Raw genomic sequence first — 57,671 nt, 5'->3', positions numbered from 1 at the left:
AAAAAGCGGTCCCAACTGTTGAAATGCCAGGCCCGGTCGGCAAAGACGTAAAAGGGGACAATCACCGCGTCGGCGTATTGGGCGATGGCGATCAATCCGTTTTTGACGACTCCGGCCGGCCCCTGCGGTCCGTCAACGATGTGGGCGGCCAGGCCCGTTTCTTTAAGCTTATTGACAATTTCCTTCATCGCCTCCCGTCCGCCCCGGGAAGAGGAGCCGCGGACGGGCGTCCAGCCGCTGCGGAGGGCCACCCCGGCGATGATTTCCCCGTCCTTGCTTTTGGAGATCATCAAGCTCGGTTGCAGGGTGCGATAGTTCTGAAAATGACGGATGGCCCCGAAAAACTGTTGATGCCAGGCGCACAAAAGAACGCGCCCGCCCTGTTCGAGGTGTTTCTGCCACGGGGATTCGTTTTCAACCTTCAGCCGCAGCGTGCCCGAATAGAGGCGGATAAAATGGTATAAAAAACCGATAAAAGGCTGTGAAGTCAGAATGATGTCGATCTTCTTCGCCATTTCAGCCCTTTTTTCTCATTACATTGCCAAGCGCAGTCAAAGCCCTGTCGATTGCATCCCGGTCGATGCCGTAGTGGGTGACCATCCGGAAGCGAGAGGGGCCGGTGTGCAGCAGCCTGACGCCGTTTGCCGCCAGTTGAGCCATTAATTCCTCATCGGTGAAATTTTGAGCAAGAAGGTCGAGATAGACAATGTTGGTCTGTACCCGCGCCGGTTCCGCGGCCAGCCCCGGAATGTTCACGATTCCCTCTGCAAGAATGCGTGCATTTTCATGGTCTTCGGACAGACGAGCGACCATTGTTTCCAGGGCGACAATTCCGGCCGCGGCGATAATCCCCGCCTGGCGCATCCCGCCGCCCACCATTTTTCTGATCCGCCTTGCCCGTGCGATAAAATCCTTGCCGCCGCAGATAAGCGAGCCTACCGGTGCGGATAATCCCTTGGAAAGGCAGACATTGACCGAGTCAACCCCTTTCGTCAGTTCCCGGACATCTATGTCGAGGGCGCAGGCCGCATTGAAGATGCGCGAGCCATCAAGGTGAACATGAAGGCCGCGGCTGCGGGCCAGGGCGACAACGGAGGCCGTGTATTGCGGCGTCAAGGCGGCACCGTAGCAGCGGTTGTGGGTGTTTTCCAAGCAGATCAGGCGGGTATGGGGAAAATGGATGTTCTCGGCGCGGATGGCTTTTTCGATATCCTCGAGCCTGAGTGTTCCGTCGGGCTGATTGGGCAGGGTATGGGGAAAAACGCCGCCGAGCGCGGATATGCCGCCCGCCTCGTTCAGAAAAATATGAGAGATGTCGCCGAGGATGATCTCCTCGCCGCGGGCGCAGTGGGCAAGTACGGAGACCAGGTTTCCCATTGTACCGCTGGCGACCAAAAGGGCGTCTTCCATCCCGAGACGTTTGGCCGCCAGATCCTGAAGTTTGTTCACCGTTCGATCCTCGGTGAAAACATCGTCGCCCAGATCGGCATCAAAGATCGCCTTGCGCATTTCCGTTGTCGGCAGCGTTACCGTATCGCTCCTTAAATCAACATAATTCATAATCAAGACCTCTTGTTTAATAAAAACTCTATCCGGGCGGAGCTTTTTGAGATGCTGTTCAATGGGGCTGGCCATAACATTTACGTGCATTTTAAGCAATAATCAACTTCATAAAAATCTCTGGACTATCCAGAATAAGCCCATGCCGGCAAGAACCGTTGCTGCCAGCGATCTGGTTTTGACGGCGACAAAAAGGGTAGGAAGCGCCAGGAGAAACTCCGGGGTCAAGGCATCCAAATGCCTTGGTTCGCCGAGCGTCAGGATGGACGGGAGGATAAGCGCGCTGAGGATTGCTGCGGGAATGAAATCGAGCCACTCGATAAACCAGGGCGGCAGCTTGCGGCGAGACAAAAGATAAAGCGGCGCCCAGCGGGGGATATACGTGACGGCGCCCATGCAGAGGATGATTATCAATATCTCGATGTTCATGACTTTTCACGCGCCTTTTTTCTTCTCCGGAGTATCAGGCCGATAGTCGCCGCGAAAAATGAGGCAAGGATAACATGGTAATTGCCCGGAACGAAAAGCGCAATGGCGACGGCAAGGATTCCTGAAAGCAGGGCTATTAGAGCTTGCAGCGAATCCCTGACCTGAAATACCAAAAGACAGATGAACATGGCTGTCAGCGCATAGTCAAGCCCCAACGCGCCATCCGGCACAAAGCTGCCTAACATGCTGCCGACAATCGTGCTTGCCACCCAGGCCAGGTTGCTTATCTGATTGACAACAAGCGCTGTCTGCCAGTTCCAGTTGCCTTGACGAAAAAGGGCGGAGTTCACTGCAAAGCTCTCGTCGGTAACGCCATAGGCGAAAAGCGCCGTCCGGGGGCCGCTCAATCCGCGCAGATGGAGCGATAAAGCCGAGCTCATCAGCAGATGGCGAAGATTGACGACAAATGTGGTGAGAACGATCGGCAATAATCCGGCGCCGCTGCCGATCATCGCGGCAGCGATAAACTGGGAGCTGCCGGCGTAAACAAAAAGCGACATCAAGCCGACCTCCAGCGGCTGGAGGCCCGCCTTCCGGGCAATTACGCCAAAGGCCAATCCGACCGCAATATAGCCAAGGCAGACGGGCCAGGCGGCGGCGAATCCTTTTCTGAAAGTGCTGAGCGAAAAATTTTTATCTGAAGAACCAGAATTCATATTCCCTGACACTCTCCACGTAATCGAGGTTTTTTATAAGTAAATTCACCGGTTCGATCCCATACTGAAGGATGATCTTTTGTGCTTCGACGATTCGCCTGTGGGCCTTGGTGTCCACTATAACTGACTGAAATAAAGTACGCCGGGGCTGAAGAAAAGCAAGAATGCCAACTGCGTCGCCTGCATACGTTGAAGGGTCTTGCTGCCGCATGGAGTTTTTCATATAAAAGAGCCAATTGCAAAACTATTTGTCATTCCCGAAAGCGGAGCTTAATGTACACAATACTTCTATCGGGAATACGGTTTTTCAAGCAGTTAGAACCAGATTATGAACATTAAACTTCGTTTTCCCGCTTAAAATCATTGCGGGAATGACAGAATGTGAGAGTTTTGCAATTGCCTCAAAAGAATGAATCTTGTCAACCGATATCTCTCAACTTGATCAATGTTCAATGGACAATCAACGCCTCCTGAGGTATGATCCCCAGTCATAGAGGCTTTATCATTCGAAGGTCCAAGGATCAGTGAGAGGGATTAACAATGGATTTTAGCTATCTTTTTCAACCAAAAACCATGGCGGTAATCGGCGTTTCACTGCAGAACGACCAAAATCCGGCCAACGTGATTTTCCGAAAAAACCTGCTGCGCTATCCGGTAAAGGTCTATCCGGTCAATCCCCGAGGGGGAGTCCTGCAGGGGGAGGCGGTTTTCAAACAAATATCCGATATTCCTGAAAGAATTGATTTGGCTGTAATTGCCGCCCGCGCCGAACAGGTGCCCGAGATTCTTTCTCGGTGCATCGAGGCCAAGGTGGGTGGCGCCGTGATCATCTCGGGAGGGTTTTCCGAAATCGGTCGCCATGACCTCCAGGAACAACTCGCGGTTCTGGCAAAAAAAGCCGATTTCCCCTTTGTCGGCCCGAATTGCCTTGGCATTTACGCCCCGGCCATCGTGGATACTTTCTTTTTGCCGATCGAGCGCATGATCAGGCCGGAGCCTGGGAATGTGGCGGTGGTAAGTCAGAGCGGGGGCATCCTGGTGGACGTCATGCTCAAATTCAAGGAAGAGGGGATAGGACTCTCCCTCGGGGTAAGTATCGGGAATAAGGCGCTGATCAGGGAAATCGATCTGCTGCGGTATCTCGAAAATGACCCGGCAACGAAGGTTATCGCCTTTTATGTCGAAGGCTTTGCCGAGGGAGAGGGGCGGGACTTTGTCCTTGCTGCGGCCGCCTGCGAGAAGCCGGTTATTATGATCAAATCCGGAAAGAGCCCCGGCGGGAGCAGAGCGGTTTCGAGCCATACCGCCTCCCTTGCCGGCGATTATGAGGTATTTTCTCAGGTAATGGCGCAAATGGGCGTAGTGGAGGCGAAAAATGAACTGGAGCTAATCTCCTTTTGTGAAGCTCTAAGCTGTTATCAAACGCCCATTGACGGCAAGGTCGCGATTGTTACCTGCAGCGGCGGGCATGGCGCCATCACCGTCGATGTCTGCGCGGCCCAGGGCCTGCAAGTGCCGCAGCTCGCTCCCCGGGAGCAGGAACTGCTCAAGGAAGGGATCTCCGACAGCATCAAGAACATCGCTTCGCTTTCCAACCCCATTGATTTGACGGGCAGCGGCGTGGACGAAGACTTTATCGCCGTGGCCAGTCATCTAAGCGCCATGCCGGAAATTGACTGCGTCTTGATGCTGCTTCTTCCCTACACCCCCGGAATCACCTCCGATCTGGGGGCGAGGCTGAGTTCCATTTTTCAAAAGGCGGGGAAGGCGCTAATCGCCTATGTGCCGCATGTGGAAAAATATGAGATGATGATCGAGGGATTTGAGCTCAATGGAGTTCCGGTGGCTCACTCGATTGAAGCGGCGGTGCTGATGGCCGCGGCGTTGAAGAGGTGCAAACCATGCTGAAAAATGAAATCAGGGAGATACTGGAGAAGTCCAAGGGCAGTGGGTGGGTGTTGGAACCGGATGCAAAGAATATCCTGCGTCTTTCGGGGATCGACGTTCCCCGTTTTACGATGGCCGCAAGCTTCGCAGAAGCAACCCGCTTTTGCCGGGGAAAGGGATATCCGGTTGCTGCAAAAGTCGTTTCGCCCGACATCATGCATAAATCCGATGCGGGAGGGGTTGTGATCGGAATCAATAATGACGATTCGCTTTTTGCGGCCTTCGAGCGGTTCCGCACGATGAAGGGCTTTACCGGGATGCTGGTTGAAGAAATGGTCTCCGGTCTGGAAATGATGGCCGGCGCCAAGGTTGATAGCCAGTTCGGCCCGGTCATTCTTTTCGGGATGGGGGGTACGGAAGTGGAGCTCTACAAGGATACGGGTATCCGGATGGCTCCCCTGCAAAAAAACGACGTTAATTCAATGATTAAATGTCTTAAAGCTCATCCCTTGCTGGAAGGTTACCGGGGCGCCCCGCCGGTCAACCGGGAGGCATTGACCCGGACGCTAATCGCGTTTTCCGGGCTGGTTATGGAGATTCATGAATTTATTGAATCCATTGACCTGAATCCGCTCTTTTGTTCCCCGGAGCGCTGCGTAGTAGGGGATGCACGCTTCGTGCTGAAGTAAAAACCGGACAAGGCAAATGGGGCGGCGGGGGAATCTTTCATCAGATGAAACTCTCATGGCGGCAAGCCGTCACAAAGCAGGATCAAAATGGAGGGACGCGCTCCGTCGCGTCCGGATCGGTTGCTTATGCACGCATTTTATGAACATTAAACTTGATGAACTCGCAAAAAGTCAATTTTCCCCTCCCCTGGCGGGAGGGGATGAAGGGGAGGGGGAAAGAACAGACGGCAATACAGTAGCTTATCACCCCCACCCTAACCCTCCCCCATCAAGGGGGAGGAAAGTTGGGACTTTTTACGAGGGCGTCAAACTTCATTTTCAAGTGAGAGAAGTGAAACGCAATATTATTCTTTTGATATTTTGCCTGCTGGTGTCGTCCTGCGGCAGCCAGGAAAAGGCGCCTCTTGCGGGACCAACTGCTTCGCAAGCTCCGGCCTATGGCGACATTATCGTTGAAGGTTCGATCGGCGACGCCTCCAATCTCATCCCGTTGCTTGCTTCCGATTCAACCTCCCACGAAATTGCCGGTCTCATCTACAACGGCCTTGTCAAGTACGACAAGGATTTAAGGGTTGTCGGTGATTTGGCCGAATCATGGGAGATATCCCCCGACGGGCTCGTCATAACCTTTCACCTGCGCCGGAAGGTTCGCTGGCACGACGGCGCCCCTTTCACCGCAGCGGATGTGCTTTACACCTACCAGGTTACCATCGATCCCCGTACGCCAACCGCTTATGCAGGCGACTTTCTGAAGGTGAAGAAGGCAGAAGTTATTGATGATTTTACATTCAGGGCGACGTACGACAAACCGTTTGCCCCCGCCTTGATGAGTTGGTCGATCGGCATCATGCCGCAGCATCTCCTGGACGGAAAAGATATCACCCGTTCCTCGCTCGGCCGCCACCCGGTCGGCACAGGGGGTTACAAATTCAAGGAGTGGGTCGGCGGCCAGAAAATCGTGCTTGTTGCCAATCGGGACTATTTCGAAGGCCGGCCCTATATCGACGGCTATATCCTGCGGATTATCCCGGATTCGGCAACGATGTTTCTGGAATTGCGGGCGGGCGGCATTGACCGGATGGGGCTGACCCCGCTTCAGTACAAAAGGCAGACGGAAAACAATCTTTTCAAAAAAAACTATCAAAAATATCTGTATCTTTCCAATTCATACACCTATCTGGGATACAACTTGAAAAACCCCCTTTTTGCCGACAAACGGGTTCGCCAGGCGCTTGCCTATGCGATAAACCGGCAGGAGATAATCGACGGTATTCTGCTGGGACTGGGTAAAATTGCCACCGGGCCGTTTAAGCCGGGGACCTGGGTATATAACCCGAAGGTGCGCGATTATCCGTACGATCCGCAAAAGGCGAAGGCGCTTCTGGCCGAGGCCGGTTGGCAGGATCGTAACGGCGACGGCATCCTGGATAAAGAGGGACGTCCTTTCGAGTTTGAAATAATTACGAACCAGGGAAACGAGGTGCGGGCCAAGACCGCAGAAATTATTCAGCAGCGTCTGGCCGAGGTCGGCATCAAGGCCAAGTTGAGGGTTATCGAGTGGGCCGCTTTTGTGAATGATTTCATCAACAAAAGGAAGTTTGACGCGACACTCCTCGGCTGGACGATTCCCCTGGATCCGGACATCTACGACGTCTGGCACTCCAGCAAGACGGGGCCGGAGGAACTGAATTTTATCTCGTACAAAAATCCCGAGGTTGATTCGCTAATCGAAAAGGCAAGGAGCACCTTCGACCAGCCCCTCCGAAAACGCTATTATGACAGAATCCAGGAGCTCCTCGCCGACGAACAGCCATACCTTTTCCTCTATGTGCCCGACGCCCTGCCGATCGTCAGCGCCCGCTTCCGCGGCATCGAAGTCGCCCCGCTCGGGATCGGCCACAATTTCATCAAATGGTACGCGCCGAAAACGGAACAGAAATTTGTCATGAAGGAGTAGTGAGATATTTGAATAAGTTGCTGTCTGTGATAAAGCATCCTCCGGCATAACCTGAATCGACTTCTGGAACTTGGCAGCATTACTCTACCGGAGGTTATGCAGTCTTTTGTAAATGCTATAAACCTTCAAAGCGTTCCGACACGCTATCCCGAAGATTTCACGCGACTTTCAAAGGAGCTCAACAGTAAAATAGCCTCAGAATATTTAAGACAGACAAAGAGGATCATCCTATGGTTAAAGAAAAATACACCGTATCTGAAATCAAAAAAATCATAAATAGCCTTGCAGAAATATTAATCGCAAATCGCATAGCGGTGGAGAAAATAATCCTTTACGGTTCATATGCGAAAGGAACTCCGCGGGCTCATTCCGACATTGATCTTGCCATCATATCCCCAGATTTTAAAGGTAAGAAGATGTTTGAGATACAAGCTACACTTGCCCGTTTGCTGGCTCAATACCTATCGGCCGCAGAAATGGTTGGATATTCTTCTGACGAGTTTCGGTCTGCATCCCCTGAGACCTTCATCGGTGAAATTAAACGAACTGGCAAGGTTCTCTATGCAGCTTGATATTCAATTCTTTTTTGAACCCTGCCTACTGATAATCCGTCAACGCAGTGCGTGACTTTTTTGGAGGGCACGTTGCCCTTGACCCTTGTTCAAACGAATACTCGATTGTGCATGCGAGGAGCTATGCATACGACCAGGAAGGGCGAATTGAATTTATGAAAATCTACCGTGGCTTGTGTGATGCTTGGGAGAGAAGACGGCAGCGGCCAACCGAGGAAGACGGAGATGGACAAAAGCGGTAATTCCCCCGAAAGTTTCTTTGATGTTTTTAGGGCCGTTTCCTATGATCAGTTCAAGGTAAAAATAGAAAGCGTCCGCAGGCAAAGAGGCGACCTGCGCCTTGCAAAAAAACAACGGGAGCAGGCGGTCCACGATGCTCAGGCGAAGGCTTCCAGTATCCGCAGTCCGGGAAAAAGAGAGTGGCTTTCGCGAGCGGCATCCGTATATGATGTCAATTTTATCGTCATGGCCAAGCCCGACTTCTGGCATTGGCTGGAAAAGGTCCACGCTTGTTCCCACCTCCATCTGGACCTGAAACCGGAAAGCCACGCTGTCGAACCCTTCTACAACTGCCGGTGGTGCGGCGCCACGGTGGCCTGCGCCTGCCGTTACCCGGACGGTCGACCGCTCACCGGCGCCTCCCATCACTGGGCGAGACGTGAAGCGACCAATAATGAACTCTTCCGACCAATCTTCGTTCGACCCGGCATCTGCTACCGATGCCGAGGAGATGAATCGCTGGCGGCAGCCTATCAACACGGGAAAGACCGCATCGAGCGGCTTTTGTGGCGGGAACTGCTTCAGGAAGAGATTGAGTTGCAGTGCGGCATGCAGCAACCGGATTACGAGTCCCTGGATCAGATCATCCGCGCGAGCTCCTGGAATGGGGGCCAGTGGAAATTCGCGTCCACCATACTTACCCAAGATGAAAGCGGCGTTATCCTACAGGTGCTTGAACGCGCCTTGCGCATCAAGAGGATATTGCGCAAAGCCGGAAGGCAGGAGACCATCAAAAGCACACTCATCGATTTCGTGAAGGCCTATTCCCACTTATGCAACAGCTTTAGCCCTCATGACATCGGCGACAACCTTTACGCCCTGGAAGACGATCTGGTCGATGACGGCGGGTTTCTTCGTGATTATGCCGATATGCCGTATACGCTGCATCTGCCTACCAGCCACGGGAATCCCGTCATGTGGCGGTCCTACGACCTGGAAAGGCATCCCGAAAAGGTGACGGCACTGCCCTATCCCTTTCAACTGGCGCTTCTCGCGCAATTCGTCGAGGAGGGCCCGCTGCCCATTCTGAGCGACACCCGGCGCATGGCGAAAGAGCGGCTGGTCCCCCTACTGGATGGATACAGCGCTGAATGCGATTTAGATTGGGCGATGAAGGGTGTACAGCACGCCGACACGGGTCTGTTTCTCAAGATGATCACTCAAGCATGGGAAAAAGACCGCACCGTTGTGGAAAAACGACGGGATGAAATCCGGCAAAATCTGGTAGAACATCGGATGCTTTGGGCCGTCTGGGAATATGACCGGTACGCTTCCGGAAATTACTCGGGCTTCGAAAACAGTGTTAAGAAGAACGCGGACCTCGGAAAATGGCTGCTTTCTGCAAGCGGCCCGCCCGACGTGAACACTCTCTTGAAGAGAGGAGAAGTCGTCACCAACGTCGTCGGCATGAAATACATACCCTGGGACGCCTATCTCGATCTTGACCGGTATATCGGCAAGGGCGGGTTCCATCTGCTCAGAGAGACAGACAACCAAGCCGACCCCAAGGCCATTACGGTATATTTGGAGGGATTCGGCAGAACAGGATATATCAAGCGCTCCCTCGCCGCCTTACTCGCACCGGCGATGGATCACGGGATGGAGATAGAGGCGGAGCTCTTTGCCCGGCATTATCCTTATTATGACCATGATATGACTCTGTACCTGCGTCTGAAACAGGCAGCGGCTCCGTTGAAGCCTCCCGACAGGTCGAAAAAGTATCGCAAACGTCCCCAGAAGAAACCGGAATTAGTTGTTGTCAGGAAGGAAACCGAACAAGAAAAGGCATTGAGCAAAGCCAAGCACAGTCTCGACGAGGCCCAGCACTGGTTGGAAGAGGATATTGGACATGAACGGATACCGGACAGTCTGCACACGGCAGTCATGTACGCCATGGAGTCGTGGTTCTTCGGCCAAGGAATTAAACCGGACATGGGCAATGGCTGGCACTCAATGAAAGCGCAGTTCATAAAACAGGCTCCGCATCAGCTCCGCTTCAGGGTTGAAAGCGCCTTGCGCAAGTCCGCTTCCCTCCAAGGGCATGTTGGCGGCGTCCTTGTCCGCTATGCCTTACAGGGCAACCCAAAGGCGGGAAGCCGACGATGGCGCTGGGAAGTTGCCGTCGTCATCAAGCAGATCGGTACGTTGATCCGGTTGACGGAAGAAACCATCTCCTGATTTTCTGTTCGATTTCGTTTCCTTTTATGCTTTCAGCTTACCCAAATTATAGTTATATTGTCGGGAATATTACAAGTCGTTGCCGCTAAATCCTCCCCTAGTCAAAACTTACCGGTTATCATAAACGGGTAATTTTATGTAGGCCTGTTTTGGTTGAATATCTGCCGATATTGTAAGCTTTTTGTCCTTCCGCAACCATGGCAATTGAAGCAGATTGCGGCAGCGGTTCGTTATGGCCGATGATTCCTATTAGTTCAGCAGTTAGTCTGGATGCGTCTTTCGTTTCGCATTCCCATACAATCGCCACGTTCCACCCTTGTCGCCGCAACTCTTTTACAGTTTCTCCGTCGCTTTTAATGGTGCGTGCAAACTTGGGAAGCCAATATTCCTGATGAGTGGCCGGCGTTGTTGCGCGATTGCACCCCGGATGTCGGTGCCAGAAGCACCCATGCACAAAGATCACGGTATTATGTTTGGGAAGGACGATGTCCGGTTTGCCCGGCAGATCGCTACGGTGGAGGCGAAACCGGAATCCAAGTTTTTGGAGGAGCGCGCGCACCCTCTTTTCAGGCGTTGTGTCTGCTGACCGTACACGGCGCATTATATCGCTTCGTTTTTCCGGGGAAAACGTGTCCACCGCGCTACCCCATTGCGATCTTTAAACTGGGGTCGGTTTCGCACTGATCGATTATGCGGTTGTAGGATTCAACGAGCCCGCGGACGGTCATGCTCCTTTTTGTCTGTTGGAAGGCGCTCCATTCATATACATTGGTGGCGACAAATTGTTCTATTTCCAGAATGTCAATCCGATCGGCGATATTCGCATTTTTCGCCAGCGCGACAGCGCCTCCGACACCGCTCTGTGTGGTTATAATCAGTGGTCTGAGGCTTTGCCCCAGATTGTCCCGGCATTTACGAATCAGCGCTTCGGTCGGAGCTGTCGTTACATGAATCGCCGTGTCGCCAATGAGAAAATCACCTTTTCTTCCTGATGGTGCATCGGCAACAGAGAATCCTTCGTGGGCGACATCGACATCCGGCAAAGCTGTCGAGATTTTCGCCCCCACCAGGTGCTGCATGACTGCGCCGGCGACCATAGTGCCCGGGCATGCCCGCTGTCTTGCAAATGCTGCTTCAAGCAAATCGGAAACGATGCTTCTGATCGATTTCGAAGAATCAACCTTAAGACTGAACGGCCTGAAGCTGAAAAATTCTCTTTTAAGTTCAAATGGATGCGAGCTAAAATATTCTCCTACGCGGTCGATCCACCAATTTTCTATGGCGCTAAAATCGAGAATGTTTTTTTGTGCGAGTTCATTTAAAAAATCTATGTAAACTCGCATTTTTTGAATACTTCCTTGACTTGTTCTTCCACCTTCCTCAGCAAGAACGTGTGCAATGCCGTGATCTGCAAGAATCGCCTGAACAGCGCTTTTACCAAGACCGGCAACCTGACCTTTCTGTAGAGTTAAAAAATGCTCTGCGGTTAAAGGGAATTTTTTGTTACTTGCGTTGCGCGTCAGAAAAAGGACGAGGGCAAATTTCCCTTTGCTATTGATCATATATCGCGCTGAAAACCCCTTGAGAGACAACTCTAATTGAGTCATGACAAAGTCTCCTTATCCCCTTGCTGGAATGGCATTCAGCTTTTTTATTCTCTACAAGGATCGACATCTTAAAAATATTTGTTCAGGTTTATCCCTGTATCCATAACGAGCTTTGAAAACTTGAACCCGTCAATGAGCGAAATGCATGGTTTGACGACATGTTCCGATTCCTGAATCGCCGCTTTAGTGAAGTGGCTTGTTGTTACGAAGACGCCTTTTGCAGTGGTCTGTAATGCACCTCGAAAATTATTAATCTCAACACTGCCTACAGAATGACGCCAGCGTTTTACTTGAAATTGAACATGAGTTTTCGAAAAGAAGTAATTCGAATCTAAGACATATGCATCAACATCGATTCCTCCATCCTGCGATGGGGGAGTTACAGTAACGTTTGTAAAACCATTGGATTCGACAACATCTCTTACAAGCGATTCAAACCGGTATGGATTAATTTGCAGAAGTTGAGACCTAATTTCTTCTGTCTTATAGCTAGTCTTTTCGAAAAATTCGGCCGGTGTTTCAAAAACGACAACTTCTCTCTCTTCCTTGTCAAAATCACGTATTCGCCTTGAATCTTCAAATATTGCAGCTATCAGAGTTTTTGCCTGTTGAATGGGCACCACGCTTATTTCATTATGAATATAAAATTCAAATACCCAAACTTTTCTCAAAATATTCTTCTTGTCTATCTGATATTCCTGATAATGCCGAAGCAACTCAAGTAATCCAAGAAAAATATATGTTTGTTTCCCTTCATTTGAGAAACCATAAAAGGGAATTGCTGCAGAGTATTGTTCAATAATCCTCCTATTCCGGCCAGTGATTTCTTGGTCCCCAATTCTTCCTTGGGCTGTATAAATCAGAACATTATTCTCAATTCTGTCATGATAAGGATTTTCTGACAGATTTTTCTGGTACTGTTCGGTTGTGGTTAAGATAACCAAATGGTTAAGATGCTTTCCTGCGTCAACAGAGGGTCGAATCCCGCCCAAATTTTCTACATTTAAGGCAAAGCGAATCTGGTCGTTTGTATATTTTTCACCAACATTAAATTCTATGGTCATAAATTTTCTCTCATGAATATGAGTTATGATATTGATATATTGTGCAAACGTATATTTATTAATTTCATTATCAATGATCAGTGGGGTCAACGTTGTAGCCCAAGCCATTCATGGCTTGAAAATCACGGCCGCCATGAGAAGTCAAGAATCCGGCAACGTTTTCAAGCAGTACAAGGGGCGGACGCCGGTTGCCCATTTCGTCAAGTATGCGGACAAATCCCCAATACGCCGATGATTCTTTGCCATCCAAACCCCTTCGCATGCCGGCTAAGGAAAGGTCGTTGCAGGGAAATGATGCTGTGGCCAAAGCGACTGATGGAATGTCTTCAGCCTTCAAATTATGTATGTCGGCTAGAACGAAATGGGAATTATCGTCATGGAAGTGTTCGGAATACATATTATATTTATCTGCGGAGATATCGTTGGCATACTCGATTGTCCATCCTTTTCTCTCCAGTCCCATCCGCATGAGCCCGATGCCCGCGAAAAACTCCGCGACTGTCTTTTTATATGAAACATCCGTGTATTGCTCAATGGCACTGTTATCGAAAGCAGCAATTCTTTTTGCCTTCATTTATTCGTATCCCCGAATATTCTATTCGTATTTTTTCAAGCATGGCTTGTTTGCGCTTGCATGGGTGCTTCAAAAATGCGGCTGCAAGTTACATCAAATAAGGAAGAAAGAAAAGTGATATTCCTTACGGCGGGCTAATGGCTTATGTCAGCCGCTTTCATATCTCAGAATTGTTTTAGAAACATTCCTCTGCGCCGCGAGGCTAATTGATTTCTATCCTCATTTTCGAGCGTAGTAGTTAATCAGGCAGCCGGTAAGCAGTATCTCCCGCTCCTCGTTGTTCAGACTTCCCAGCGTCAGCGTTATCGGCGTTGTCCGGCCATCGTTTTTCAGGAGCAAAGCCTCTACGGTTTCGGAGCCCTTTTGAATCGTCTTGCGTACGGCAGGGAGAAAAATCATATCCCCGACAGTCGTTTCTATGCTGTTTCCGTACTTGGTCTGCAACGGCAGCATCCCCCAGTTGATGAGGTTGCTTCTGTACCTTTTGGTGGCGTATTCGTCGGCCACGTTTGCCCAGCCGCCCAGAACCCTCTGGGAGGAGGCGGCCTGTTCTCTTGCCGAGCCGTCGCCGGGTTTGCGGGCAAAAACAAGGCTTCCCAAGCCGGTAGTCCGGAGAAAGTCATCCATCTTTGCGCCGGGGATTAAAGCCTTGAGCCACGGCTTTACCGCTTCCGCCAGCTCTTCCGGCATTACACAGTTTTCCAGAAAGACCAGTCTTTTGTCTTCAAGCGACTTTAGCTCAAGGGCGCGCTTTACGTAGCCGGGGTCCTTTCTCGACAAGGTAAAAAAGGCAAGCTTTAGCGGGTTGGAGCGATAGGAGGATGTTTCCCCGGAGGGGATCAGTTCATCCGTTGTCGTTACCGGATCATTTATTGCCGCGGCGACAAGCAGGAGGAGATTTTCGGGAAGGGCGGACATCTTTGGCCAATCGATGATATTGGGGCCAAAGCGGAGCTCGGAATCAGACATTGGCGCCCCGAAACCCCGGTAAACCCTGTTTTTATAAACATCCGCGACGAAATTGTATTTGCGCCTGTGAATATCGAAGTCCAATTCATCGGCGCCGGTAAGGACGCCGCCGCTCAGCGCGGTCGCCGTAATCGAACGGGCGTCCATCAGGGCAACGGAGGCCACCTGGCCGTCCTGCGGGTGGGAACCCTCGCGATAGGGGAAGTTTCGCGTCACGTGGCGGATGCTTAGGCCCCCGTTGGCCGGAACATCCCCGGCGCCGAAGCAGGGGCCGCAAAAGGCCGTGCGCATTGTGGCGCCGCTTTTCAGTATATTATCCAGAAGCCCCTTTCTGGTCAGTTCCAGCAGAATTGGCTGACTGGCCGGGTAGAAACTCAATGAAAACTCGCCATTGCCAATTGAGCGATTTTTCAGCAGATCGGCAGCCCAGGCGATGTTCTCGAAGGTTCCGCCCGCGCATCCGCCGATAACCCCTTGTTCAACCTTAAGCTTGCCGTCAACTATCTTGTCCAGCAGGCGGTACGACAGGGCGGGATTTTCCAACTGTTGTTGTGCGGTTTTTTCCGTTTCCCGCAGGATGTCGGAGAGATTATCCTTTAATTCCCGGATAGTAAAGGCGTTACTCGGATGAAAGGGGAGGGCGATCATCGGTTCGATGGCGGAGAGATCAACGTTGATCAATGCATCGTAATAAGCCACATCTCCTGGCGCAAGCCTCTTATATTCTTCGGATCTTCCGTGTATTCGGTAGTAATCCGCCACCTTTTCGTCGGTACTCCAGATGGAGGAAAGACAGGTTGTTTCCGTGGTCATGACGTCTATGCCGTTGCGGAAATCAATGGAAAGATTCTTGATGCCGGGGCCGACGAATTCCATGATCCGGTTATTGACAAAACCATTTTTGAAGACGGCCCGGATAATCGCCAGCGCCAAGTCCTGCGGCCCTACCCCCGGCCGAACCTTTCCCTTGAGCAGTACGGCAACCACCTTCGGCATGGCGATGTCATAGGTCTGATTCAGAAGCTGCTTCACCAGTTCCGGGCCGCCTTCGCCAATTCCCATTGTTCCGAGCGCCCCGTATCGGGTGTGACTGTCCGAGCAGAGGATCATTTTGCCGCAGCCGGCCAGTTGCTCCCTAACGTACTGGTGAATGACCGCCTGATGGGGAGGGATGAAAGAACCGCCGTATCTCCTGGCGGCGGAAAGGCCGAAGATGTGGTCGTCTTCATTGATCGTTCCGCCGACGGCGCAGAGGCTGTTGTGACAGTTCGTAAGCGCATAGGGAACTGGAAAGCTTGTCAGCCCGCTGGCCCGGGCGGTCTGGATTATGCCCACATAGGTGATGTCATGGGAGGCCAGCGCGTCAAAACGGATTTTTAGATTATTTTGCTCCTTCGCCTGATTATGACTAAGGAGTATGCCATAGGATATCGTTTTTTTCAGGGCTTCTTCCCGGGTGAGCGATGATGCACCATCGTGAATTTGATGCCCCATTATTTTTATATCTTCAGCAGTTAACCAATCTTTATAAGGTATCACATGAGTGCCGTTGATCAGAAGCACCCCCTGATTCTGCATTAACTCAACCATTATCGTTCCTTTCCTCAAGACAGCATTGTTATGCGCATTAAAAACGGGCTTGTTTTTCACGGCGGCGGAGTATAAGGTTTGACAGTTTCCGTGTCAAGAAAAAGGGGAAACAGATTAGCGTATAAATATTGCGGGTGAGGGTATTTTATGGCGGTGGAAATAGAGCGAAAATTTTTATTGATAAACGATGAATGGAAAAAGCTCGCTGCGGGAACGAGTTACCGTCAAGGCTACCTTTGCAGCGACAACAAACGGACGGTACGGGTAAGAACCGCCGGTGGCCGGGGATATCTGACGGTGAAGGGAAAAACAGTCGGAACGGCCCGGGCTGAATATGAATACGAGATCGCGCTTGCCGATGCCGAGGAAATGCTGGAAAACCTCTGCGACAAGCCCCTCATCGAGAAGCGGCGCTATAAGATTTCGTTTGAAAACCACCTTTGGGAGGTGGATGAATTTTTAGGGGAAAATGAAGGGCTGATTTTGGCAGAAATCGAACTGAAAAGAGAGGACGAGGCGTTTTTGAAACCAAACTGGATCGGGCAGGAGGTTACCGGCGATCATCGCTATTATAACGCCAGCCTGGGCCGATATCCATTCAGCAAATGGCAGAAATAAACGTTTGCAATTCAGGAGGAGAAGATGGAAAATCAGACAGCGGAGACAAGAAATTTAATCAACAACTTCACTTTGGAATTGCTGGAGCCCGGGTGCAATCCAGGCGCGGATGAGTGGACCGCCAAGGTGCATCTCGACGACGATATCGCGGCTTTATTTCCCTATCTTAATGCCAAATTCACCAAGGCCCGTTATTATCCCGATCCAGAGGCGATTGTTTTCGATTATGAAACCAGGAAATGCTCTTTAGGGGCAAGACAAATTTTGGCGGTCCCTTTTGCCGACAGAGCAGAAGCAATTGAATTCATAGAAGAACTGATAAAAATGATGAACGAGCTTTGGCAAAACAGAAGCCAGATCGAACCAAGCTATGATAAGAGAGAGCCGCCCCGCGCGATGGATATCCTGAAACTTCTGCCGCGGACAAATTGCAAAGAATGCGGTTATTTGACGTGTATGGCGTTTGCCAATCAACTCAGGGAAGGCAACGAGGATGTGTCGAAATGCACGCAATTATCCGACGAAAACCGTAAAAAGTTGCTGATCCTTTTGAAAATCGTCTAAAGTAAATCAGCAGTGTTCGAGACTCATTGCCGCGTTGCAGGCTCAATGGATCGTAACTGCCGCGCGGAAGATCAAACGCCGCTTTTCAGGTGTCTTGTCAAATATTTTTTGAAATCATCGTAGGCTGCGGATAAAGGCGTCGGCTCGCCGGTTCTTTTGTCAACGTCCTTCATGCTCTGGGGAAGCTCGGGAACAACGCCCAGCAGTTTTTCTATTTCATCGGGGAATTTCGCCGGATGGGCAGTCTCCAGGCTTACGCACAGGGATTTGTCGCCGTACATTTCGAGATATATCTCCAAGCCGCGCCAGCCTACGGCGCCGTGCGGTTCGAGAACCACTTTGTACTGGTCGTAAACCCTTTTGATGGTCTTTCTGGTTTCCCGATCGGAGATGCTGACCGAATAGATGTTTTTTCTCATTTCCTCCACGTTCGGAAGGCGATGCACAATGCCGTTTCGATCCACGGTTCCTCCGTACAACTCAAAAAAACGGGCAAGATTGCTGGGATGGCCAACATTCATTGCGTTTGAGATGCAGGCAAGTGAAGGTGACACCTTTTCATAAATGCCCGTGTCTAAAAAACGGGGAAATTCGTCATTTTCATTGGTTGGCATAACCAGCTTCTCGACCGGAAGACCCATCCGCCGTGCAAACTCACAGCCCAGGGCGTTGCCGAAGTTGCCGGAAGGCACGGAAAAAACGGCCGGTTCCCCCTCGCGGGAAAGCTGCGCCCACGCCCAGACGTAATAGACGATCTGGGGCAGGATTCTGCCGAAGTTTATGGAGTTAGCCGAGGTAAGATGGAATGGTTCCAAATCGGGATCGGAAAAGGCCTGTTTAACAAGATTCTGGCAGTCGTCGAATTTCCCATCCATCGAAAGCGCCTTGACATTGTCGCCGATCGTGTCCAACTGCCTTTTTTGTCGACCGCTGACCTCATTGCGCGGATAGAGAATAGTGACATCTATCCCCGCAACTCCCTTAAAAGCCTCGCCTACGGCGCTTCCCGTATCGCCGGACGTGGCGACCAGAACGTTCAGTATTTTGCCGGGATCGCGCATGATACTCATCAGGCGGGCCATCATCCGGGCGGCAAAGTCCTTGAAGGAGGCAGTCGGCCCCTGATCGAGGCGCATAACGTATTTACGGGCGAAGACGTTTTCCAGGGGAAGCGGGTAGTTATAGGATTCATCGATTATCCGGCGCAGCCTTTCTTCACTGATTTCGCGGGAAAGGAAGGCCAGCGCGACCAACATGGCCGCCTCCGGATAGGGCTTTCCTTTCAGATTCCTGAACTGCTCAAGCGGAATTGAGGGAATAAGTTCCGGCATAAAGAGCCCCTGATCGGGGGCCTGTCCCATCAGAAGCGCCTCCCTAAAGGAAACTATCCCCCTGAACGGGACAATGCCCGGTTGATTTTCGAGATTGCGGTTGGTGCTGTAGTAACTCAATGCCTCCGGCATAAAAAACCTCAAGATAAACGTTAAGAATCAAGAAAACTCCCGTTGAGCGAGGCGATGATCTTCGCAGCATCACCGCTGTAGAGCATGTCGTTTATTTTGACTCCCCAGATCATTCCAGCTTCACGCGCTTCAGCCAAAAGCGAGAGGATGCCCTTATTCCTTGCCTGTTCAAAGCCCATATTATCCATGGCCAAAATTAGTTTTGTCATAGCAGAATCCTCCTCAATTTTTAACATTGACGCCGCAAGGCAAATGACATCACCGTCCAAGTTTTACGAAAGGGACGAATATAAATCCCGAGCTTGTAAAACGACGTTTACTATAGTAGTGGCTTTGCCGCATGTCAAACAAAAAAACCGTTCGCTAACAGCACCCTCTTGCGGGCAGCGGTCATTTATGTTTTAATCGCCTGAGGCAATTGCAAAACTCTCACATTCTGTCATTCCCGCAATGATTTTAAGCGGGAAAACGAAGTTTAATGTTCATAATCTGGTTCTAACTGCTTGAAAAACCGTATTTTCGATAGAAGCATTGTGTACATTAAGCTCCGCTTTCGGGAATGACAAATAGTTTTGCAATTGGCTCGCCTTAAAATGTTAATGGCTGACAAGAATAACAGGGGCAATCAAGCGGGGAGAAAGGTGATGGGGAAATCACAAAAGGAGGAAAAGACCAGTTGGAAACCGGGCAACGTCCTTTACCCGGCGCCGCCGGTTCTGGTAAGTTGCGGAGGGTTTCGGGACTGGAAAGAGAACCTGATAACCATCGCCTGGGCAGGCAATATCTGCAGCGATCCGCCCATGCTGTCGATTTCCGTTCGTCCCGAAAGATACTCCTATGAGATTATCCGCACTACCGGCGAATTTGTGGTCAATGTGCCCTCATTGAAACTTGCCCGGGCGGTGGACTGGTGCGGCGTTGTTTCCGGGCGGGACGAGGACAAGTTTGCCGGCGCCGGGTTAACGTCCCAAAGGGCGCTGAGGGTAAGGGCGCCGATCGTCAGCGAATGTCCGATCAACATCGAATGTATCGTAAATAAATCGCTGGAGCTTGGTTCGCATACGCTGTTTATGGCAGAGGTGGTCGCCGTCCAGGTCTCGACCGGGCTGATTGATGGAAAGGGCAAGTTTCATATAGAGAAAAGCGGCCTGTTGTCCTTTGTTCATGGCCAGTATTTCGCGCTGGGGCGGCGTCTGGGCGGCTTTGGCTTTTCCGTGCGCAAAGGCTTTCGTAAAGCCAAACAATGAAATCCGTTGATAATGACCCCAACCCACCCAAACACCGACACACTATTTACCTGAGCAGCAGTTGCTTGATATTTCCCATTGGCAGGCAGGGTTAGTCCGTCCCCTGCCATATTATCAGCGGGTCAGAAGGACGGGGATCTCGCTTTTCCGGATAATCAAAGAGGTTATTGACCCCAGCACCAGTTCCCTTAGCATGTTGTGTCCGTATGCGCCCATGACCAGCAAATCCGCTGTTCCTTCGCCAGTGAATTTGAGTAGTTCCAGCTCCTCGTTTCCCTTAAGGAGCGTGATTTTTTTCTGAATTGCGAAAGGCGACAGATAATCCGCTGCTTTGTGGGCGGTTTCCTCTCCCCATTTGTGATCATTGGCGATGATGATTACCGTCAGAGGCCATTCGGTCAATTTTGCCAATTCCGCCGCCAGATTCAGGGCCTTCCGGGCAGGGGCGCTGCCGTCATAGGCTATGGCCATGCTGTGTATTTCACGGTATTTTCCAGGCGTTACAAAAACCGGTTTTCCGGAACGGCGGACTACGGATTGAGTGGTGGAGCCGAGGAGCGCCCCGTCGTCAATATGAAAATGCTCCCCGCGCTGGGCGAGAAGTATCCAGTCGCAACGGCCCTGACCTTCCGCAATGATGACGTCGTCGATTATCCCGGTTATTTTTTTTGTCTGGGGACTGATTCCCCTCGCTGCGCACTGTTTCCGGAACTCCTCGATAATTGTTTCGGCACTGGCATTAAGGCTGTTTTCAATGGCCGGGATAAACTCTTCGTAGGATGGTATCCCGGAACCGGATACATCCGTAAAAACAGGCCCATGAAGAAGTCTCAGGTCTATGACATGCAGGCCCGTCAGGTTGGCTTTTAGCTTTTCGGCAAGATAGATGCCATACGAAACGGCAACCCTGGCGTGTCCGGAACCGTCAAGCGGTATCAGTATATCCTGGATAATCATAGCGGCCTCCTTTGGGGTAAACTTCGATTTTTTCCATCATAACACAATTTCAGATTTTGTAAATATCATGCTTGCATTTCGATACTTTTCACTTGACAGTAAAAAGACTTGGTGAAATGAGAAAAAAAGCGGCAGGATTGCGGGCAGTCTCGCCTTGTTGGTTATCGCTCTGCCGCAAAGTTTTTTAGGGATACTATCGTTCAATGAACAGGAAAAAAGGCAAGGATTTACAAGTTAATGCATGGCTTGAACCTATTGGTTCGACCGTGCCTGATTTTGTTGATTTTCTTCCCGATGCCTCATTTATGATCGACTGCGACAGCAGGGTAATTCTCTGGAACCATGCGATGGAAGAGATGACCGGTGTTGCGGCCACGGAGATGCTGGGTCGCGGGAATTACGAGTATGCCCTTCCTTTTTATGCCTCAAGACGACCGATGCTCATTGATATGGTTTTGCATCCTGAACTCAATTTTTCCAATCAATATTATTTGTTCACGAAAAATGACGTCATGCTCTCCGGTGAAGCTGTTGTGCCGAATCTCCGGGGGATGAAGCGCCATCTCTGGGGAAGGGCGATGCTGTCGAAAGACAGCCGCGGGGAGATTATTGGCGCCGTGGAGACACTACGGGATATCACGGATGTCAAATTTTCGCTTGACCGTTTACTCTTAGAGACCGAGAAATGCCACCAGGCATTTGAGAATATTCAGGATGTTTATTACGAAGTCAGCCTTGACGGTACATTCATGGAGATTTCCCCTTCCGTAAAAAATGTCCTGGGATGGCAAAGAGAGGAACTGATTGGAACATCGATTGCTCATCTTTACGCCAATCCTGCCGATCGGGATGTTTTTCTGCAGAGAATAACCAGCGCAGGCGGGGTCTATGATTATGAGATTCTGTTCAAGCACCAGGATGGTTCATTGCTCAATATTTCAATGAATGCGCGATACTTTCCCGGCAACGATCGCGAACCCCCCCGCAATATAGGCTCCATGCGCAATATCACACAGCGCAAGAAGATAGAGGAAGCGCTCCGGATCAGTGAAGAGCGATACCGGACGTTGATCGAGAATATACCCGTAGCGGTAAACCGGACTACGCCGCCGCCGCACGGCCGTTTTCTTATGGTCAATCCCGCAATTTTACGGATGTTTGGTTTTTCCAGCGAGGCTGAGGCGCTGATGACCGACCCGGCGGAAATATATTTTGATCCCGCGGAAAGGGAAACTTTTGCCCAACGGATTTTTGAATGGGGCGGTTTGAAAGATTATGAGATGCGGTTCCGTAAAAGAGACGGCACTCCCTTGTGGGGGGCGATGACCGCGAAGGCAGTATATGACAAAGAGAGCGGCAAGGCGCTCTTTTTTGACTGCATAATCGAAGATATAACCGCTCGTAAAAAGACCGAGGCGGAGATCCTGCAACTTGCCTATTACGACGGATTGACCGGACTTCCCAATCGTTCCCTTTTTCTGGATCGTCTTAAGATGGCCATAGCCCGCTCCGCCCGGGAGAAGAACATGGTCGTTCTGATGATGTTTGATCTGGATCTCTTCAAGGACGTAAACGACACCATGGGGCATCCGGCGGGCGACAAACTGCTGAAGGCAGTGGCCGAACGTCTTTTGCGCCGTCTGCGCAAGAGCGATACAATAGCCCGTCTGGGGGGAGACGAGTTCATGGTCATCTACGCCGGCGTCAGTGAGTGCAGACAAGCCGATCTGCTGGCCGCAAAGCTTTTGAATGTTTTCAGCAAGCCTTTTTTGTTGGGCGACATTCCTGTAAGGATTACGGCAAGCGTCGGCGTTGCCGTTTATCCGGAGGACGCGGACGATCTGGACATGATGCTCCGCAATGTGGATATTGCCCTGTACAAGGCAAAGGAGGACGGCGGGAACTCAAGTCGTCGTTATTCAGGTAAAAACGAAATGATGCACAAAAAGTAGTTCAAATGAAAGGTGAAAAAAATGACCGTAGCAAAAAAAATACAGGGATTTATGACAGCGGGCTCCTTTATTCGCAAGATGTTTGAGGAGGGAGCCCGGCTGAAGCAGCAATATGGGGAGGAAAATGTCTTCGATTTCAGTCTGGGCAATCCGAATCTGGAGGCGCCGAAAGCTTTCAAAAAAAGACTTCTTGATATTGCCTCATCCGAAGGCTTGGGAATGCACATGTACATGCAGAATGCCGGTTATCCCGGGACACGCGCGGCCGTTGCGAAGGAACTTAATGCAACACAGGGGACAAGTCTTTCAGCCGAGGAAATTATCATGACCTGCGGCGCCGGCGGGGCCTTGAACGTTATTCTGAAGACAATCCTCAATCCGGGCGAGGAGGTTATCAGCCCCGCGCCGTTTTTTATGGAGTACCGCTTTTATGTTGACAACGCCGGCGGCGCCCTGCGCATCGTACCGACACGGGATGATTTTTCTCTGGATCTCGACGCGATCCGGGAGGCGATAAACGAAAAAACCCGAGCCGTTTTACTCAATTCGCCCAACAATCCCACCGGAAAGATTTACGATGAAGCGTCTATCCGGGCGCTGGCGGAGATTCTGAGGCAAAGCCGGGCTAAGTACAATCAGGAAATATTTCTCATTTCCGATGAACCATACCGGGAAATCGTCTATGACGGAAACAGGGTGCCCAGCATCCTTGCCGCTTACAACTCCAGCTTTATCGCCACCTCTTATTCCAAGAGCCTTTCCATCCCGGGGGAGCGGATCGGCTATATCGCGGTGAATCCGGCAATAGATGATCTTAAGGAGGTTATCGGAGGGCTTGTTCTTTGCAACCGGATTCTCGGTTTTGTCAATGCCCCCGCCCTTATGCAGCGCATTATCGCCGGGCTGGAAGGGGTGAAGATTGATGTGGAGTCATACAGGCGCAAGCGGGATCTGCTCTGCGACGGCCTTTCCGCTGCCGGATATGCCTTGCGCAAACCGGAAGGGACGTTCTACCTTTTTCTCAAAACGCCGATTGCCGATGATGTCCGTTTCGCCGATCTCCTGCGTGAAAAAAGAATCCTTGTTGTTCCCGGAAGCGGTTTCTACGGCCCCGGACATATCCGGATCGCCTATTGTGTCGAAGACTCGACAATTACGGGAGCTATGGAAGGATTCCGGGAAGCTTTGGCAGAGAGTCGCTGATTGGCGATTTTCGAAATTGAGCGCTTAACGCTGCCAATCAGCGACAATCTTAAAACCACTGAAGCTGTCATCCACAGTTTCTTCAGTGTATTCGATGTAAGCGACGCGGGCGGGCGGTGTTCCTGTTTTACACCACAAAAGCATCGCTTCAGCTTTGTCGCTTTTCCCCTCGAAAACAGTCTCCACTCGGCCGTCCGGGAGATTTTTCACCCACCCGGAAAGTCCGAGGCAGAGGGCCTGTTTGACGGTGTTTGCCCGAAAGAAGACCCCTTGGACGCGTCCGGCAATCTTGACGTGGAATCTCTTTTTATCTAAAAATGCGTGCATATATTATTGATTTATAATGGCTTGCCTTCTTTTACGAGCGTCAAAAAGGAATTTTCGTCGAGGATTGACGTCCCGGCTTTACGCGCTTTTTCGATTTTGGAACCGGGCGCCTCGCCTGCGACCACATAACTTGTTTTCTTTGTAACAGCGCTCTCCACAGTCCCCCCCAAAGATTCTACAAGGAGTTTTGCCTCATTGCGGCCCAGGTTGGGGAGTGTCCCGGTGAAAACGAAGTATTTGCCGGCAAGGGGAGCATCGGCAAGTGAGTTGTCAATTACCGGCGATACGCCGGCTAATCCCAGCTTTTCAATAACGCGCAGATTTGCCTGCTCCCGGAAAAAACCGGCGATGGATGTGGCGACCTCGGGGCCGATATCCCTGATTGTTTGCAACTCCGAGGTGTCGGCAGCGGCAAGGGCATCCAGATTTCTGTATCTGGCGGCAAGGAGCTTGGCCGTCCGTTCGCCGACATGACGTATCCCCAGGGCATAAATCAAGCGCGCCAGCGGCGGCTTTTTGGCTCGTCCAATCGCTTCGAGTAAATTTACGGCCGATTTATCCGCCATTCTTTCCAGGGCAAGCAGTTTTTCCTTCGTCAGGAAAAACAGGTCGGCCGGGTCGCCGACCAACGAATCGGCAACGAGCTGCGCCGCCAGCTTATCCCCCATGCCATCTATATCGAGCGCCGCCCGGGAGGCAAAATGGGAAATGTGTTCTCGCAGTTGGGCCTGACATGAGAGGTTTACGCATCTTACCGCCACTTCTCCTGCGATTCTGACAACTTTCGCCCCGCACTCCGGGCATTTCTCCGGCATTGTGAAGGGTCTTTCCCGGCCATTTCTGCCGCCCTTGAGAACCGAAACAATCTCCGGAATGACATCGCCCGCCCTCTGCACGATGACGGTGTCGCCGATGCGGATGTCCTTATTGCGGATATTGTCCTCATTATGCAGCGTTGCCCTGCTTACCGTTACCCCGCCGACGCGAACCGGCGTCAATACCGCGACTGGCGTCAGAACGCCCGTTCTTCCGACCTGAACGGTGATGTCTTCAAGAACGGTTTGTTCCTGAACAGGGGCAAACTTGCAGGCAATCGCCCAGCGGGGGCTTCGGGACACCGCCCCGAGCTGATCCTGGATTCTCAGATTATCAACCTTGATAACGACGCCATCTATTTCGTAGGGAAGCCCCTCGCGTATTTCGTTAATGTGATGATAATATTCGATACATTCATCCAAGCCAATGCGATGGCGGATCAGCGGATTGACCTGAAAGCCCCACTGGGAAAGGGCACTAAGGATGTCTGTGTGACTCTGGAAGGGAATTCCCTCAACGCCTCCCATGGCGTAACAGAACAGGGTGAGGGGTCTGCGCGCGGTGATTCGCGAGTCCAATTGGCGCAGAGAGCCGGCAGCCGCATTGCGCGGGTTGGCAAACGGCGGGAGTCCTTCCTGGTCGCGCCGCTGGTTAAGTTTTTGCAGCGCCGCCCTTTCCATGCAGATCTCCCCGCGAATTTCGATTTTTTCCGGTACGGCGATGGTTTCGGTTTGCAGGGGGGCGAGGGAGGAATGTGCTTGAGGGATTTGCAAGGGCACGGTCGGTATTGTGCGAATGTTCGAAGTCACATTTTCTCCAACTGAGCCGTCCCCCCGTGTGGAACCAGTTGCAAGCCGGCCGTTTAAGTATAGGAGATTGACGGCAAGGCCGTCCAGCTTGGGCTCGACGGTGTAAAGGATAGCGTCAGCTTCGGAAAGCTGCCGACAGCGACGGTCAAAGTCGCGGATCTCGCCATCGGAAAAGGAGTTGTTTTTCATTGGGAAAACGTCTTTGAGGCTTAACATCGGGGTTAGATGGGCGACCGGGCTGAATTTTTCCAGGGGAGGCGCGCCTACCCGCTGGGTTGGCGAATCCGGCGTGACCAAATCCGGAAATTCTTCCTCAATCTCTGCGACTGTCCGAAGAAGAAGGTCATACTCGGCATCGGTTATCTCCGGATCATCCATCTGATAATAACGCCTGTTGTGGTGGTGGATAGCTGTGCGCAACTGACTGATCCTGGTTTTGGCCTCTTCAAGATTCACTGCTTTTCCCCTGCTGAACCATCGTTTGGATAAATGGTCTAATCCTTGATCAGACGCAGCTTCGGTTTTCCTTTTTCCCTTTTTGGAACAGTTATTGGTCCGGGTTTTTGCCGTTTCATGATCTGTTCGTTAAATATTTCATTCTTGGCGCGGACGGCATTGATGATGAAAAAGATAATCACGCCCTTTTCCCAGTCCCTTGACGGTTCGAAATTTTCCATTCGCGTTTTGTATTTTTTCCATAAGGAGGCCAGGGATGCCTCGTCTAAGGAAAGTATCTGCTGCGCCATTTTGTCAAGGGATGATTCCAGCATTTATTATGCCTCCTGCCTCGTTCGCGTGTTATACTAATTGGAGTGGACTTTAAAGTCAAATAGTAAAAATGGCGATCCGGGAAGCTAAATAATACTTGTCTTTTTAATCAGGTCATTATATTCATCAACGCGCTTTTCTTGCGGACCAACGAAGTTGCCGCTGCAAGGAGCGACAGGGTTAACTATTGGAATCATCGTTTTACTTGCCGGAGGTGTTGAATGGAGGTAATTTTCGCTCCGTGGCGAGAGGCCTATATAAAAGGCCCCAAGCCCACCGGTTGCGTTTTGTGCCGCGATTCCTCGCGCGACGAAGAACTTGTCGTTTATGAGGGCAGGACCGTGTACGTAATGGTTAACAGGTATCCTTACACAGGCGGTCATCTGATGGTTGTGCCGTTTCGCCATTTGAGGAGCTTGACGGATATCCGGCAAGAAGAACGGTCGGAGATATTTTCGCTTGTTGATATTTCCGTCCAGGTATTGAAGGAGGCGATGAAACCGGAGGGATTCAATATCGGGATGAATCTGGGAAAGGCCGCCGGTGCCGGTATTGACGATCATCTCCATTGCCACATCGTTCCGCGCTGGGCCGGGGATACAAATTTCACGACCGTAATCGGCGATATCCGCGTGATCCCTGCGGACGTTTTTGCAACTGCCCGGGAACTTAGGCCATATTTTAATCAATTTAAACTGGGGGACAACAGATGAATGTTATCTATACCGTCATCGGGGCGATTATTGTCTTGTTTCTCGTTACCTTTGCGCTGGACAACATGGTTTCGATAAGATTGAGTTACTACGGGTACTTCGAACGCTGGTTGCCTACGTATCTCTTAATTTTTCTCTCTTTTCTGATAGGCGTTATCTTTACCGGGATTCTCGGAATCGTGGAGAGATTCCGCATGACGCGCACGATAAACCGTCTCAACAAGACGATCCGGGATCTGCATCGGGAAATAAAGGTTAAGGACAGCACCTCTTCCCCGCCCTATGCGGAGATGCCAGAGAAACCGGAATTGACGGACAACGTAAAGACTCCCTGAAAGCACGCTAACGAAAAAATAGATGATTATAAAGGTTAAGCTTATAATTTTCGGTAGTTGCGATAATGCCAAATGCCTCCTTTGACTCTCTTTTTTATATCGTTTCCTCCCTGCTGGGCTTTCTTGTTTTGTCGGGCATAGCCGTGGTTTCTGTTTTGCGGGGCGGGGGGGGACGGCCTAATATCCTGTTTTCCGGAATCTGCCTGCTGGGCGCCCTGCTTAATGCCGACGTTGCCCTCGTTTCGATTTTGCCCGACGAACAACTTGCCCTTTATCTAGACAGAGCTGTTCATCTTCTCTTCGTTTTTAGCGTTCCTGTATATATCAGTTTTGTCCATGCGTTTTTGAACATTACCTCGCGCCGCTGGCTGGAGAAGACGGCCTGGCTGTTGAGCGCTGCGTTTTTGACGATTGTTCCAACCAGTCTTTATATAAACGGTTTCAATTACTATTTTTTCGGCAGGATTGCCCGCGGCGGCCCTCTGTTTTACTGTTTTTCCGCGGTAACAGCGTTCACGGTTTTGTACTGTCTCACCGTGCTGTACGGCGCTTTGAAGCGCACTGCCGACAATGCGCATAAAAACCGGATCAAGTATATTTTGGGAGGCCTTGGGTTTTCGTCTTTCCTGCTCTTTTTTACAATTCTTCCGGTAATGGGTCTCCCCGTTTATCCGCTCGGAAATTTCAGTTTCATACCGGCGCTGTTTTTGGCATTTGGGGTTTTGAAGTACGACCTGCTGGACATTGGCGTCCTGATTCGCAAGGGCGTCGCCTATTTCGCATTAACCGGAATTCTTACCGCCCTTTACGTAATTCTCATCTTTCTTTTCAACTCATTTTTTATCGCCACGTTCGGGGGGAACTCCTTTGTTCTTTCCCTGCTGCTGGCGCTGGTCATCGTCCTTTTATTCAGCCCCCTTCGGGAACTGGTGCAAAAGTGGATTGACCGCATCTTCTTTCGAGGAAGTTACGATTATCATGGGCTTCTCAAAAAGATCAGCGGTCAATTGGCGTCACTACTCACTCAAGAGCAGATAAAGGAGCTGCTCATCAATGAAATCAGGGAGGCAATGCGGGTAGAAAGGGTTTTGTTGATCATTAAGGAGGGCAGCTCCTATAAAATATTTGGTTCATTGGAGGCTCAAAAAACAACGGAGGAAAATTTTCGGGAGCTTGAATTGCTGGATGGTATTTTGCAGAAAAGTAAATTGCCAATTACAAAAGGAGCAACGGCAGGGAAAATTGCCGATAAAAACACCAGGAATACGTTGATTCACCTTTTTGATTGCCTCGGAGTGACGCTGGCAATTCCTTTGCCGGCACGGGAAGGAGCGGCCGGGATGATCTTTCTTGGCCAGAAAAAATCCGGCGAACTTTTTGTCGATGAAGATCTGGAAATTCTGACGACGATAGCGAATCAGGCGGCAACTGCCATTGAAAATGCAAGCAGTTATGAGGCGCTCCAGTCGTTCAATCGCGATCTTGAAAAAAAGGTGCAGGAAAGAACCGCCGCTCTGCAGACGGCTCTCTCCGACATGGAAAAGGCGGAACAGCAGTTGATCCGGTCGGAGAGTCTTGCCGCGATCGGGCAGCTTGTGGCCGGCGCGGCGCACGAACTTAACAATCCGCTTGCCGGGGCTATGAGTCTCGTGCAATCGAGCGTTGCGACCATTGCTGAGGGGGAACTTACCGCGGACGACAGGCAGGGGATCATCGATGATCTGCGTTTTGCTATTGCGGAGCTGCGGCGTTCGGCAGGAATTATTTGCAGTCTCCTTGATCTGTCGAGACAGACCCAGACATACGTGGAACCTGTGGAGATGAACAGGGTGATTGACGACGCGCTCCGGGTTCTCTATAACCAGTATAAAAACACTCCGGTAACAATTGAAAAGAGATATGAGGAAGAGTTGCCCCCCGTTGAGGGAAATTTCGCTAATCTTGGCCAGGTCATGATCAATGTCATCCAGAATGCGCTGCAGTCTTTACCGGAAGGCAAAGGACAGATCATCCTGACTACAAGCTGCCAAAAGCGGACCGACAAAGTTTTTATTGAATGCGCCGACAATGGCGCCGGCATTCCGGCGGCTGTTCTCAACGATATTTTCAAACCGTTTTTCACGACCAAGGCGGTGGGTCGGGGCACCGGTCTCGGGCTTTATATCTCCCATGAGATAATCAGGCGGCATGACGGTCGGATTGATGTAGAAAGTGAAGCAGGGAAGGGAACCGTAATAAAAATTGAAATCCCCTGTCGCAGGAGGGCAGCATGAGTGGTTTGATGGTTGTTGACGATGAGGAGGGGGTGCGCCGCTCCCTGAAGAGGGTTCTGGAACGTGACGGTTATGAGGTAGTCCTGGCCCAAAACGGCGATGAGGCAATTTCCATTATTCGCAATAACGGCAAAAACATCGAAACGGTCATTTCCGATTACCGGATGCCCGGCATTGACGGACTGGAAACCCTGATCGAAATAGGCCGCATCAATATGGATATTACGAGAATCATGCTCACCGGCTACGCGACTATGGCGAGCGCCATTGAGGCGGTCAACGAGGGAATTGACGGTTTTCTGACCAAGCCGTTTGAAAACGATGATTTGAAGGCAAAAGTAAGGGAATACACAATTAAAAAGAGGCTCAAGCAGTTCGTTTCCGAGCAGGTTATGAATGAATTGCAGAGAGATGGTGGCGCTCTTTTGCCAAGGCGTCTGGACGTCAGTGTGCTTTTTACCGACATTCGCGGTTTTACGGCGCTTTCGGAAAAATTTGATCCCGCGGAACTTTCAGTTCTTCTCAATCATCACTATTTCACCCCGATCGACAACATTATTTTCCGTCATCAAGGAACAGTTGATAAACATATCGGGGACAGCGTCATGGGAATATTCGGGGCGCCTCTCAGGGGCGACAACGATCCTTTGGGCGCCGTTTCAGCCGCTCTGGAGATTCAGGAGAAGATTGTGGCGATAAACCAGGAAATCAATGAAGTGAAACAACATCTGGATGTCGGAATCGGCATAGCCACCGGGGAGGCAATGGCGGGAATTTTCGGATCACCGCGGAAGAAAGAGTACACCGTCTTCGGGGCAGCGGTAAATCTTGCCTCACGGCTGGAAAACATGGCCGCGGCGGGCGAAATACTGATTTGCGAAAACACCATGCACTGCGTTGAGGATCGCATCGTTGTTGAAAATATTCCCTCCGCCTTGATACGCGGGCTTTCCCTTTCTCCGGCTGTTTACCGGGTATTGTCCTGCAAATGAACCGTCTCAGTTGAGGCTGTTTGCAAACGAATATCAATCTATTCCTGCCTATTATCCAATTCAAATTTTTTTTCTTGACAGCAGAAATATAATGGAGTATGGCTTCCATAAATGACCGTCAGTCATATATTGACCGCAGTTCAGACGATTGGCCCGGGTCTTATGACTAAATCGCATTAAAAATAATTACTTGCTATTTATTTAAAGTGCTCATGTTCTAAACGGAATGGATAACAGAGGGATTGTAAGAGTCATGTCGGCAGTTATTCGCAGGGGCTTGAAATTTACTTAAACCGTCTTTGCCTGAAGGTGTGAATCGTGGGACTCGAAGACCGCAGAAAAAGGGAACGGGAGAACCGCAAGGGTTCGATTATAAAGGTAGCTCGTAAACTATTTTTGGAAAAAGGGTTCAAATCCGTTACCGTTGAGAGCATTGCCCGCAAGGCTGAACTCAGCAAGGGCGCCATTTACCTGCATTACAGCAGCAAGGAAGAGATTTATGCCCATATCGTGCTGAGCGATCTGGGAAAATTTAACGACCGGTTTTCAGGCCTGGTGCAAAAACCGCCAAACGCATCCCAGGCGCTTTTCAAATTTGCGGACATTTACGTCGATTTTTTCCTCAATGAACGGGAATTCTTCCGTAACCTGATGAACTTCATGATCCGCGCTACCGGCATGAATTTTCCGGATGAGCTGTATGAAGAATCCATAAAAACCATGAACAAAACTATCGATATAGTAGAAGAAATATTTGCATACGGCATCGCGCAGGGTGAATTTCCCGGGACGATGAATCTTCGCCAGAACAGGAATGCCCTTTGGGGAATGCTGAACGGCATAATCTCGCTGTACATTTTTACAGGCAATGAGGAGAAGCGGGACGATGTGATCCGGAGCACCGTAAAAATGGGCATGGAAACATTTGTTAGTGGTCTTAAAAGTGCGGAGGAGTCGGTTTAAGCAGGCGGTTATTGCCGGGGAAACAGTATCAAGTAATCTAACGGCTCAGATTCTATTGAAAAATTAAAGGAGGGTCAGCTTATGAGTAATTTACTGGTAAATGGCAGGGATCAGAATTTCATACTTTTTGAACAATTAGGAATAGAAAAGTTGTTTCAAACGGAGGCTTTCAAGGACTTTTCCAAAGAAGATGCGCTGATGATTCTTTCGGAAGCGGAAAAGATGGCGCTCAACGTGATTTTGCCTACCTACGTTGAAGGCGACAGGGAGGGATGCACCTTTAATGACGGCATTGTTTATGCTCCCAAAAGCTATCACGATGCCTACAAGAAGTTCAACGAAGGGGGGTGGATGATTGCCAACGAATCCACGGACGTGGGCGGTCAGGGGATGCCTATAGCCTTGTATGAGGCCTGCCAGGAGACAATGAGTGCGGCGAATGTCTCTTTCTCGATGCTTCCCGGGCTCACCCACGGCGCTGGTAAATTGATTGAGGAATATGGTTCGGAAGAGCAGAAGAAAAAATACATGGAAAAGATGTACGGGGGCGTCTGGGGGGGAACGATGTGTCTCACGGAACCCGGCGCCGGCAGCGATGTCGGGGCTCTGAAAACAACCGCAAAAAGGCTCCCGGACGGCACCTTCAGCATAACAGGGACCAAATGCTTCATCTCGTTCGGTGATCAGGATGTGACCGAAAACATCATCCATCCGGTACTGGCAAGAATAGAAGGCGATCCCCCGGGAACAGCCGGCATCTCCATTTTCATCGTTCCCAAATACAAGGTGAACGATGACGGAAGCGTTGGCGCGCTAAACGATGTCCATACCGGCAACATCGAACACAAAATGGGCATTCACGGTTCATCTACCTGCACCCTTAACTTCGGCGACGACAACCAATGCATCGGAGAGCTGCTCGGGAAAGAGTGCGAAGGGATGAAGGTAATGTTTTTGATGATGAACGAGGCCCGTCTCAGTGTCGGCCTGCAGGGCTTATGTCTCTCTTCGGCTGCCTTGGAGCATGCCATCGCTTACGCAAAGGAACGGATTCAGAGCGCCCTGGTTTGGGAGAAGAAGGTGCCCGACGCCAAACCGGTTCCGATTATCCAGCATCCGGATGTGCGCCGGGATCTGCTCTGGATGAAGGCCCATGTGGAGGGGGTGCGGGCGTTAAATTATTTTACCGCTTACTGCATGGACATGGCCAAGGCCAACCCCGCCGAAAGGGACAAATGGCAGGGTTTTGTTGAGTTGCTTACGCCGGTCTGCAAGGCCTATTCGTCAGACAAGGGGATGGAAATCTGCTCCAAGGCGATTGACGTTTACGGCGGTTATGGATACTGCCAGGAATATCCGGTGGAACAGTACCTCCGGGATTGCAAGATAGCGACTGTTTATGAGGGCACAAACGGCATTCAGGCGCTTGACCTGGTGGGCCGCAAACTGGCCATGAACAAGGGTATGAATGTCATGAACATGTTCGGCGAGATCGGCGCGACGATCGCTCGGGCTAAAAACATCGCCGAGCTCAAAATCGATGCCGCAAAACTCGAGGAGGCTTACAACGCCCTCGTTGATATGACAATGGCGCTCGCCCAGTTCGGCAAATCTTCCAGTTTTATAATCCCGCTTTTGAATGCTTCTTCATACCTCGACATTTTCGGCGATGTTCTGGTCGGTCATTTCCTCCTTCAGGCCGCAGCGGTTTCCTCGGAAAAATTGACGGCAATCTATCAGGAAAAAGGCGCCGAGGAATCAAAGGCTAAAAAGCGCGCGCTGATTCGTTCCAATGAGGATGTTGCCTTCTACAATGGCAAGCTTGCGTCATCGCGCTTCTTTGCAATCGAAGTGCTCTGTACGATAAAGGCCCGTTGTGAGGCCGTAAAGTCGGAAGAAAAGGTTGCCTTTGAGATGGCGGACGAATCGTTTACCTGCTAACACAAAGATACAAACGTATAAAAATAGGAGGAATATATGACATACGAAATCAAAAAGGTTGCTGTGCTCGGCGCCGGGGTCATGGGCGCAGGGATCGCGGCGCATCTGACCAATGCGGGCATTGAATGCGCCCTGCTCGACATTGTCCCGTTTGAATTGACCGATGCCGATAAGGCCAAGGGCCTGACGGAGAAGAGCCCGGCCTGGCGGAACCGGTTTGCGCAAGGCGGCCTTGACAATGCGCTTAAATCAAAACCGGCGTCTTTCTTCACAAAAAAGAATGCTTCCCTGATCAAAACCGGCAATTTCGAGGACAATCTGGGTTGGCTGGCCGATGTGGACTGGGTGATCGAGGTCGTAGTTGAAAACCTGAAAATCAAACAGGAACTTTTTGCCCGGGTGGAAAAGATTGTCCGCCCCGATTGCATCGTCACTACCAATACCTCGGGCATTCCCATCAAGGATATTTCAGCCGGTTTCGGCAAAAAACTGAAAGGACAGTTTCTGGGGACGCATTTTTTCAACCCGCCCCGCTATATGAAGCTTCTGGAGGTCATTCCCGGCGCCGAGACAAAACCGGAGATCGTTAAATTCATGACGGAATTCTGCGGAACCGTGCTGGGAAAGGGCACGGTAATCAGTAAGGACGTGCCCAATTTTATCGGAAACCGCATCGGCACCTACGATATTTCCAACGCTGTCCATCTGATGCTCGAAAAGAACCTGAAGATTGACGAGATTGACGCCATTATCAGTAAGGCGCTCGGACGTCCGAATTCGGGAATCTTCGGCACTCTGGATCTGGTCGGGCTCGATACCGGGCAAAATGTGATGAACAACCTCTATGCCGCCGTTCCTGAGGACGAGATGCGTGAGATGTTTGTGCAGTCGGAATTCATGAGCAAGATGGTCGAGCGCAAGTGGCTGGGCAACAAGACCAAACAGGGGTTCTACAAAAAATCAAGAGACGCCAAGGGGAAAAGCTTAAAATTTGTCATTGACTACAATACGATGGAATATGTTTCGGCCTCCCGCCCGAGGTTTGCCTCCGTTGCCGCCGCGCTCAAAAAGAGCGACGAAGGCGCCGCCGGCATGATCAAGGCGATGTTCAACGGCTCTGACGTCGCCGCCGAACTTACCCGGGAATACCTCTGCAATAACTTTATCTACGCAGCCAACCGCATTCCCGAAATCTCGGAGAGCATTATCGGCATCGATAACGCGATGAAGTGGGGATACAACCACCAGCTTGGTCCGTTCGAAACCTGGGACGCGGTAGGGGTGCGCGAAGCCGTAGAGGTGATGAAAAAGCTCAAAAAGAAGGTCCCCGAAAAGATCACGGAGATGTTAAAGAAAAAGTGCGAAACTTTCTACCTGCAAAAGGATGACGGTCGCTACTACTATGATTTCAATAAGAAGGATTATGTTAAACTGGAGTCCAATCCGCGGATTATTCTTCTTCCCGACCTGAAGGCGCAAAACAAGGTGATAGCAGAAAACGCCAGCGCCTCCCTGGTAGATATGGGCGACGGCGTTGCCTGCCTGGAGTTCCACACGAAGATGAATGCCATCGACGACGGGATGATCGAGATGCTCCAGAAAAGTTGCGATATCGTCGAGAAGGATTTCAGCGGAATGGTCTTGGGCAACCATGGAACGAACTTTTCCGCGGGGGCGAACGTCTTCAAGGTGTTGATGGCGGCCCAAAAGGGCGACTGGGATTTGCTCGATCAGCAAATTTACGGATTACAGTCTGCCAACATGCGGATGAAATACCTCTCCAAGCCGGTGGTATCCGCCCCGGCGGGTCTGGCCCTGGGCGGGGGCTGCGAGATGGCCATGCACGCAACCAAATGTCTTCCTTATGGTGAAACATATATTGGTCTGGTGGAGGTGGGAGTCGGCGTAATTCCTGCCGGAGGCGGCTGCAAGGAGCTGATGGTGCGCGTGACGGAAGGCCTCCCCGACGGGGTTATCGAAGCCGGCCAGAATATGCAGCAGATATACGCCAAGGCACTGGAAAATATTGCGATGGCCAAGGTTGCGACCAGCGCCGCGGAAGGAATGGAGCTCGGCTACATCCGCAAAACCGAGAATATTGAGCTTTCCCGCGATCATCAACTCTGGGATGCGAAGCAGGTGGTTCTGGGGCTGGCGAAATTCTACAAAAAGCCGCGTCCGGTTTTGATCCCGGTTATGGGCGAGAACCTGCGCGGATTGGCCGAGGCGATGTTCTACAACATGCGGGTCGGCAATTACATCTCCGAATACGACGTTCATGTCGCCCGCAAGGTGGCTTACATCCTTTCCGGCGGCGATTGTCCCGAAGGAACGCTGGTGACCGAGGAGGAGATTCTGGCTTTGGAAAGGGAATCCTTCCTCAGCCTGTGCGGTGAAAAGAAGACGCAGGACAGGATCATGCACATTCTCAATACCGGCAAGCCGTTGCGGAATTAAAATCGCTGAAGGGGCGCGCTTCGTCGCGTCCTCAGGCTGGTTCAAGCTTGCAGACTGAGCCAAAACAAGGGCATTTTTATACAAAGGAGGAATACGATGAGCGATGCGGTCATTGTTGAAGCAGTAAGAAGCGCCGGTGGGCGTTATAAGAAGGGCGGTCTTGCGCTGACAAGATCGGATGATTATGGAATACAGGTTTTAAAGGGACTTTTAGTGCGCGTTCCTCAATTAAAACCGGAAGATGTAGATGATGTAATTGTCGGTTGTTCCTTTCCCGAGGCGGAGCAGGGGATGAATTTCGGTCGTGTTCTGTCAATAGGCGCGGGCCTGCCCATTACGACGTCGGGGATGACGGTCAACCGTTTCTGTTCCTCCGGTCTTCAGTCCATCGCGGATGCAACCGCCAAGATCAGGGCGGGCTGGTCCGAGGTTATTATTGCCGGCGGCTGTGAGACGATGTCCCATATTCCGATGGGCGGTTCGATTCTTCGTCCCGATCCCGAGTGGGATTTCGACGGGGGAATGCCTAATGTCTATGTTTCTATGGGAATTACCGCGGAAAATGTTGCCGCGTCCTACAATATTTCCCGCGAAGAGATGGACAAGTTTGGTGTGGAGAGCAACCGTCGCGCCTACGAGGCGATCAAGGCGGGCAAGTTCAAGGAGGAGATCATCCCGATTGTTGCCAACCGCTACAAGATTTCCAAGAGCGGCAAACGCGTCAAGGAGAAGTTTGTATTCGATACCGATGACGGGGTTCGCTGGCCCTCGAAACTTGAGGATATGGCGAAACTGAAATCGCCGTTTAAACAGGGCGGCACTGTAACCGCGGCCAACTCTTCCCAGATGACGGATGGGGCGGCCTTTGCGCTTTTGATGACCCCGGAAAAGGCCAAGGCGATCGGTGTGAAGCCGCTGGCCCGGCTGGCCTATTACGCGGTAGCCGGATGCCGTCCGGAGGAGATGGGCGTCGGCCCCGCGTACGCGATTCCCAAGGTTCTGAAGATGGCGGGATTGACCGCGAAAGATATCGATGTCTTCGAGATCAATGAGGCATTTGCTTCACAGTGTCTCTATTCGGCCCGCGTAGTCGGGATCGAGGATCGCTATAAGGCGGGCGATGTCAATCCGAACGGCGGGGCGATCGCCCTTGGCCATCCGCTGGGTTGCACCGGCGCGAAGCTTACTGCCCAACTGTTGCACGAATTGAAGCGGCGCAAGGCAAAACGGGGCATCGTTTCCATGTGCATCGGCGGCGGCATGGGAGCGGCGGGCATCTATGAGATGTTGTAGGCGCCTGCAGGGGCGTGCCGGTTAAACCGAAACGCATTATCAAAGAATGGTGCATGAGAGGAGGCCGCCTTCACAGGAACGCGGACTCCTCTTTATTTATGGACCTCGATGCAATTGCAAAATTTTCCAATTTTTACTTGAAAAGCGAGTCTCTTTGGGATATACGACGGCTGCATTTTGGGCGGTTAACTCAGCGGGAGAGTGCTACCTTCACACGGTAGAAGTCACTGGTTCAATCCCAGTACCGCCTACCATTCGACAATTCAACCAGTATCAGCAAAGTCCAAAGAAGACATAAAACCCGTTAGAAATAGCGGGTTTTTTGTTGTTCGTTGTTAAACGAAGTACAATAAGAATTGACTAAAGCCAAGTTTTTTAGGTATATAAATTTCCGAAATATATACCTACGAGACTGAATATATACCTACGGTGTTATCAAATATATACCTATAGTTTCGGAAGGTATTAATTTCTAAGTCATTTTTAGTAAACAGATACATCGTTTTTATATACCTAAACGGAGAGGAAGACTGTTATGCCGAGATTAACTGTACCGTTGACCGATTTGAAAGTTCTGAAATCAAAGGCAAAAGATAAACCTTACAGTCTATTTGATGGAGGGGGATTGTATATTCATATTTTACCGACGGGTGTAAAGCTATGGCGGCTAAAATATCGGATTGGCGGGAAAGGCAGGTTAATGGCTATCGGCAAGTATCCGGATGTTGGTCTTGCAGATGCCCGGAGAAAAAGAGATGAGGCCAGAAAGTTACTTGCCGACAATATCGACCCGGTTGTTACAAGGAGGGCGCAGAAAGAGAAGGCCGCAAAAGTTGATACTGATTCGTTCGAGGCAATAGCACGCGAATGGTATAATAAATTCCTTAACACATGGATTCCGGGATACTACATGAGGATTATATCCGCATTGGAACGTGATGTTTTCCCGTACATAGGGGAGAAACCCATCAATGAGATAATGGCTCCTGAATTGTTGTCTGTCCTTCAGAAGATCGAGGAACGCGGGGCTATTGATACTGCACATCGGATCAGGGCATTTTGCGGTAGGATATTCCGGTATGCAATCGCCACGGGTCGAGCGCATCGTGATCCGTCGGGCGATCTCAGAGGGGCAATACCACCCCCTACATCTGGACACATGGCGGCCATCACCGATCCGGAGCGGGTAGGGGAATTATTGCGAGCAATAGACGATTACACAGGAAGTTATCCTGTACTATGCGCCCTGAAACTTGCGCCGATGCTTTTTGTCCGACCGGGAGAGCTACGAAAGGCGGAGTGGGCAGAAATCAGCCTTAATGAAGCTGTCTGGAACATTCCGGCAGATAAAATGAAAATGAGGGTTTCTCACCTCGTTCCTCTTCCGAGGCAAGCGGTTAATATACTCAAGGAGCTTTACAAATATACGGGAGAAAGTAAATACTGCTTTCCATCTGCGAGATCGTTTCAACGTCCCATGTCGGATAATGCTATCCTGTCTGCTTTGCGGCGCATGGATTTTGAAAAGGATGAGATGTCGGGTCATGGCTTCCGAGCTATGGCGAGGACAATTCTGGATGAAGTCTTACAGGTCAGGCCGGATATCATTGAACATCAATTAGCCCATCAGGTAAAAGACCCATTGGGCCGGGCCTATAACCGGACGAAGTTTCTTCCGGAACGACGGGCGATGATGCAGCAATGGGCCGATTACCTGGAAGAGCTAAAGGGCGGCGGCGACCGGACGTATTAGGATTGCTGTTCGATCAGTCTCTTTATATCCGACACCCTCCACGCAACCGTTCTTTCGCCAAGTCGGACGGGTTTTGGGAATATTCCCGCTTTGACGCCGTTCAAAAAACTCGTTTTCGATATCGGAATAATCGGCTGAATAGCCGGGATATTCCTTGCAGGATTGCCTTTTGTTCCAATAATCTGACTGAGACGGATAAAACCGTCGAACGACGTTGCCTCTACATTTCCTTGATTATTACTGTCTCTCATAAAACCTCCTTGTTCCTGTAGTAATTACCCTGACAGGGTATTACTTCTTCGGGAATAGGGAGATTGACTCCGCCGCGAACTTCGGATCAGCTACCCGGACCTGTCTGCAAATTCACGTCTCATGGAGAGGACTCTTCTCATGGAGAGCATTTCCTCAGCCAACATTAAATTCGCATCCAGCATCTTCATCAGCATTTCAAACACTGCTTCGTCAGCTTCGGCCACGGCCATTATACGCGACGAGAGTTCCTTCATTTCCTTGCTATCCTCTGTCATGCGACTATTGAGGTTGAACGTCGAAGCATGATTACTTCCTACTGAAAGTTTGCCGCCCTGCCCCGTCAGGAACCATGCGGGGTCTTCGCAACCCAAATACTCGATAATCTTGTTGAGTATGTCGGCAGTCGGCACCCTGTATCCCTTTTCATATTTCAAAACTGTTTGGGTAGTGACTCCAATTAAGGCGGCCAACTGTTTCTGGGATAGTTTTTTCCGTGTCCGCAAAAACTTTAAACGACCGCTTAAATCTAAGTCCATCTTCATTTTCTTTCTCCTTTCTCAAGTCGCTTCAATTTACAAAAAAGGAAATATTAGAAGCTATAATAACAATATCACGGGGAAAACAAAAGCGGAAAATACCACTGCATTGTTATTATACAATGTTAGTATGATATAGACAATTTATACTGTAATATACGTCATAATATATTGATATCGAATATTATGACTTCCAAAACACATATAAATGTAAATTTAATACTTGACAATAGAAAATCAGGTGTAAAATACTTCATAAGATACATATTCGCGTATCTTACCAGTCAAGAGAGTAATACACGAGAAGAACGTCAACTACATCTGGTCTCAAAGAGGATTTTGTTAAGATGACGCAAAAAATTAACAAAAACAATGAGAGGGTAATCATCCCAGAGATAGATGATATCTTCCTGCATACCACCATGCAACAGTTAGATATCCCAACCATTCTCAACGAAATATACACGTCCACACTTCCCATGATTCGGAAAATAATCAAACAATACATCACTCTCGATGTCACAACCGAACAGAGTGATTTCCTTCAGCAGGCGTATCTTGCCCTTTACGATGCGGTGATAGCGTATCGCCGTGACGAAAATGGAACAAAATTCTCGACGGTTTTTGTCTGGTACTTACAGAAGTCATTCGAAAAATTATGCCCCATGAACGAAAAACAAGTCGAGATCATATATCCAGATGGTGGTGGAGAGATCGTATCGTACAAAAAATTCTTAAAAATAAAACGTAGTCTATCAAGGGCGACTGCTACAAGGGTCGTCAACAGATACATTTCTTTGGACCAACTTATGGAAGATGACGGCGAAAAGAAAAGTAATGTATCACTTTGACACTCCCCCCGGCTAAAGCCGGGGGATTCTCAGGCAACATACGCCTTATATTCCCCATGCCTGAAGGCAGGTGTTTTACGGCGCTTTTTTGATAAAGGAGAAAAAAATGGAAGACAAGAACAAGATGCTTACAGTAGGGCAAGTAGCGGAAAGGCTAAACGTATCCAGATCGTATATCTATCGGGCTGTTGAGTTTGCGGACATTCCGCATACTCGGATTTTGAGAGGCGGCATCAGGTTCGACCCTCAAAAAATTGAGGAATGGTTGCAGAAAAATTCAGTCGAAGCAAACGACACCGCACTTTGTTCGAAGAGAGGCAGGAACAGCAACCTGCCCCATGCTTAGAATGGCCAAGGCGAAGGGGGAACAGTTCCGGCATCCCCGTGACCAAAAAATGGTCAACGGGAAGCCGGAACAGTTCCGTGACCAAAAAATGGTCAACGGGAAGCCGGAACAGAAATAAAGTGGACGTTAAAATATGTGGTGTACACTGAAAGAGTTTTTGAGAATCAATAGTTGGGCGCAGGGATATACCCCGCGATATCTTCGCAAACTCATTGCCCAAGAAAGATTGCCTTTCCAATCTCGCAGCAATATTTCCCCCAAGAACACGCGGAGGTACGAAGTTTTCGTCAAGAAACCATCCGAAATAGCACTGCTGCTGCATCTCCGAAAGAAGGAACACCATGCAATACAAGATACTAAGAAAGAAGCACCAGAATCCATCTCCCAGAACGAGCCTCGAAATCGGGTATTTGTAACACTCCCTAAAGAAATGGCATCACTGATAAGAATTCCTGGTTATCATGCTGTCATTGCAGAAAAAATTAGGGAATACATCCACTGCGAAAATCAAAAACAAGAAACATCATATCAGAATATTCGGCTGGATATGTCTGCTCATACATTCCAGCTTATTCGGAAATTTGCAAAAAGCAATGGCCTGCCAGTGGCTAAAGCAGCCCAAATCATTTTTGATAACGTCTTAACCAACGGACAAAACCCAAAGAATACCTCTACAATCGAAAGGAGCGAGCCATGAACATCCCCATACTAATTTCCCGTGATAAGATTCATACTGATCCCGCAAACCCATTTCCCCCATTGTCAGAGCAGCAATACAATGAATTGTATTCAAGCATCAAAGAACACGGAATCATTGAACCACTGATAGTTGCCAAAGACCATGATAATGAACCAACTTATGTTGCAGTAGCCGGCAATCATCGCCTAAAAATAGCAGAGGAACTCGGAATCCCAGAATTACAATGTATGGTGATTGAAGCAGACGAGCTGGAAGCAGCCTACGACACAGAGTTGTATCGTAGAGCATTGACAAGTGAAGAACGGAAATTCTACGCCAAGAAAATACGCGAAATCACGAAACAAAAACATGAAGAAAAAATAAAAGACTCCCTCATTGAAGAGCTGTATCAGCTTTATGCCCAGGGAGAAATTAGTTCCGTAGAAGTCCGGTTATTTTGCGGTCTGCCAAAGGAAGACCAGCAGAAATTGTATGAGACAATGCAGACAAGGTTTGCGACAAAGCCTGAACCGGTTGTGACATCCATGACGGAACAGGATGTTCAGACGCAGCAAAAAGCGCAAGAACAGGAGAAAGCACATCAGGAGGAAATTGAAAAGGCCAAACAGAAACAGGCTCAACTCGAAGCGAGGATGAAGGCCCTGGATGCAGAAAAACGGGAAGCGGAGAGAGAACGGGACGATTTGGAGCGACGGAACAAGGATGCCAAAAGACTGCTCAAAGACAAGATAGAAGAACTTGAGGAACTCCGGGATCAATCAACGGCGCGAGCAGCCGAAACGCTCAAAGAAGAGGTGTCGCAACAGATCATTTCCATCCAAACGCAAGTCACACGCAGTGCGACAGCCATCAAGGAGAAGGATCAGGAGATTGATCGGCTCAAGGAGGAACGCGATAAAGCCAAGCGGGACTTGCGGGACAACGAAGCTAAGATCAATACCGTATGGCTGGCGGCCAGGATGTACTATGACTCTTGCAAAGATGCAATGAATATCATCTTCCGCCCCGATATGCTGCGCAAGAGAATCACAAACGTAAAATCCGAACTGGAAATGCTGGATACGGTTTGGAACAGTTACGACATTGACGAAAAAGTGCGCAACGAAGTCCTTGAGGCACTGGGGAACATTCAAAAAAAAGTAAATGAACTTGTGAGGAATTTGCCGCAAATCCAAGGACCAAAAATTCCTGCGATTACGTCAGCAATGTTCGAGCAATCCAAGATGCTGCCCCCAATACAAAACGAGACGCAACTCTTGCAGTAGGACACGGACAAAGCGACAAAATACAAATTCAAAGGAGGCTATTCATGGAAAAGGTATTGATTATCAACACACACAAAGAACCGATCGAGTATGTTCACCCAGGAAAAGCAAGAACGATGCTGAACGAAGGCAAGGCGGCAGTATTCGCAAAGCATCCGTTCACGATAATCCTGAAGGATAATTTTCGGGAGACATCGGCCAGTGCCGGTGTTGCCTGAATCTTCTGCCTATCCAAGAACTGCAAGGACAACACAGAGGTCACATCAATAAGGGAGGAAGCGAGAAAGGCCGCTGCTCTAAAGGAATGTGGTTGCTCGCGAGAAAAAATGGCAAGCCCAGGACGTGGAGAAAAACATACGGTTGATTATTTTCCTTTCTATGTGAAGGACGGTCGGACTTTATTTATCCTTGAGAGCAAGTACGGGTGCAAGGGGACCGGCTTTTTCACAAACATGATGCGGTTTCTTTGCCAGACTCCGGATCACCATTTCAGCCTTGCCGATGACGCGGACAGGATTTACTTTTTTTCGAAGACAAAGTGCGATGATGAGGATGCCGGGGCAGCAATGCTTGATCTAATGGCAAAAACGGGAAAGATATACGCTCCCTTGTGGGTTTCTTATAGAGTAATCGTCTCACCTGACCTTTTGGGTAGCCTCAAAGAAGCCTATACAAAACGGAAAAACGCCATAATCACTCTCGAAGAAATCATCTCCCACTATGTTCAAAAAAAAGCGACAGTTGACATAAAACCTATTTCCGGGGCCGGAAATACAGATGCAAGTGTATTTCCGGCCCCGGAAATACAACCTGACGGGCATGGCGGGGTACTTGCCGGGCCGGGAAGGGTAAATGGCACCCCTTCAGCGCAGGAAAACCTCATTTTGGAGCCAGAAAAAACCATTTATTCCTCACTAAAAACCATTTCCGATGTTCAAAAAAACACGAAAGTTGACATAAAACCTATTTCCGGGGCCGGAAATACAGATGCAAGTGTATTTCCGGGGCCGGAAATACAACCAGACGAGCATGGCGGGGTACTTGCCGGGCCGGGAAGGGTAAATGACACCTTTTTAGGGCAGAAAAACCTCATTTTGGAGCCAGAAAAAACCATTTTTCCCTCATTAAAAACCATTTCCGATGTTCAAAAAAACACGAAAGTTGACATAAAACCAATTTCCGGGGCCGGAAATACAGATGCAAGTGTATTTCCGGCCCCGGAAATACACAAAGAAAAGAAAAGAAAAGAAAACATTATCTCTTCTAAAGAAGAGATAGTCGGAACGCTCGCGCATTCCGACCCCCTCGCTCTTCTGCAGAAAGAAATCGTCTCTGCTTACCATGAAATCCTTCCAATGTTGCCCAAGGTCACAAAATGGACGCATAGCAGAAGAACCCATCTTGCTGTCTGTCTAAAAGACAAATCACGTCAATCGGTGGATTGGTGGAAGTCATATTTCATCAAGGTTCGGGGATCGCCTTTTCTGACCGGTGAAAATGATCGCGGCTGGAAGTCTGATCTTGAATGGTTGACTAAAGAAAGCAACCTAATCAAAGTCATGGAGGAAAAGTATGATCGACATGCAATCAGCAAGTGCAGTTATACAGCAGGTGCAGGAACGCTTGTGCCGGCAACAAGTGATTCATCGCCCTATCCAGTCGACTATACGTTCTGATGTACAGATCATGCGGGAGGTTGAATATGCAGCACCGCCAAAGATCAACTGGATGAGAAAATGCGGTGTGCCGACAAGGTATGAGGCATTCAGGCTGGATACCTATCAAGGGAATCCGAAACTGGTTGACATGCTAAAAAACCATATCTATTCAAAGGATAGCATCACCATGTGCGGTAATACTGGCTGTGGAAAAACTCACCTTGCTATAGGCATGTTGGCTGAGTTCCTCAAGCAAAATACTGAAGCCATGTTCATCCCCGTTCCAGAATTATTGCTGCGGATAAGGTCTTCCTTCGGAGAAAGATCTACGCAGACAGAAGAGGAGCTGATTGAACAATATACCGCTTATGCGCTGCTTGTGTTGGATGATTTGGGGGCCGAGAAAACAACCGACTACTCCATCACGACTCTGCATCTCATCATCGACCGCCGTTATCGGTATGGACGGAAAACCATCGTGACTACAAACTTCATGGATTTGGAAACCGTCGAACAAACCCTGGGCGCAAGAATCGCGTCCAGACTGTCCGATTCCAAAATAATAAAAATCACATCAATGCCGGACTGGCGGAAGAAACGATCAGTGCGCGGCATCGCAAATTGATTGCGGGATACTTTTCTGATGGACACGGACAAATTCTGAGGAGGTAAAAGTTGAAAAATGTACGCGCAGAGAAAACACCGCCTGCGGTGGAAGCGGTAGAATCTAAAACTTTGGCTGAACCGGCGATACAGTTTGACCCATTGTTTCAACGGCGGCTATGTCCGGAAGGCGGCTATGTCACACATCTATTTTGTGAGCATTGTCCGAAGCTAACAACCTGTCGTGTCTGGAAAGATTTGCGATATCCAAAAAGTAATATTTAAGAAGACTGTCACTGAGCAGTCGATAAAACGGAAGGAACACGGTGGTACATTTGATTTCGATGAAAGTAGGCTATATGGTTCCTATAGTTATCATCAAAGCCCTTCCTGATTACGATTCATATTTGACGATGATTCCGGAGACTGAATTTATGGCTATCCTGCCGAAGAAGTTTGCAGCATCGAACTGGCGGATAGGTGATGCTACAGTAGGCTGTGTTCACATGATGAGCGATAAACACATCGTGTTGTCCCAGTCAACAGCCTTATATTACCGAAAACTTATGGAAATGCTTTTATCACCAGCAGCAAAAGAAGGGATATTCGTGAAACGAGCCGCGACTTCAACTAATGCTAATTTTGTAAAAGTAGCTATTGCGTCTGAATTCGAAGGAGTAAATCCCATGCCGATTGCATTGAAATACCTGAAGCATTCGACACAATACACTACTCGGACAATTACGTTGGTATCATTCTCGCACGATATGAAAGAATACATCCGGGCAGCATTAGCTCCGGCTCCGGCGAAGGAAATCTGCGAAGTAATATACAGCCAGAACATGAATGAAGCAACTGTGTATGTTACCGAGAACTATTTCGGTAAATTTCTTGGCAAAGGAGGGATGAATGTAGCACTGGCAGCAAAGTTGACGGGGGTAAGGATAAATCTTAGAGCATATTGAGTATTGAGAAGCACAACATATGCCCTGCCATCAAGGACGGGGTCTCTTGCACGATTTGATGAGGAGGATAAAAATGGTACTGCAAAAAAAGAGTTCGGAAGAGTGGGCTGCGATGAACCCGGAAGAGAAGTCAGAGTGGACAGAGGCTTGGAGAGCGCAGAAAAAAGAAGCCTCGTCGAAGGTCAAAGAAGACATTATCACAAGGAAGCTCAGGTTATTGGAGCAGCCTAACTCGATGGTGTTGGCACCGAGAACGGCGGAAGGGCATTTGATGTCGCATATTCTATTTGGGTTTGACAGAGTAGTCAATCGACTACGCATGTCAGCGGGAGGTGTCCGCGTTCAGATCAGCGATGTTGTGAGGATGATGGAAGCAGTCAGTGGTGTTATCAACGATTTGGAAAAGGTTGATATGGCTCTTGGGGGGAACACATCACTGATGTACGAATCTCCGGACACAAAGCGTCTTCTGGCTGCCCAACGTACAAGTTATGTTTTTGTTCCGCGTACCACGGAGGGCCAGCGTGTCGCCAGCATTCTAAAGAGGCTTGATCCTCAGCTTGTGCAGTTGAGGATGACATGCACCGATTTCGAAAAAGTCGGGGATACCATTGCCCATGTAACGGCAGCCATTCGTTCTTTGCATGAAGTTACGGAGAGGATTGCCAAACAGATCAATGACGATTACTACGCCCCCTCTGGTCTCTTGGAACAACCAGTAAAAACAGCGGCAGTAGCGGTTTGAAATGGCAATGCGAACCCTCCACGCACTAATCGCGGTTGCCTTTGTTTTATTGACGGCACCTGCGGTTAGTGCGTTTTGTTTTGAAGAAGCAGGCGAGATGTACGGAATATCGCCGGAACTGCTGCGGGCCATAGCTGTTGTTGAGTCGGATATGAACGCTACTGCCATCAACCGGAATAAAAATGGTTCCTATGACTACGGATTGATGCAGATCAATTCTTCTTGGGCATCAAAACTCGGTGCCGAGCAATGGGCGAATTTGGGGAATGCCTGTTACAATGTCAAGGTAGGAGCCTGGATATTGTCAGACTGCATCAGGAGGTACGGTTATTCCTGGAAAGCAGTTGGGTGTTACAACGCAACGCGTGACAGGGAACGCAAAAAGTATGCCTCAAAAGTATTGGAAAAACTACAATCACAACCCTGAAAGCAGCTTAAATGCCGCTTTTGGAATCCCCGCCCTTTAGGACGGGGAGGATGTCAAACACAAAACTTGATGTCGAGTAGCCATTTTTTGTCTCCTTTTTAAAAAAGGGCTCTGCCCGCAATGGACAGAGCCCTTTTGTGAAGTTACTTCTTTTTGATTTTATCTCTTTCCGTTACGGTTGTCGCCGGTCGCTTTTTAGCTTCTTCCGGTTTGACATACTGGCCTGTCCGCGTATCTCTTACATGTGTAACAGTTTTTCTTTTTATAGGCATTCTCAATCTCCTTCGAAGTAAAGAGCTGACGCTCGAATGGTTAAACTAAAAAATCCAACCGATGCGCTTCTTGGAGCTTTTAAATTATATCATAGGACACCACCAAGCCTTCCCCCGGTCAGATTAAACCACCGCCTAGGGGAAGAGCTAAGCCGATTTCTGTTGACAAGTAAACTCGACCATGCTACACGTTCCAACACTTCAAAACAACGCCCCCAGTGGGCAGTTTTACCGAAAACCTTGGTCTTTGGCGAGATCAAGGTTTTTTAGTGTTCTGACTATACCACAAGATGTAGCTATAATTAAGCGGAAAAACGCTATATGTAGTGATGTTAAAACCACGACCAAAGATAAGTCCCGACAAATTTTAGGAAAACCAAAATTGTCAGGATAGCAATAAGCGTATCGAAAGCGAGGTACTGTCCGGTGGATAAAAACTCCTTGCAATAATTATCATCTGATGATAATCAAAAAAGCCATGAAAGATAGACACCGCTCCAGGGAAGACGAAACCCTTGCCACTCTGCTGAATCTGAATGGTGAGGTCTTTCCCATGGAAAACGGCTATTGGACCAAGTTTGAGGCATGGCGGGTGGAGCCAGAACCGCACATTCCACACCGCGTCCGGTATTCCCTGAGTCTTCATGATCGCTACAACCGGAGAATCCTGGGATTTGACAACGCCCACGCCATACGACCAGCAAAGAAAGGTTACGCCGCCCGTAAAATCACCTGGGATCATCGTCACAACCGGGAGAAAGTATTACCCTATGAATACGAATCGGCCGGCCAACTGCTTGAGGATTTCTGGCTTGAGGTCGAGAAAATCATGTGGGAGCAATGAAAGGAAGCAACATGAATCGAACAGTACTCCATATTGGCATCATGTCCTATCAGAACTACAAAAAGCGCACCATCGCTATTGCCCGTGGCGAATACCTTCCACGGCCCGACGAACCCAAGGTGTGGTTTGAATCGGTACGATCCATGGCGCAGATACTTAGCAACGAAAACCAGTTACTGCTTAAGACCATCCTGGAACGGAAGCCAGAATCGCTCAAGGAGCTGGAAGAGGCGACAGGCAGGAGTAGCAGCAACCTCTCCCGGACGCTCAGGACGATGGCCCGGTACGGCATCGTGAGGATGGAAAAAGTGCGCCGAAACATCCGGCCGGTGGTCGAAGCGACCGACTTCACGGTTCAGTTCGGCTTGTATGGTTTATCTCGTAGCAATAGCGAAATCGGATACGAGCAACGGTGTTGATGTTGATTCAACCTCCGCTGCTTCTGTAACTGTCCAAGGAGACGATTCCAGGGAATAGGCCAGCATATCTTCGATCACATCCTTCCAGTAATCAGACCGATAGGGAACGACCTGAACACCGTTGAGATGATATAGTACGGTGTACCTGATTTTGAGACCGTAGTATGTCTCAAGGATATATTGGTAGAGTGACAACTGAAGGGAGTAATGGTTGAAGTTGCAGTCGCCCACGTCAAGAGCAGGGCCGAGGATGCCACGCTTGCCGCGATAGGGATTCATTTCAATCTTCTTCGATGTCTTCCAGTCGTAGATGTCATACGAACCGTCAATGTTCATTACTAACAGGTCAATGGTTCCGGCGATGCCAAGTTCTTTCGAGTAAAGAATGAACTCCGGCAGCATTTTCTTCGGGATAATGTTTTTGACTCTGAGCCATTCAAGAGCGTGCATGGCCTTCGGGTGGGTGACAGGTTTTCCTTCGGTGAGGAAATGCTCGATTTCGGCATGGACCCGCGTTCCTTCACGGGTGAGGTTGTTCCAGGTAGCAACCAAGTTTTCCACGGAGAGTCCAGCATAATTAGGATGATTGTTGACGAGATGCAGAGCGATGGCTTCCTTGTCGAACTTTTCAAAGAACTGGCCGACAAAGGTGGTGCAGCTCGTAAAGGTGAAATCGGGATCATCCAGCAGGACGTACCGATGGGTTTCCTCTTCCAGGTAGATATTGTCAGACCTTTCAATCATCATTTGCTCCGTGTTCTACTCGCACATTATTGCTTGCATGTATTTTGTCATTAAATTCATAGTTTTCTTTTTTCACCAATAGCTGGCTTACGCAATCGGTGGGAATCGTAAGCGTCAACGATGATTATGTGCCGACGACCGTAAATCCGGCCTGATTGTTACTTTTGCAATTGGCTCCCACGTCAAAAATTTTTCGACGGCCAACACAAAACTCAGCACAATGTGAGTTTCCAGACATCCATCCTGCTACCCAAATCAACTTCCGTCGTCCTGATATCCTTGACCGCCGTAACTCTGTAACGCAGGTTGAACGCTGCCATCAGAGCATTGAGAATTTTTTGTTTTGTCGCAACATCGTACTTCACCGGAAAGAATCCGGTAAGTACAGTGACTGCCTTTTTCAGCGGATCGGGAGTTCGGGAAGGCTTATGTCCCAGATAGCAGACAGCTTGCGAAAAAATCAATGTTCCACCGCAAAGCATTTCCAGGTTCTCAAAGGCATGAACTGACGCCGGGTGTCCCTGTATCAGTTGAACGTGTTCCTCGATTTCGTGGCCTGCACCTTCAGGATACCACTTCCACAAAAGATCATCGGCCAGCCAGTCCGACGCGCAGCGGAAAACTGGTGTCAGAATGTCCAGGTACGACTGCGGAGTGCCATGCTCGAAATACGCTGTCGCAAGAAGAATATTTCGTTCAGCCAAAGTCGCATGTGCCAATTCATGCAAAAATTCGATCTCGCGCCATTGATCCGAAACAGGTGGCACCTGGATGAGGTGACGACGCTGCCCCGGTAGCGACGTGATGTAGAGAGTGTCTAAATCTGCAATTTCCTCTGTTGTTACAGCCTAGGTAAGAGCTGCCTTCTTTTCCTGAATCAGTTTCAGGACTTTGCGTTTGTTTTTTTTACACCGTTCTCCTGCTGCATGATAGGATGTTCGCATCGAACATTGTATCCACTTGGTCAGTGACCAAGTTCAGTACGAAAGCAGGCTGTTAGCCTTGAACATTCTGCTTTGCGTGCGACGCAAAAATCCGTCTTTGGATGATATCAGTCTTCTCCTGAATGCGCTTCAGTCACTTCCAGCGACGCAACATCAACACAACATCATCATGACCGCTTGCGAGGGACCATGACAGGGCTGTGTCACCGTCCTTATCTGTTGCGTCTATCTTCGCCCCGGCCTTGAGCAAGACTTGCACAACATCCAGATGGTCAGGCCAGGCACCATACATCAACGCAGTACGTCCGTCCTCATCAACAGCATTTACATTTGCTCCGGCGTCAAGCAGTATTTGCGTGACATCAGAGAGGTTTTTCCAAGCAGACCACATCAATGCTGTAGCACCATGCTTGTCCGCCACATTGACCTTCGCTCTGGCATTGAGCAACTGTTTCACGTTTGCTGCTTGTCCATCATATAAAACTGCCTTTTTCAGAACTGTGTCGCCGTCATTGTTGGTTGCATTCACATTCGCCCCGGCCTTGAGTAACGTCTTTATTACAACTGGGGGTGCTTGGGTTGCATACATCAAAGCTGTGTTGCCCTCCTTATTAACAACATTGACCTTTGCTCCGGCATCAAGCAGGGTCTGCACCATCATATCAGTCTTATCACCACCGCCGCCGTGAAACCCCCACATCAGTGCTGTAATGCCTCTATTGTTGGTTGCATTCACATTCGCACCGGCCTTGAGCAAGACTTGCACAACATCCAGATGGTCAAATAAGGCTGCCAGCATCAACGCAGTACGTCCGTCCTCATCAACAGCATTTACATTTGCCCCGGCGTCAAGCAAGGATTTCACCTCGGTAAGATGGCCCTTTTCTGCTGCTTTTATCAAGCGTAATGTTGTCGTGTCAATCGTGGTCCTGTCGATGTTCTGATCGTCACACCAGCCCCCTACAGACACACTGTCTCTTATATAACCATACTCGCGGCAACCTCTATATTCCGCAACGTATTCGTCAAGACTATCGCTAACGAATACTCGTTTCAATCCACCTTGAGTGCATTTCAGAACTTTCCAGTTGTTTTTCCGCTGGGAAGCAAGGCCGCCGAGGTCGTTTAGCATATTCCGTATTAAGACTTTTCTATCATCGTCAGCCTCAATGCGATGCGGACTAAAAAGACCTGCTGCCAAAATGATTGCCACACTTACTGCCAATGCCTTAAACATGTTTTTTCTCTGCTCCTTCCTTGCTCACAACTCGTTCGCATATACATTTTTGATCTCTTCCGGCTGCACGCACAAATAGGCAAGTGTCTGTTTCTGGGATGCGTGTCCGAATACCGTCATCAACTCCGGGAGGCCGACGCCAAATGAAACACGCTGATGGTATCCCCAGGTCTTCCGGAGGGAATGGCTGCCGTAATTCCCCTTGAGGTTGATTGCCGCGCACCAGGCTTTGACGAGGTTGTTGACCGTCCCGACTGTCAGTACTCCTCTTTTCCCAATGAACAAATAATCTTTGTCGGTTGCGTTGGGGCGCGTTTTTAAGAGTTCAGCAATGGCATCGACGCAGCTTTTGTTGAGGGTTATTCTACGGACATTCCCGGTCTTTTTCTCCTTGAGTTCGATTTCCCCCATTGGCTTGACGCCGCGTACCATACCGACGGTAATACTCAAGAGGTCGCTTGCCCGGAGGTTGGTGTTGATTCCGACAGTGAATATGGCAGAATATAAAGGATTCCCGGCAAGCATCTTTTTTATTGCCTTTATGTCCTTGAGTTCCCGGATCGGTTCAACTTTAATGATGGAACCTTTTTGGGGGCGGTTGGTGTTTTCGCCTTTTTTCACGGTGTACTCCTTTGTGTCAGTCGCAAATGTGTATGTGCATGTGTGTATGCGTATGTGTGAGTTCGACGGCTTGGGCGTACAAGGTCGCGTCGCCCTCGGTAAGCACCTCAAGCAGGGCCGTCTTTTCCACAAGATACACCTTGGCAAACTTGGGATTGCGTTCAACAATGTTGTGCTTATTGTCGATCATGTCTGCCAGTTTGATGGTCTTGGCCTCCGGAGAGGCATTGGCCGTATGAGCCAGATCAATCGCTTTCCGTACCTTCCTGTTGCCGTTGCTCGGTCTGCTCACGTCCGTCAGCATCTCGACCATGCAAGCAACTTCTTGTCCGAAGAGCTGGTCAATCTCTTCCAATGTCGCGGCGGTATCTTCCACGGTATCGTGCAGCCATGCAGCGGCAAGCATTTCCGGCGTATGCGGCACACTCTGCACGATCTTAACTACTGCCGCTGGATGCTTGATGTACGGTTCACCGGTGTATTTGCGTACCTGGCCTATCGCCGCATGGTGGTGGGTGGCGTATTCGCAAGCGATGATTTCTAACTGGGTCATGTTGCAACAAAGCTCCTAAATTCTTTTCTTGACTTTCATTAAGTTAATGTATAATATTGAAAAAGTCAATCAAATAATTATTGGGAGGGACTAAAATCATGAAATTGCAAGATCAGAAACGAGAGGGTCTGTATCCGGAACATGCCGACGTGCAGTCGGCAATGCAATCGTGCGTTCGGTTGACCATCCCGGCACGCGAAGCGTTGGAGACATGTGGGGCAGTGATTACTCCGGAACCTATGGACGCAGACATAGGGATGCCCACTTATTCCGTGCAGTTGGCGAAGACCATTCCCGGTGGAGCCGCCATACCCGGGGGAATGTAACGCCGATTTTTGGAGAGAGTTGGACTTCACTTCCTGTCTCAAATGTGGAGCCCCTCTGGTATGGTACGAGGCCGGTTATGTACCAGGATACCGGGTGTGTGCAGGGAGCCATCATCATCATTGGTTAGCCAGGAGTTAAAGAAAAGAAAAGCCTTTGTTTTTAAAATGCGGGTTCAGAGTTCTACGGATGTTCCAAGTAGCAACCTGAATCATGCGAAGAATCCGAAGAAAGGTCAATGAGTTCGCGCCTAAAAATGCCCGGCATCAATGCCGGGCTAATAAAAGAGGAGAAGTAATGGCCGCATCAATTGAACCAAATATTGCCGATTTAGCTAACGGCTGGCTGAAATCCTACAAACTTAATTACAAGTTAGAACAAGAGTCACTCAATTGTGAAATTGATAAAGCCCTGAATGATTATTTCTCCAAAAATGGCGGAGCCGGTGGCAATCGACCAGATGTAAAACTCTTACTTCAAGATAAAAAGCTGAACTATTACCCCATCTTGATTGAATACAAAGGGTATCAAAACAAATTGGTAAAACTCGATTCCAAGGGACAGGTTGAAAATCGCAAAGCGAAGAATGAACCCCATTTTCGAAATATCAACTCATACGCTGTCAATGGTGCGGTGCATTATGCAAATGCTCTGCTGCATCATACCGCTTACACGGATGTTATCGCCATCGGTATGACTGGATACAAAGACGAATCAGGTCAAATCCAGCACGAAATTGGTGTGTACTATGTTTCTAAAAGCAATCTTGGAGCGGGGCAAAAAGTTGATGAATATACCGACTTTTCGTTTTTATCACCGGCAAATTTTGATGCTTTCATTGAGAAGATTAACAATCTTCATCTTTCCCAGGAAGATATCGACACCCTCAAGGAGCAGAGGGAAAAAGAGATTGATGTCAGTTTGGTGAAACTCAACAATGATATTTACCAAAACGAAAAAGGTCTCGGTGAAAATGACCGTGTGTATCTTGTGGCTGCATCAATTATTGCGACCATTGGTATTCCGGGAAAGGTCGGCCCACTCGAAAAATCTAATCTGAAATCTTCCACAGAAACAGACAATACCGATGGGGATATAATCATACGAAAGATCAAAGCCTTTTTAAAAGAGAAACAGCTTCCGCAGGAAAAGAAAGAGTTCATTGTACGAACCCTGCAAAACACGCTGACCACTGAAAACATCAACAAGGTAAAAGATGGGAGCAGCCAGTTAAAGCGAGTATTCACAAAGATTGTCGATGACTTAGGCATCTATTACAAGATCGGGCTCACTACCGATTTCACTGGGAAACTGTTCAATGAGATGTACGGGTGGCTCGGTTTTTCACAGGACAAGCTTAACGATGTCGTTTTAACACCGTCTTATGTCGCAACTCTTTTAGTCAAACTGGCGAGGGTAAACAAAGACTCCTATGTGTGGGACTTTGCTACCGGTTCTGCGGGTTTGCTGGTTGCAGCGATGAATGAGATGCTAACCGATGCAAGAAATAGTATTAAATCACCAGAAGGCTTGTTGAATAAAGAGGTGATAATTAAAGCGAAACAACTGCTTGGGTTGGAGCTGCTTCCCAGTGTTTACATGTTGGCAACCTTGAATATGATTCTCATGGGGGACGGTAGTTCAAATATTCTGAACAAAGACTCTCTAAACGACTTCGACGGTGATTATGGCTTTGGGAACACGAAAGACAAATTCCCTGCCGATGCCTTTATCCTCAATCCGCCCTATTCGGCGAACGGCAATGGAATGAACTTTGTGGAAAAAGCTCTGGACATGATGGATAAAGGATATGCGGCAATCATCATCCAAAATTCTGCCGGTTCTGGCAAGGCAAGAGAGTACAACAAAAAGATTCTTCTAAAACATACGCTTATCGCCAGTATCAAGATGCCGATTGACCTCTTTTTAGGCAAATCCAGTGTGCAGACCAATATCTATGTTTTCCGGGTCAACGAAAAGCACCACAAAGATGAAGTGGTTAAGTTCATTGATTTTTCAAATGACGGCTACACCCGTACAAACCGCAAAAAAGCGAGCAATAATCTCAAAGATACCGACCATGCGAAAGAGCGGTACGAAGAGGTGGTAAACCTTGTTCGTTTTGGAAAAGGCAAGCTCAAATACTTCACCGATAAAGAGTATTACGAAGGGACTATTAATCCTCTGGATGGCGCAGATTGGAACCAGAGTGCTCCGGTCGATACAAGGCCGACACTACAGGATTTTAAGAAAACGATCAGCGATTATCTGGCATGGGAAGTGAAGAACATCCTTAAACAGCAGACAGCGGAGGAAAGTAGCCTGGGAAAATAGATGCCCCACTGAATAAACAACTGGCAGGTGTTCAGTGGGGCGAGTTTACTTTCAAACAGATTTTCAACAAAATTGCACAAGGTAGAAGGCTTAAAAAAGACGATCAAGTCCCAGGTAAAATTCCCTTTGTAATGGCGGGGGTTACCAATACAGGCATCGTAAATTATGTCTCAAATCCTGTGGCTTGCTTTCCCAAAAATTCGATTACCGTAGATATTTTTGGGAATGTTTTTTATCGCGATTATACATTCGGTGCAGGTGATGATACGGGAGTTTATTGGAATGATGAGGTTCAGTATTCAAGAGCAGTGATGTTGTTTTTTTCAATCGCAATGCAAAAATCACTTTCGGGGAAATTTTCATATGGTGAAAAACTAAGAAGTTCGCAAAGCTTTAATTTTCTTATTAATCTTCCTACTAAAAACGGTAAAGTTGACCACGACTTTATGGAACGCTTTATAGCAGAGTTGGAAGCGGAGCGAATAGCAGAGTTGGAAGCGTATCTTTCGGTGGCGGGCCTCAAAGATTACACGCTAAGAAAAGACGAAGTAAAAGCGTTGGATGAAATTCAAAATGTGACGTGGGACACTTTCAAACTTGAAAGTTTGTTCGGAAAATCGACCCGTGGCAAACGCTTGAAAAGTGAAGACAGAATATCTGGTGTTTTGCCATTTGTAACAGCAGGCGAAACAAACGAAGGTGTTTCAGACTTTATCGGCAATATTGTTGATGTTTTTGAAGCAAACACAACAACAATAGATATGTTCGGCTCTGCGAAATTTAGAAACTACAAATATGGTGGAGACGACCACGTTGCAATTGTTCACACAGAAAATTTAGCAAAATACGCTTCTATTTTCATAACTACCGCAATTCACAAATCATCGCATACTGGAAAGTTTGACTACGGTAGAAACTTCTATGCAAAAGATGCTGACGAGTTGAACATTTTGTTGCCGACAGACGGAAAACAACCGGACTACAAACTTATGGAAACTTTCATTTCCGCAATCCACAAATTAGTCCTCAAAGACGTTGTTTTGTATTTGGACAGGAAAATCGAAGCAACAAAAAATGTTACCCGTATGTCCTTGGACGAAAGGAAAAGCACCTGAACATTCGCGCCTTCAGCAATAACCAGAAGCGTGAAGCCCATGAGAGACAGCAGGGCTACGCCGAGAAACACAAGAAACCTTGGATTCACATTGACCTCGAAATGACTACTTGTTCTGAAGCCGTAAAGATGATTCAGGAATGGGTCGAACATAGAGATTTTCTTCGGCTGGTGGAAACGCCATCTGAAGGTTTATCACCTTATTTCAAGGAGCCAATATGGACTTATGGTACAGATGCTGGCCGGTTTGATCACATATATTCTCCTGGCCATTCATTGTCAAAATCAGCACCACGAAAAGGTTTCAGTCAAGCGTCTGAGGGAAATATCCATTAATATCCGCAACGAAATGACCATTGAGGATGTCGTTGCAAATATTGGCGGCGAGATTCATCCCCCGCC

57 protein-coding genes, 1 tRNA gene and 1 pseudogene (1 of these 59 running past the window's edge) are annotated in these 57,671 nt (G+C 49.2%); 37 read left to right on the top strand and 22 right to left on the bottom strand.

Annotation, left to right across the window (positions count from 1 at the left end; translation table 11 throughout):
* The 4 genes from K0B01_07970 to K0B01_07955 all read right to left on the bottom strand — a co-directional run.
* Nucleotides 1-515, bottom strand: the 5' portion of a protein-coding gene (locus K0B01_07970) for a lysophospholipid acyltransferase family protein (protein ID MBW6486064.1). 136 nt of this gene lie to the left of the window's left edge; the window shows 515 of its 651 coding nt (coding positions 1-515); it begins with the start codon at nucleotides 513-515; its stop codon lies beyond the left edge, outside the window.
* Nucleotide 516: 1 nt separating this feature from the next.
* The gene (gene ltaE / locus K0B01_07965; protein ID MBW6486063.1) at nucleotides 517-1,560 is read right to left on the bottom strand and encodes a low-specificity L-threonine aldolase; all 1,044 of its coding nucleotides are present in this window, start codon (nucleotides 1,558-1,560) and stop codon (nucleotides 517-519) included.
* Nucleotides 1,561-1,668: 108 nt separating this feature from the next.
* Nucleotides 1,669-1,989, bottom strand: coding sequence for an AzlD domain-containing protein (locus K0B01_07960; GenBank protein MBW6486062.1), 321 nt, complete (start codon nucleotides 1,987-1,989; stop codon nucleotides 1,669-1,671).
* On the bottom strand, nucleotides 1,986-2,705 hold the full coding sequence (locus K0B01_07955) for an AzlC family ABC transporter permease (GenBank protein ID MBW6486061.1): 720 nt from the start codon (nucleotides 2,703-2,705) through the stop codon (nucleotides 1,986-1,988). Before K0B01_07955 ends, K0B01_07960 begins: the two co-directional genes overlap by 4 nt.
* Before the next feature lie 540 nt (nucleotides 2,706-3,245).
* On the opposite strand from K0B01_07955, the gene K0B01_07950 reads away from it, so the two are divergent.
* From K0B01_07950 to K0B01_07930, 5 genes are all read left to right on the top strand, one after another.
* Entirely contained in the window at nucleotides 3,246-4,613 is a 1,368-nt protein-coding gene (locus tag K0B01_07950; protein MBW6486060.1) for a CoA-binding protein, read from the top strand.
* Complete coding sequence (locus tag K0B01_07945; protein MBW6486059.1) at nucleotides 4,607-5,281, top strand: acetate--CoA ligase family protein; 675 nt, start codon at nucleotides 4,607-4,609, stop codon at nucleotides 5,279-5,281. Before K0B01_07950 ends, K0B01_07945 begins: the two co-directional genes overlap by 7 nt.
* A 322-nt stretch (nucleotides 5,282-5,603) precedes the next feature.
* The gene (locus tag K0B01_07940) at nucleotides 5,604-7,238 is read left to right on the top strand and encodes a peptide-binding protein (protein ID MBW6486058.1); all 1,635 of its coding nucleotides are present in this window, start codon (nucleotides 5,604-5,606) and stop codon (nucleotides 7,236-7,238) included.
* 230 nt (nucleotides 7,239-7,468) lie between these two features.
* Nucleotides 7,469-7,810 (top strand): nucleotidyltransferase domain-containing protein, encoded by a 342-nt coding sequence (locus K0B01_07935; GenBank protein MBW6486057.1) that lies wholly within the window; start codon nucleotides 7,469-7,471, stop codon nucleotides 7,808-7,810.
* A 225-nt stretch (nucleotides 7,811-8,035) separates the two neighbouring features.
* Nucleotides 8,036-10,267, top strand: a complete 2,232-nt coding sequence (locus K0B01_07930; protein MBW6486056.1) for an HIRAN domain-containing protein — start codon at nucleotides 8,036-8,038, stop codon at nucleotides 10,265-10,267.
* Nucleotides 10,268-10,385: 118 nt separating this feature from the next.
* Here K0B01_07930 and vsr read toward each other — a convergent pair whose 3' ends face one another.
* The 5 genes from vsr to K0B01_07905 form a co-directional block, all read right to left on the bottom strand.
* Nucleotides 10,386-10,904 carry a DNA mismatch endonuclease Vsr gene (gene vsr, locus K0B01_07925; GenBank protein ID MBW6486055.1) on the bottom strand — a complete coding sequence of 173 codons (519 nt, stop codon included), beginning with the start codon at nucleotides 10,902-10,904 and terminating at the stop codon, nucleotides 10,386-10,388.
* Between the two features lie 4 nt (nucleotides 10,905-10,908).
* Nucleotides 10,909-11,874: a DUF4928 family protein gene (locus K0B01_07920; GenBank protein ID MBW6486054.1), complete on the bottom strand. Its 966-nt coding sequence runs from the start codon at nucleotides 11,872-11,874 to the stop codon at nucleotides 10,909-10,911.
* Between the two features lie 68 nt (nucleotides 11,875-11,942).
* Complete coding sequence (locus K0B01_07915; GenBank protein MBW6486053.1) at nucleotides 11,943-12,938, bottom strand: restriction endonuclease; 996 nt, start codon at nucleotides 12,936-12,938, stop codon at nucleotides 11,943-11,945.
* A gap of 70 nt (nucleotides 12,939-13,008) precedes the next feature.
* Nucleotides 13,009-13,512, bottom strand: coding sequence for a DNA cytosine methyltransferase (locus tag K0B01_07910; protein ID MBW6486052.1), 504 nt, complete (start codon nucleotides 13,510-13,512; stop codon nucleotides 13,009-13,011).
* Nucleotides 13,513-13,731: 219 nt separating this feature from the next.
* Nucleotides 13,732-16,071, bottom strand: a complete 2,340-nt coding sequence (locus K0B01_07905) for a hydratase (GenBank protein MBW6486051.1) — start codon at nucleotides 16,069-16,071, stop codon at nucleotides 13,732-13,734.
* A gap of 147 nt (nucleotides 16,072-16,218) precedes the next feature.
* Here K0B01_07905 and K0B01_07900 point away from each other — a divergent pair, with 147 nt between their 5' ends.
* Together K0B01_07900 and K0B01_07895 are read left to right on the top strand one after the other, a co-directional pair.
* Entirely contained in the window at nucleotides 16,219-16,689 is a 471-nt protein-coding gene (locus K0B01_07900) for a CYTH domain-containing protein (protein ID MBW6486050.1), read from the top strand.
* Between the two features lie 24 nt (nucleotides 16,690-16,713).
* Nucleotides 16,714-17,253, top strand: coding sequence for a hypothetical protein (locus K0B01_07895; GenBank protein ID MBW6486049.1), 540 nt, complete (start codon nucleotides 16,714-16,716; stop codon nucleotides 17,251-17,253).
* A gap of 71 nt (nucleotides 17,254-17,324) precedes the next feature.
* On the opposite strand, the gene thrC is transcribed toward K0B01_07895, so the two are convergent.
* Nucleotides 17,325-18,716, bottom strand: coding sequence for a threonine synthase (thrC, locus tag K0B01_07890; GenBank protein ID MBW6486048.1), 1,392 nt, complete (start codon nucleotides 18,714-18,716; stop codon nucleotides 17,325-17,327).
* Nucleotides 18,717-18,736: 20 nt separating this feature from the next.
* Entirely contained in the window at nucleotides 18,737-18,925 is a 189-nt protein-coding gene (locus tag K0B01_07885; protein MBW6486047.1) for a hypothetical protein, read from the bottom strand.
* A 435-nt stretch (nucleotides 18,926-19,360) separates the two neighbouring features.
* Between K0B01_07885 and K0B01_07880 the strand changes: the two genes are divergently transcribed.
* Nucleotides 19,361-19,963, top strand: coding sequence for a flavin reductase family protein (locus K0B01_07880; GenBank protein ID MBW6486046.1), 603 nt, complete (start codon nucleotides 19,361-19,363; stop codon nucleotides 19,961-19,963).
* A 114-nt stretch (nucleotides 19,964-20,077) separates the two neighbouring features.
* On the opposite strand, the gene K0B01_07875 is transcribed toward K0B01_07880, so the two are convergent.
* A complete protein-coding gene (locus K0B01_07875; GenBank protein ID MBW6486045.1) occupies nucleotides 20,078-20,920 on the bottom strand; it encodes a universal stress protein in 843 nt (280 codons plus the stop codon).
* 203 nt (nucleotides 20,921-21,123) lie between these two features.
* On the opposite strand from K0B01_07875, the gene K0B01_07870 reads away from it, so the two are divergent.
* Entirely contained in the window at nucleotides 21,124-22,872 is a 1,749-nt protein-coding gene (locus tag K0B01_07870) for a sensor domain-containing diguanylate cyclase (GenBank protein ID MBW6486044.1), read from the top strand.
* A 21-nt stretch (nucleotides 22,873-22,893) separates the two neighbouring features.
* A complete protein-coding gene (locus tag K0B01_07865) occupies nucleotides 22,894-24,075 on the top strand; it encodes a pyridoxal phosphate-dependent aminotransferase (protein MBW6486043.1) in 1,182 nt (393 codons plus the stop codon).
* 24 nt (nucleotides 24,076-24,099) lie between these two features.
* Here the strand turns inward: K0B01_07865 and K0B01_07860 are convergent, their stop codons facing one another.
* From K0B01_07860 to K0B01_07850, 3 genes are read right to left on the bottom strand one after another with little or no spacing between them, the layout of a single operon-like run.
* Nucleotides 24,100-24,402, bottom strand: a complete 303-nt coding sequence (locus K0B01_07860; GenBank protein ID MBW6486042.1) for an acylphosphatase — start codon at nucleotides 24,400-24,402, stop codon at nucleotides 24,100-24,102.
* Between the two features lie 11 nt (nucleotides 24,403-24,413).
* Nucleotides 24,414-26,483: an NAD-dependent DNA ligase LigA gene (gene ligA / locus K0B01_07855; GenBank protein MBW6486041.1), complete on the bottom strand. Its 2,070-nt coding sequence runs from the start codon at nucleotides 26,481-26,483 to the stop codon at nucleotides 24,414-24,416.
* Between the two features lie 38 nt (nucleotides 26,484-26,521).
* Nucleotides 26,522-26,797, bottom strand: coding sequence for a hypothetical protein (locus K0B01_07850; GenBank protein MBW6486040.1), 276 nt, complete (start codon nucleotides 26,795-26,797; stop codon nucleotides 26,522-26,524).
* Nucleotides 26,798-27,016: 219 nt separating this feature from the next.
* Between K0B01_07850 and K0B01_07845 the strand changes: the two genes are divergently transcribed.
* The 10 genes from K0B01_07845 (at nucleotide 27,017) to K0B01_07800 (ending at nucleotide 39,515) form a co-directional block, all read left to right on the top strand.
* Nucleotides 27,017-27,508: an HIT domain-containing protein gene (locus K0B01_07845; protein MBW6486039.1), complete on the top strand. Its 492-nt coding sequence runs from the start codon at nucleotides 27,017-27,019 to the stop codon at nucleotides 27,506-27,508.
* Complete coding sequence (locus K0B01_07840) at nucleotides 27,505-27,843, top strand: LapA family protein (protein ID MBW6486038.1); 339 nt, start codon at nucleotides 27,505-27,507, stop codon at nucleotides 27,841-27,843. Before K0B01_07845 ends, K0B01_07840 begins: the two co-directional genes overlap by 4 nt.
* A 65-nt stretch (nucleotides 27,844-27,908) precedes the next feature.
* Complete coding sequence (locus K0B01_07835; protein ID MBW6486037.1) at nucleotides 27,909-30,116, top strand: GAF domain-containing protein; 2,208 nt, start codon at nucleotides 27,909-27,911, stop codon at nucleotides 30,114-30,116.
* Complete coding sequence (locus tag K0B01_07830; GenBank protein ID MBW6486036.1) at nucleotides 30,113-31,108, top strand: response regulator; 996 nt, start codon at nucleotides 30,113-30,115, stop codon at nucleotides 31,106-31,108. Before K0B01_07835 ends, K0B01_07830 begins: the two co-directional genes overlap by 4 nt.
* 318 nt (nucleotides 31,109-31,426) lie before the next feature.
* The gene (locus K0B01_07825; GenBank protein MBW6486035.1) at nucleotides 31,427-32,071 is read left to right on the top strand and encodes a TetR/AcrR family transcriptional regulator; all 645 of its coding nucleotides are present in this window, start codon (nucleotides 31,427-31,429) and stop codon (nucleotides 32,069-32,071) included.
* An 81-nt stretch (nucleotides 32,072-32,152) separates the two neighbouring features.
* Entirely contained in the window at nucleotides 32,153-34,012 is a 1,860-nt protein-coding gene (locus tag K0B01_07820; GenBank protein MBW6486034.1) for an acyl-CoA dehydrogenase, read from the top strand.
* Between the two features lie 36 nt (nucleotides 34,013-34,048).
* Complete coding sequence (locus K0B01_07815) at nucleotides 34,049-36,469, top strand: 3-hydroxyacyl-CoA dehydrogenase/enoyl-CoA hydratase family protein (protein ID MBW6486033.1); 2,421 nt, start codon at nucleotides 34,049-34,051, stop codon at nucleotides 36,467-36,469.
* Nucleotides 36,470-36,565: 96 nt separating this feature from the next.
* Complete coding sequence (locus K0B01_07810) at nucleotides 36,566-37,762, top strand: thiolase family protein (protein MBW6486032.1); 1,197 nt, start codon at nucleotides 36,566-36,568, stop codon at nucleotides 37,760-37,762.
* A 179-nt stretch (nucleotides 37,763-37,941) separates the two neighbouring features.
* Nucleotides 37,942-38,016 (top strand) — tRNA-Val (locus K0B01_07805).
* A gap of 281 nt (nucleotides 38,017-38,297) precedes the next feature.
* A complete protein-coding gene (locus K0B01_07800) occupies nucleotides 38,298-39,515 on the top strand; it encodes an integrase arm-type DNA-binding domain-containing protein (GenBank protein ID MBW6486031.1) in 1,218 nt (405 codons plus the stop codon).
* Here the strand turns inward: K0B01_07800 and K0B01_07795 are convergent.
* A complete protein-coding gene (locus tag K0B01_07795; GenBank protein ID MBW6486030.1) occupies nucleotides 39,512-39,766 on the bottom strand; it encodes an AlpA family phage regulatory protein in 255 nt (84 codons plus the stop codon). The genes K0B01_07800 and K0B01_07795 overlap by 4 nt on opposite strands.
* A gap of 90 nt (nucleotides 39,767-39,856) precedes the next feature.
* Nucleotides 39,857-40,309 (bottom strand): helix-turn-helix domain-containing protein, encoded by a 453-nt coding sequence (locus K0B01_07790; GenBank protein MBW6486029.1) that lies wholly within the window; start codon nucleotides 40,307-40,309, stop codon nucleotides 39,857-39,859.
* 341 nt (nucleotides 40,310-40,650) lie between these two features.
* On the opposite strand from K0B01_07790, the gene K0B01_07785 reads away from it, so the two are divergent.
* The 13 genes from K0B01_07785 (at nucleotide 40,651) to K0B01_07725 (ending at nucleotide 49,398) form a co-directional block, all read left to right on the top strand.
* On the top strand, nucleotides 40,651-41,154 hold the full coding sequence (locus K0B01_07785; GenBank protein MBW6486028.1) for a hypothetical protein: 504 nt from the start codon (nucleotides 40,651-40,653) through the stop codon (nucleotides 41,152-41,154).
* A gap of 106 nt (nucleotides 41,155-41,260) precedes the next feature.
* Complete coding sequence (locus tag K0B01_07780; protein MBW6486027.1) at nucleotides 41,261-41,500, top strand: helix-turn-helix domain-containing protein; 240 nt, start codon at nucleotides 41,261-41,263, stop codon at nucleotides 41,498-41,500.
* A 133-nt stretch (nucleotides 41,501-41,633) separates the two neighbouring features.
* On the top strand, nucleotides 41,634-42,197 hold the full coding sequence (locus K0B01_07775) for a hypothetical protein (GenBank protein ID MBW6486026.1): 564 nt from the start codon (nucleotides 41,634-41,636) through the stop codon (nucleotides 42,195-42,197).
* On the top strand, nucleotides 42,194-43,465 hold the full coding sequence (locus K0B01_07770; GenBank protein MBW6486025.1) for a ParB N-terminal domain-containing protein: 1,272 nt from the start codon (nucleotides 42,194-42,196) through the stop codon (nucleotides 43,463-43,465). The genes K0B01_07775 and K0B01_07770 overlap by 4 nt, the downstream gene beginning before the upstream one ends.
* A 44-nt stretch (nucleotides 43,466-43,509) precedes the next feature.
* A complete protein-coding gene (locus tag K0B01_07765) occupies nucleotides 43,510-43,683 on the top strand; it encodes an RRXRR domain-containing protein (GenBank protein MBW6486024.1) in 174 nt (57 codons plus the stop codon).
* A 108-nt stretch (nucleotides 43,684-43,791) separates the two neighbouring features.
* Nucleotides 43,792-45,141 (top strand): hypothetical protein, encoded by a 1,350-nt coding sequence (locus K0B01_07760; GenBank protein ID MBW6486023.1) that lies wholly within the window; start codon nucleotides 43,792-43,794, stop codon nucleotides 45,139-45,141.
* A complete protein-coding gene (locus tag K0B01_07755; GenBank protein MBW6486022.1) occupies nucleotides 45,038-45,748 on the top strand; it encodes an ATP-binding protein in 711 nt (236 codons plus the stop codon). The genes K0B01_07760 and K0B01_07755 overlap by 104 nt, the downstream gene beginning before the upstream one ends.
* Before the next feature lie 50 nt (nucleotides 45,749-45,798).
* Nucleotides 45,799-46,011, top strand: a complete 213-nt coding sequence (locus K0B01_07750; protein ID MBW6486021.1) for a hypothetical protein — start codon at nucleotides 45,799-45,801, stop codon at nucleotides 46,009-46,011.
* 59 nt (nucleotides 46,012-46,070) lie between these two features.
* Entirely contained in the window at nucleotides 46,071-46,691 is a 621-nt protein-coding gene (locus K0B01_07745) for a hypothetical protein (protein MBW6486020.1), read from the top strand.
* 73 nt (nucleotides 46,692-46,764) lie between these two features.
* Nucleotides 46,765-47,436: a hypothetical protein gene (locus tag K0B01_07740; GenBank protein ID MBW6486019.1), complete on the top strand. Its 672-nt coding sequence runs from the start codon at nucleotides 46,765-46,767 to the stop codon at nucleotides 47,434-47,436.
* A 7-nt stretch (nucleotides 47,437-47,443) separates the two neighbouring features.
* Entirely contained in the window at nucleotides 47,444-47,863 is a 420-nt protein-coding gene (locus K0B01_07735; protein MBW6486018.1) for a lytic transglycosylase domain-containing protein, read from the top strand.
* 750 nt (nucleotides 47,864-48,613) lie between these two features.
* Complete coding sequence (locus tag K0B01_07730; protein MBW6486017.1) at nucleotides 48,614-48,979, top strand: hypothetical protein; 366 nt, start codon at nucleotides 48,614-48,616, stop codon at nucleotides 48,977-48,979.
* Nucleotides 48,976-49,398 carry a transcriptional regulator gene (locus K0B01_07725; GenBank protein ID MBW6486016.1) on the top strand — a complete coding sequence of 141 codons (423 nt, stop codon included), beginning with the start codon at nucleotides 48,976-48,978 and terminating at the stop codon, nucleotides 49,396-49,398. Before K0B01_07730 ends, K0B01_07725 begins: the two co-directional genes overlap by 4 nt.
* Here the strand turns inward: K0B01_07725 and K0B01_07720 are convergent.
* The 5 genes from K0B01_07720 to K0B01_07700 form a co-directional block, all read right to left on the bottom strand.
* Complete coding sequence (locus tag K0B01_07720; GenBank protein MBW6486015.1) at nucleotides 49,354-50,145, bottom strand: PD-(D/E)XK nuclease family protein; 792 nt, start codon at nucleotides 50,143-50,145, stop codon at nucleotides 49,354-49,356. The genes K0B01_07725 and K0B01_07720 overlap by 45 nt on opposite strands.
* 209 nt (nucleotides 50,146-50,354) lie before the next feature.
* Entirely contained in the window at nucleotides 50,355-50,846 is a 492-nt protein-coding gene (locus K0B01_07715) for a hypothetical protein (protein ID MBW6486014.1), read from the bottom strand.
* Nucleotides 50,847-51,219: 373 nt separating this feature from the next.
* Nucleotides 51,220-52,323: an ankyrin repeat domain-containing protein gene (locus K0B01_07710; protein ID MBW6486013.1), complete on the bottom strand. Its 1,104-nt coding sequence runs from the start codon at nucleotides 52,321-52,323 to the stop codon at nucleotides 51,220-51,222.
* Between the two features lie 24 nt (nucleotides 52,324-52,347).
* Nucleotides 52,348-52,944, bottom strand: coding sequence for a tyrosine-type recombinase/integrase (locus K0B01_07705; protein MBW6486012.1), 597 nt, complete (start codon nucleotides 52,942-52,944; stop codon nucleotides 52,348-52,350).
* Nucleotides 52,945-52,960: 16 nt separating this feature from the next.
* Nucleotides 52,961-53,497 carry an HD domain-containing protein gene (locus tag K0B01_07700; protein ID MBW6486011.1) on the bottom strand — a complete coding sequence of 179 codons (537 nt, stop codon included), beginning with the start codon at nucleotides 53,495-53,497 and terminating at the stop codon, nucleotides 52,961-52,963.
* Nucleotides 53,498-53,595: 98 nt separating this feature from the next.
* Here K0B01_07700 and K0B01_07695 point away from each other — a divergent pair, with 98 nt between their 5' ends.
* From K0B01_07695 to K0B01_07680, 4 genes and pseudogenes are all read left to right on the top strand, one after another.
* Nucleotides 53,596-53,823 (top strand): hypothetical protein, encoded by a 228-nt coding sequence (locus K0B01_07695; GenBank protein ID MBW6486010.1) that lies wholly within the window; start codon nucleotides 53,596-53,598, stop codon nucleotides 53,821-53,823.
* Between the two features lie 295 nt (nucleotides 53,824-54,118).
* A complete protein-coding gene (locus K0B01_07690; GenBank protein ID MBW6486009.1) occupies nucleotides 54,119-56,155 on the top strand; it encodes an SAM-dependent methyltransferase in 2,037 nt (678 codons plus the stop codon).
* Nucleotides 56,156-56,286: 131 nt separating this feature from the next.
* Nucleotides 56,287-57,270: a restriction endonuclease subunit S gene (locus K0B01_07685; GenBank protein MBW6486008.1), complete on the top strand. Its 984-nt coding sequence runs from the start codon at nucleotides 56,287-56,289 to the stop codon at nucleotides 57,268-57,270.
* A 147-nt stretch (nucleotides 57,271-57,417) separates the two neighbouring features.
* Nucleotides 57,418-57,597 (top strand): annotated as a pseudogene (locus K0B01_07680) (IS4 family transposase).
* Nucleotides 57,598-57,671 lie beyond the last annotated feature (74 nt).

This window comes from Syntrophobacterales bacterium (genome assembly GCA_019429105.1).
Classification (GTDB): Bacteria; Desulfobacterota; Syntrophia; order Syntrophales; family UBA5619; genus DYTH01.
This window is presented reverse-complemented; position numbering and strand designations above follow the sequence as displayed.

Excerpts from the sequence above, each read along its gene's own strand:
- ltaE (MBW6486063.1), bottom strand. The coding sequence starts at position 1,560 with ATGAATTATGTTGATTTAAGGAGCGATACGGTAACGCTGCCGACAACG.
- K0B01_07960 (MBW6486062.1), bottom strand. The coding sequence starts at position 1,989 with ATGAACATCGAGATATTGATAATCATCCTCTGCATGGGCGCCGTCACG.
- K0B01_07955 (MBW6486061.1), bottom strand. The coding sequence starts at position 2,705 with ATGAATTCTGGTTCTTCAGATAAAAATTTTTCGCTCAGCACTTTCAGA.
- K0B01_07950 (MBW6486060.1), top strand. The coding sequence starts at position 3,246 with ATGGATTTTAGCTATCTTTTTCAACCAAAAACCATGGCGGTAATCGGC.
- K0B01_07945 (MBW6486059.1), top strand. The coding sequence starts at position 4,607 with ATGCTGAAAAATGAAATCAGGGAGATACTGGAGAAGTCCAAGGGCAGT.
- K0B01_07935 (MBW6486057.1), top strand. The coding sequence starts at position 7,469 with ATGGTTAAAGAAAAATACACCGTATCTGAAATCAAAAAAATCATAAAT.
- K0B01_07930 (MBW6486056.1), top strand. The coding sequence starts at position 8,036 with ATGGACAAAAGCGGTAATTCCCCCGAAAGTTTCTTTGATGTTTTTAGG.
- K0B01_07920 (MBW6486054.1), bottom strand. The coding sequence starts at position 11,874 with ATGACTCAATTAGAGTTGTCTCTCAAGGGGTTTTCAGCGCGATATATG.
- K0B01_07915 (MBW6486053.1), bottom strand. The coding sequence starts at position 12,938 with ATGACCATAGAATTTAATGTTGGTGAAAAATATACAAACGACCAGATT.
- K0B01_07910 (MBW6486052.1), bottom strand. The coding sequence starts at position 13,512 with ATGAAGGCAAAAAGAATTGCTGCTTTCGATAACAGTGCCATTGAGCAA.
- K0B01_07905 (MBW6486051.1), bottom strand. The coding sequence starts at position 16,071 with ATGGTTGAGTTAATGCAGAATCAGGGGGTGCTTCTGATCAACGGCACT.
- K0B01_07900 (MBW6486050.1), top strand. The coding sequence starts at position 16,219 with ATGGCGGTGGAAATAGAGCGAAAATTTTTATTGATAAACGATGAATGG.
- K0B01_07895 (MBW6486049.1), top strand. The coding sequence starts at position 16,714 with ATGGAAAATCAGACAGCGGAGACAAGAAATTTAATCAACAACTTCACT.
- thrC (MBW6486048.1), bottom strand. The coding sequence starts at position 18,716 with ATGCCGGAGGCATTGAGTTACTACAGCACCAACCGCAATCTCGAAAAT.
- K0B01_07885 (MBW6486047.1), bottom strand. The coding sequence starts at position 18,925 with ATGACAAAACTAATTTTGGCCATGGATAATATGGGCTTTGAACAGGCA.
- K0B01_07880 (MBW6486046.1), top strand. The coding sequence starts at position 19,361 with ATGGGGAAATCACAAAAGGAGGAAAAGACCAGTTGGAAACCGGGCAAC.
- K0B01_07875 (MBW6486045.1), bottom strand. The coding sequence starts at position 20,920 with ATGATTATCCAGGATATACTGATACCGCTTGACGGTTCCGGACACGCC.
- K0B01_07870 (MBW6486044.1), top strand. The coding sequence starts at position 21,124 with ATGAACAGGAAAAAAGGCAAGGATTTACAAGTTAATGCATGGCTTGAA.
- K0B01_07865 (MBW6486043.1), top strand. The coding sequence starts at position 22,894 with ATGACCGTAGCAAAAAAAATACAGGGATTTATGACAGCGGGCTCCTTT.
- K0B01_07860 (MBW6486042.1), bottom strand. The coding sequence starts at position 24,402 with ATGCACGCATTTTTAGATAAAAAGAGATTCCACGTCAAGATTGCCGGA.
- K0B01_07850 (MBW6486040.1), bottom strand. The coding sequence starts at position 26,797 with ATGCTGGAATCATCCCTTGACAAAATGGCGCAGCAGATACTTTCCTTA.
- K0B01_07845 (MBW6486039.1), top strand. The coding sequence starts at position 27,017 with ATGGAGGTAATTTTCGCTCCGTGGCGAGAGGCCTATATAAAAGGCCCC.
- K0B01_07840 (MBW6486038.1), top strand. The coding sequence starts at position 27,505 with ATGAATGTTATCTATACCGTCATCGGGGCGATTATTGTCTTGTTTCTC.
- K0B01_07835 (MBW6486037.1), top strand. The coding sequence starts at position 27,909 with ATGCCAAATGCCTCCTTTGACTCTCTTTTTTATATCGTTTCCTCCCTG.
- K0B01_07830 (MBW6486036.1), top strand. The coding sequence starts at position 30,113 with ATGAGTGGTTTGATGGTTGTTGACGATGAGGAGGGGGTGCGCCGCTCC.
- K0B01_07820 (MBW6486034.1), top strand. The coding sequence starts at position 32,153 with ATGAGTAATTTACTGGTAAATGGCAGGGATCAGAATTTCATACTTTTT.
- K0B01_07815 (MBW6486033.1), top strand. The coding sequence starts at position 34,049 with ATGACATACGAAATCAAAAAGGTTGCTGTGCTCGGCGCCGGGGTCATG.
- K0B01_07810 (MBW6486032.1), top strand. The coding sequence starts at position 36,566 with ATGAGCGATGCGGTCATTGTTGAAGCAGTAAGAAGCGCCGGTGGGCGT.
- K0B01_07800 (MBW6486031.1), top strand. The coding sequence starts at position 38,298 with ATGCCGAGATTAACTGTACCGTTGACCGATTTGAAAGTTCTGAAATCA.
- K0B01_07795 (MBW6486030.1), bottom strand. The coding sequence starts at position 39,766 with ATGAGAGACAGTAATAATCAAGGAAATGTAGAGGCAACGTCGTTCGAC.
- K0B01_07790 (MBW6486029.1), bottom strand. The coding sequence starts at position 40,309 with ATGAAGATGGACTTAGATTTAAGCGGTCGTTTAAAGTTTTTGCGGACA.
- K0B01_07785 (MBW6486028.1), top strand. The coding sequence starts at position 40,651 with ATGACGCAAAAAATTAACAAAAACAATGAGAGGGTAATCATCCCAGAG.
- K0B01_07780 (MBW6486027.1), top strand. The coding sequence starts at position 41,261 with ATGGAAGACAAGAACAAGATGCTTACAGTAGGGCAAGTAGCGGAAAGG.
- K0B01_07775 (MBW6486026.1), top strand. The coding sequence starts at position 41,634 with ATGTGGTGTACACTGAAAGAGTTTTTGAGAATCAATAGTTGGGCGCAG.
- K0B01_07770 (MBW6486025.1), top strand. The coding sequence starts at position 42,194 with ATGAACATCCCCATACTAATTTCCCGTGATAAGATTCATACTGATCCC.
- K0B01_07765 (MBW6486024.1), top strand. The coding sequence starts at position 43,510 with ATGGAAAAGGTATTGATTATCAACACACACAAAGAACCGATCGAGTAT.
- K0B01_07760 (MBW6486023.1), top strand. The coding sequence starts at position 43,792 with ATGGCAAGCCCAGGACGTGGAGAAAAACATACGGTTGATTATTTTCCT.
- K0B01_07755 (MBW6486022.1), top strand. The coding sequence starts at position 45,038 with ATGATCGACATGCAATCAGCAAGTGCAGTTATACAGCAGGTGCAGGAA.
- K0B01_07745 (MBW6486020.1), top strand. The coding sequence starts at position 46,071 with ATGAAAGTAGGCTATATGGTTCCTATAGTTATCATCAAAGCCCTTCCT.
- K0B01_07740 (MBW6486019.1), top strand. The coding sequence starts at position 46,765 with ATGGTACTGCAAAAAAAGAGTTCGGAAGAGTGGGCTGCGATGAACCCG.
- K0B01_07735 (MBW6486018.1), top strand. The coding sequence starts at position 47,444 with ATGCGAACCCTCCACGCACTAATCGCGGTTGCCTTTGTTTTATTGACG.
- K0B01_07730 (MBW6486017.1), top strand. The coding sequence starts at position 48,614 with ATGAAAGATAGACACCGCTCCAGGGAAGACGAAACCCTTGCCACTCTG.
- K0B01_07725 (MBW6486016.1), top strand. The coding sequence starts at position 48,976 with ATGAAAGGAAGCAACATGAATCGAACAGTACTCCATATTGGCATCATG.
- K0B01_07720 (MBW6486015.1), bottom strand. The coding sequence starts at position 50,145 with ATGATGATTGAAAGGTCTGACAATATCTACCTGGAAGAGGAAACCCAT.
- K0B01_07710 (MBW6486013.1), bottom strand. The coding sequence starts at position 52,323 with ATGTTTAAGGCATTGGCAGTAAGTGTGGCAATCATTTTGGCAGCAGGT.
- K0B01_07700 (MBW6486011.1), bottom strand. The coding sequence starts at position 53,497 with ATGACCCAGTTAGAAATCATCGCTTGCGAATACGCCACCCACCACCAT.
- K0B01_07695 (MBW6486010.1), top strand. The coding sequence starts at position 53,596 with ATGAAATTGCAAGATCAGAAACGAGAGGGTCTGTATCCGGAACATGCC.
- K0B01_07690 (MBW6486009.1), top strand. The coding sequence starts at position 54,119 with ATGGCCGCATCAATTGAACCAAATATTGCCGATTTAGCTAACGGCTGG.
- K0B01_07685 (MBW6486008.1), top strand. The coding sequence starts at position 56,287 with ATGGCGGGGGTTACCAATACAGGCATCGTAAATTATGTCTCAAATCCT.